Genomic DNA, 57,671 nt, shown 5'->3' on the forward strand with positions numbered 1-57,671 from the left:
TCTATTTCGGCATCTATATAATCATATAGAATATTGGCTTTATCGCCATCTAATGCCTCGCCTTCACTCCTAAAGACATGGGTTCCCCAAGAAATCCAAGTTTCCGACTCAGAATAAGGTGTGTTTAAAAGTAAGGTTAGTGCCCGTGACTGTAGTTTTAACGCAAACTCGGTTACCACTTCAACTGAATCTTGTTGGAGCACGTCATCAACTAAACTTTTAATTTGTTCCGCTAACCCCTCTTGATATTCCGGTTGCAAAGGCCTTTTAAACCAAGGTTCTACCAAAGCTCTGTAAATACCATGAACCGGTGGATCTACCTCAAAAGGTATTTGGCGGGTTTCACGAATATTGACTTCCGAAGGCACAACGATCCGCCCAGGAACGGCACCGGATTGAAATGTTTTATAGTTATGTGCAGTTTTACGAACATCCTTATGACGTAAAAGCATGGTTACCGGGTCATTTTGATCGTCCATCTCACCATAACCCTTTGATTCTCTTTCGCTTTCAAATGGGTCGGGAAATTCACTTTTCTTCATATCAACGACATTAATTTAAGTATCGACATTTTGTGGAGCTACAAATTTGATTATTTCTTTAAGACTAATAATTGCCTTTTTTAGCAAATAAGTACCTTATTCTGTATCAATCCATTAAATTTTACGTAATTTGAAACAAAATAAACAACATCACCAAATCCCAGAACCCTATTTATCCTTAGCGATATGGAACCTATTTTAGAGCCCATACATTTAGATGATAAGCGTACCATTACCAGTTTTTATCATTCTAAAAAAGATTTTGATACGCCTTGGCATTTTCACCCTCAACACGAGCTTACCTATATAGAAGAAAGCGTAGGTACAAAGTTTGTGGGCGATTACGTTGGACCCTATGAGCCCGGTGAATTGGTTTTATTGCGGTCCAATCTTCCCCATTGCTGGAAGAACAACACAGAACAAAAAGGGTTGTCCAAATCTATAGTCATCCAATGGAATTTAGGTGTATTTCCTAAAGTTCCGGAATTGGCCTCGCTATTCCAAATGTTAAGGACTTCCTCCAAAGGCCTATTGTTCAATACTAAGGATACAGCCCCACTCCTATCCCGTTTAAAAAAATGCCCGGAACTAGAAGCGCATGACCTATATATAGAACTGCTCACAATTCTAGTAAAGCTATCCAGTTGTGGTTACAAGACGTTATCCAGTGCCAGTTTTACAGAAGACCTCCCTTCTGAATATGGTAATCGTATGGCACAAGTTCACGATTTTGTTAGTGCAAACTACAGCCGCAAAATTTACTTGAAAGAACTGGCCGATCTAGTGAACATGTCCGAACAGTCTTTTTCCAGATTCTTTACTAAAATGATGGGACGCCCGTTCTTTACTTTCTTAAACGAATACCGCATTAATATTTCTGCTAGAATGCTCTTGGACACTCATGATTCCGTCTCCCAAATAGCCTTTGCATGTGGTTATGAGAGCCTGCCTTTTTTCCACCGGCAATTCAAAAAATTCATGTGTTCTTCACCACTGTCTTACCAAAGAAAATACGCAAAGCCCTAAATTACTGCACTTTAACAACTCATCAAAAACACTACAAATCAAATATTTAACCATTTGTTATAGTTATTTGAACAATTCGTTCTTTCGTTTGCGCTATTAAATTGCAATTTAGCAACTCATTAAAAGCGCCTGTGTCGCCCATCACTAACCAACCTTATAAATTATTTTTAATGAATAAAATATTCACACTTATATTGACCGGAGTTGTTCTTGCTTCATGTGGTTCAAAAACGGAGAAGAAGAAAGAAGAACCAGCAACCCAAGAAACTGCGGCTGTATACGAAGCCAACTGGGAATCCATTAAGAAAAACTATAAAGACCCGGAATGGTTCAATGATAGTAAATTTGGAATATTCATTCACTGGGGGGCTTATGCCGTACCCGCTTACGGATCGGAATGGTACCCACGCCAAATGTATATGGACACGGCCACATTCAGTGCCCAGCTAAACCTTGGTAAAAAAGGACCTAACGCAACATACCTTCACCATAAAAAAACATATGGTGACCAAAAGGAATTTGGTTATAAGGACTTTATACCCATGTTCAAAGCCGAAAAATTCGATGCTAAGGAATGGATAGATATTTTTAAGAAATCCGGTGCTAAATATGTGATCCCTGTAGCGGACCATCATGATGGTTTTGCCATGTACAAATCCAACACAACCCGATGGAATTCAGTAGACATGGGCCCAAAACGTGATGTGTTAGGTGAACTTTTTAAAGAAGGTCGCGAGCAAGGTATGATTATGGGAGCGTCTTCGCACTATGCCTTTAACTGGTCTTTCTACAATAAAAAGGACAAGTTTGACACGACAGACCCACAATACGCAGACTTATACTCTCCAAAAGGAAAAGACCTTACCGAGCCTGTATCTGAGGAATTCAAAAAAATGTGGTGGGACAGAACCGTGGATCTAATCGATAATTATCAACCGGACATTCTTTGGTTCGATTTCTATTTGGATATCCCAGATTACAAAGAATACCGTCCTAAAATTGCCGCTTATTACTACAATAAAGGTATTGAATGGGGTAAAGAAGTAGTTATCAATGACAAGAACTTTGACCATGAAGCCTTTCCTGAAGGTACCGTAATCTATGATTTGGAACGTGGTAAGCTTCCTGGTATTAGAAAATTACCTTGGCAGACAGATACGTCCATTGGAAAGAATTCTTGGTGCTACGTAACCAATTGGGAGTCGCGCACAGCAAATAGTCTTGTTGACGATTTAGTTGATATTGTTTCTAAAAACGGAAACCTATTACTTAATGTAGGACCAAAAGCGGATGGTACCATCCCAGAGGACCAAAAAGAAATATTGTTTCAAATAGGCGATTGGTTAAAAGTTAATGGCGAAGCTATTTATGATACGGAGTACTGGAGCACATTTGGCGAAGGTCCTACCGAAGTTAAAAAAGGTCACCATAGCGAAGGTCAGAACAAAGACTTTACAGGCCAAGATATTCGTTTCACCAAAAAAGGCGATAAGTTGTATGCCATCATGATGGAATGGCCAGAAGGAAATAAAGTAGATATTAAGTCTTTAGGTAAAGCCAGTGAATATGGTAAAGACCTAAATATCAAAAGTGTAAAATTACTGGGTAGTGATGCTAAAATTTCCTTTGATGTGAAAGACGATGCGCTTTCAATTTCCAATCTTGGAAGTAAATCCGGAGATTTTGCACACGTGCTTGAAATATCGTTATAGCACCTTAATAAAGAAGTTAGTTGAGTTAGTTTTTTTTAATTTAGGAGCGCACCATAACGGTGCGCTCTTTTTCAGTAGTACACCAATTGCAATAGGTGTAGATTTCAAAAACTGGATAGTATTAAGAGAAATAACTTGTTTTCATATAAATGTGACCAAAAACAAATTAAACACATGAAATATATTGTATGCGAGAAGCCGGGAGAGTTCATTCTTAAAGAGAAAGATGAACCAACAAGAAAAGCCGGTGAAGCTATATTAAAAGTTAAAAAAGTGGGTATCTGCGGAACGGACTTACATGCCTATGCTGGTAATCAAGCCTTTTTTACCTATCCAAGAATCCTTGGTCATGAACTAGCCACGCAAGTAGTGGAAATAGATGAGAATCCTCAAGGTATTAAAGCGGGAGACAATGTTGTGGTTATGCCTTATGTAAGCTGTGGTACATGTATTGCCTGTAGAAACGGCAAAACCAATTGTTGTACCAACATTAAGGTACTAGGGGTTCATACAGATGGTGGCATGCAAGAAAAAATTACGGTTCCTACCAACTTGCTTATTCCCGCGCAACAATTAACAGATGACCAAATGGCCGTAGTTGAACCGTTGGCTATTGGAGCGCACGCTATACGTCGTGCCAATGTTCAACCTGGTGAAACCATTGTGGTAGTAGGTTGTGGCCCTATTGGTATAGGTATCATGAAATTGGCACAAATTGCCGGGGCAAAAGTAATTGCCATAGACATGAACCAACAACGTTTGGACTATGCTAAAAACGATATTGGTGTTGACTATGTTGTTCTAGGAGGAAAAGATGCTGTAGACCGAGTTTCTGAAATTACTAATGGTGATTTAGCTACTGCGGTTTTTGATGCAACAGGTCATAAAGGAGCTCTTGAAGCAGGCCCGGATTATATGTCACATGGTGGAAGATACGTTTTAGTTGGCCTTTCTAAAGGAGAACTGGTATTTACGCACCCTAAGATCCATGCCAAGGAAACAACTATTATGTGTAGTAGAAATGCTACTTTGGAAGATTTTGAACATGTTATTTCCGTTTTGGAAAAAGGCGGGTTTCCAATAGACTCCTTCATTACCCATAATGTTCCTTATACAGAAATGATTACCAACTTTGATGGCTGGTTAGACCCAGCTAACGGAGTTATCAAGGCTACTGTTGATTTTGAATAGACGTTCATCAACCAAACCATTAAGCACAGACAAAAGTAAAGAACACTATGTCCAAGCAATTTTTGCAAATTCATCCAGATGATAACGTTCTGGCAGCCCTTACCGATATTCCTAAAGGTTCTGATATTGTTCATAACAATGACAGCTTTCAGGTAATCCTGAACGTAAAGGCAAAACATAAATTCACTACTACCCAGCTAAATGTTGGGGACCCTATTATTATGTACGGTTCATTAGTGGGCAAGGCCACTAAACTAATTGCCAAGGGAGAGACCATTACTACCGAAAATGTAGTACATGCATCTTCCGAGTATGCCGTTGGTCAAGAGAAGTTGAGCTGGACAGCACCTGACGTAACTAAATGGAAAGACGTAACTTTTAATGGATACCATAGAACGGATGGTAAAGTTGGCACGGCCAATCATTGGTTGGTAATTCCTTTGGTTTTCTGTGAGAACAGAAACGTAGACGTAATGAAATCCGCTCTTTTAAAATCCTTGGGCTACCATACCACAACGGATTTTGTAGTAGATACAGAAGTACTTGTCAATCACTATAAAAATGGTGCTTCCGATGATGAACTTTTATCTTCGGATATTATTAAAACCCCCGAAGAAATCAAACAAAACCGCACTTTCCCGAATGTGGACGGTATTAAGTTCCTAAACCATGACGGCGGTTGCGGTGGTATTCGCCAAGATTCGGAAACCCTTTGTAATCTTTTGGCAGGGTACATTACCCACCCAAATACAGCAGGTGCTACCATTCTTAGTTTGGGTTGCCAAAATGCTCAGTTCAAATTATTGGAAGCGGCCATAGCCAAGCTTGACCCTAATTTTAACAAGCCACTTTACATACTTGAACAACAAAAGAGTTCCGGAGAGCGTCAATTTATTGAAGAAGCGGTTAAAAAGACCTTTGTGGGGCTCATCGAAGCCAATAAAATAGAAAGAAAACCAGCACCACTTACCAAACTTGTCCTAGGTTTGGAATGTGGTGGTTCAGACGGTTTCTCGGGAATATCCGCAAATCCATCATTGGGCTATGCATCGGATTTATTAGTAGCATTGGGTGCCACTACGGTGCTTTCCGAATTTCCTGAGCTTAACGGTGTTGAGCAAGAACTCATCAACCGTTGCGAAACGGAAGAAAATGCAACCAAATTCGCGAAACTTATGCGCGCCTATTCGGATAAGGCCGTATCCGTTGGGTCTGGATTTGAAAATAATCCATCACCTGGAAATATAAAAGACGGACTTATTACCGATGCGATGAAATCTGCCGGCGCTGCCAAAAAAGGGGGCACAAGCCCCGTAACCGATGTGCTGGATTATACGGAGCCGGTTAGAAAAAAAGGATTGAACCTTTTATGTACGCCCGGAAATGATGTAGAGAGCACTACCGGTCTTGCCGGATCGGGATGTAACGTAATCTGTTTTACAACAGGTTTAGGAACTCCTACCGGAAACCCTATTGCACCGGTCATTAAACTATCTAGCAACAATACGCTAAGTAGCCGCATGAAAGATATCATAGACTTTAATACCGGAACGGTAATTACGGGAGAAGATACTATTGAGACCAAAGGTGAAGAGTTATTGGAATACATTATTAAGGTAGCCAGCGGAGAAGTTGTTCCTGCGGCCGTACGTTTGGGCCAGGAAGACTTTATCCCTTGGAAAAGAGGTATATCACTTTAAATATCTCAACTAAATTTTAACTTGACAAACAGCTATTTAATGCAGATTTTAAATCATACAACCGTACCAAACAGAGTGCAACGCCCATTAAAGGTAATGCAGTTTGGCGGCGGAAACTTTTTACGTGCCTTTGTAGATTGGATGGTACACGTACTTAACCAAGAAACTGATTTTAACGGTGACATTGCTATAATAAAACCAACAGCTGGTGGAGATTATGCCGAACTCAAAGAACAAGACGGTCTGTTTACCGTTGTTCTTGACGGAATAAAAAACGGTGAACTCGTTGCCGAAAAAACACTGGTTACAGAGGTTCAGCAAGTAATTCATTCTTATAATGAATGGGCTACCTATCTAAAATTGGCCGAAACCGAAGACTTACGTTTTATCGTCTCCAACACTACGGAAGCAGGTATTAAATTTAATGCCGAGGATAAGTTTAATGGGGAGCCGCCAAAAGAGTTTCCCGCTAAACTAACGATATGGCTTTACCACCGTTACAAACACTTTAAAGCAGATACTTCCAAAGGATGCATTCTGCTTCCTTGTGAGCTTATAGAGGATAATGGCACCGCTCTTCAACAGACCGTTTTGCAATACGCAGACCATTGGGAGCTAGAAGAAGATTTTAAAAACTGGATCCTGGCGGCCAATCATTTTTGCAGCACATTGGTAGACCGTATTGTTTCGGGATATCCATCTGACCGGGCAAATGAAATTGAACAAGAACTAGGTTATAAAGATGAACTTTTAGTTGCAGGCGAGTATTACCATAGCTGGGTAATTCAAGCTAACGAAACAGTTCAAAAAGAACTTCCGTTCGCTCAAACCGATCTTAATGTGGAGTTTGTAAACGACCTTGCCCCCTACCGTGAGATGAAAGTGCGCATTTTAAACGGGGCACACACATCCATGGTTCCTGTAGGCTATTTGGCGGGCATCCGTTTTGTAAAAGAAGCCATGGAAAATAAAGAGGTAAGCCATTTTGTAGAAAGTCTTCTTTTAGAGGAAGCTGCAAAAACACTGGATTTTCCGGATGACGTAAAAAACAAATTTGTAGCGGACGTACTTGATCGTTTTAGAAATCCACTTTTAAAGCATCAACTCATTAGTATATCCTTAAACAGTACTTCTAAGTTTGTAGCGCGTCTATTACCTACCCTAAAGGACTACAACAATGCGCAAGGCAAATTACCCAAACGTATTGTATTTGGTCTTTCGGCTATGCTTCGGTTTTATAAAGGGGAATTCAATGGAGAGTCTATTGCTCTTAACGATGACAAACAAGTACTTCATTTTTTTGCTTCCGAATGGCAAAAAGTAGATGAAGGCACCTCTAGCTTGAGCACATTTACGAACAATGTACTTAAGAACGCCTCCATTTGGGGAGAAGACCTAACGCAGATTAACGGACTAGAAAATAGCGTTTCCACAAATATTGAGTGTATTGAAACAGAAGGAGTTGCTGCTTGTCTGAATAAACTATAATTGAAGTTCTAAAAAAAGAAAAATGACAATAGATAGTCACCAACATTTTTGGCACTATGAACCGGTTAAACATTCTTGGATAGATGATAACATGGCAGCTATCCGGAAAGATTTTCTTCCCAATAAGCTTAAAAAGGTATATGAGGAGAATTCAATTGATGGTTGCGTAGCCGTGCAAGCGGACCAAACTCTGGTAGAAACCGATTTTTTATTGGATCTGGCCAAGCAGAATAATTTCATTAAAGGTGTTGTTGGTTGGTCAGATCTAAAATCCGAAACTATTGATTCCGTATTGGAAAAATATAGTACCGATAAAAATCTTAAAGGGTGGAGACACGTAGTACAAGGTGAAGCCGATCATAACTTCTTGTTACGACCAGATTTTTTAAGAGGGATTTCCAAACTTGAAAAATATGACCATACGTATGATATTTTGGTTTTTCCGCATCAGCTAGGCTCTGTTCTAGAGTTTGTAAAAAAATTTCCTAATCAAAGATTTGTTATTGACCATATAGCCAAACCCTACATTAAAGATGGTTTTTACGACGGATGGGCCGCTTTGATGAAAGAAATAGGAAAACAGGAAAACGTGTACTGTAAACTCTCCGGAATGATTACCGAAGCAGATTATAAATTATGGACTTCAGAACAACTACAACCGTATATGCACCTTGTTCTAGAGTCTTTTGGAAGTGAACGCATCATGTTCGGGTCTGATTGGCCCGTTTGCCTCGTAGCTGGAAATTACGGTCAAGTAAAAAGCATTGTAACCCATTTTATTGCAACGCTTAGCAGCCAAGACCAAGAGATGATCATGGGGGGAAATGCTCAGGCATTCTATAATATATAAACAAATTATGCAGGGCAAAATGAGATAGTTTTCAACTACTGAAACATCTCAAATTATACTCTGAGCAATTTATAAAACAACAAAACAATGGATTTAAATTTAAAGGATAAGGTAGTTGTAATTAGCGGAGCTGCCGGAAAAGAAGGCAGTATTGGCGAAACCATATTGCAGCGTTTAGCCGAAGAAGGAGCCATACCGGCCGTAATTGACCGTAATGCCCGAGGTTTTGGATATGTTGAGAAAATTCAAGAGAAAGGAATAGATGCCATTTTCTGTCAAACTGATGTAACCGATCCCGTCCAGATTGAAAACGCCGTTTCTACCATTGTAAAAAAGTATGGTCGTATAGATGTTGTCATTAATAACGTAGGTGTAAATGACGGAGTTGGGCTTGATGCCACTTACGAAGAGTTTATGGATTCGTTAAAACTGAATATGGTAAGCTATTTTCTTATCGTTAAGCACGCGTTGCCTTCATTAATAGCGTCTAAAGGAAACATACTGAACATTGGCTCTAAAGTAGCCCTTACCGGTCAAGGTAGGACTTCTGGTTATGCCGCTTCCAAAGGTGGAGTTCTCGGTCTAACCCGTGAATGGGCGGTTGATTTAATAAAACATGATATTCGTTCCAACGCCATTATAATAGCCGAAAGTTGGACTCCGTCGTATGATACTTGGATTCGCACGCTGCCTAATGGAGAAGAAAAACTTCAGTCTATTGTAAAGAAAATTCCTTTAGAAAATAGAATGACGAGTACCAACGAAATAGCGGATACTTGCTTGTTCACTATCTCAAACAGGTCATCTCACACTACCGGTCAGTTTATTTTTGTAGACGGAGGCTATGTGCATTTAGACCGTTCACTACTTACCGAAGATTAAACGCAACCAACTTAAAAATATACCAATGACAAAGAACACCAAAACACCCGTAGTTCCTAAGAATTTGCTCGTTCCCTTTATTGCTGCAACATCAATTTTTGCACTTTGGGGCTTTGCCAATGATTTAACAAACCCCATGGTGGCGGCCTTTAAAAAGGTTATGATTCTTTCAAACGAAGAAGCTTACAACGTACAGTTCGCATTTTACTTCGGGTATGGTGTTATGGCAATTCCAGCCGCATTGTTTATCCGTAAGTTTAGTTATAAATCTGGATTATTACTTGGTCTGGCCCTTTATGCGCTTGGAGCTATCCTTTTCTATCCTGCCGCAGAAAATGGTTCGTACACGTATTTTCTAATTTCATTGTTTGTCATCACTTGCGGATTGGGCTTTTTGGAAACCACTTCAAACCCACTTATTCTTTCCATGGGAGACAAAGAAACTGCTACCCAACGATTAAACCTGGCGCAGTCTTTTAACCCAATCGGTTCACTTACGGGTATGCTGATCGCTAAATTTGTTGTTTTGGATAGAATCCTTTCCGCAGATTATGCAGACAGTTCTGAAATTGTGGCTTTAGGTACCGAAAAGGCCGCTGAAATAAAGGCCTTTGATCTCAATGTAATTAGTGGCCCGTACATAGCGGTTGGTATCTTTGTAGCCTTGGTTTTTCTTGTCATTTGGAAAACTAAAATTCCGGCCATGGTCATGGGAGACCATTTATCCATTAAAGAATCTTTAGACAGAATTTTTAAAAGTAAGACCTTTCTATTGGGGGTCATTGCACAGATGTTTTACGTAGGAGCACAGATTATGTGTTGGACGGCCATTTTTCAGTTGGTAGAATATCTTAACGAATCGCAGAGTTTAGGAGTTGATGCCACTTGGTGGAACATAACCGCAATGGTATCTTTTGTAACCACCCGTTTTATAGGAACTGCTTTGATGAAAAAAATAAACCCGGCAAAAATGTTGGCTTATTTTGGTATTGCGGCTGCCCTTATGTGTGGCGGTATTATCATGTCTACCGGTATCATTAGTTTGATATTCTTGGTTTTCGTTTCTGTATTCATGTCTATTATGTTCCCAACAATATATGGACTTGCCCTTAAAGATATGGGCGAGGAAGCCAAATTGGCCTCATCCGGACTTATTATGGCTATTGTAGGAGGTGCCTTTTTACCAAAGCTACAAGCCAGTATAATGGACTTTGGTGATACTGTAAACGGACAGGAAGTTTTTGGTGATAAAATAGCCGGAAACATTACCGAAATTCATTTTTCTTTCCTGTTACCAATGATATGTCTTCTATTTGTAGCTTTCTACGGTATGTACGCCTATAAAGTAACCAAAACTAAAATTGCAGCATAATGAAAACTACCAGATATTGTTATTCATGTGACCTTAAAGATGACCCAAAGCTTATTGCGGAGTACAAAGAGTACCATGCAGAAGGTAATGCCAGGCCCGCTATAACCAAAAGTATAAAAGATGCCGGTATCGTGGATATGCAAATTTTCTTGACAGGAAACCGCATGTTCATGATTATGGAAGTTGATGAAACTTTTGACCCTGAAAAGAAAGCTGAGATGGACGCTAACAACCCTGCCGTACAGGAATGGGAACAACTTATGTGGAAATACCAGCAAGGGCTTCCTTGGGCCAAAAACGGTGAGAAATGGATTGAACTAGAGCGTATCTTTAAGCTCTAAACCAAGCATCCATAAAATAAAATTGAGCGTAGTCTATTCCGAATTTTCGGTTGGACTACGCTCAGTTTTTTATACGAACCGGAAGTAATTAATCGTTCCAGTGGGCATCAATAACTTTTTGAATATGAGGATATTTCTCATCCGTTTCGTTCAAGTCCTCACGAAGTCTAAGTAATTCTTTCTTTAAACCTGCAATGGTCTCCGCATATGCTGGATCTGCATAGGCGTTGTTCATTTCTTTGGGATCTTTCTTTAAGTCATAAAATTCCCAACCCGCAGGGGTATCGGTATCAAAATCATTGCCCCAGTTTTCCCTATCCCATTCCGCATTAGGGTCTGTGGTATCTACATAATATTTTCCATAGAAAAATATTAATTTATAATCTTTGGTGCGTACTCCAAAATGTGCCGGGTTTTGATGACGGTGAGCCATGTGCATCCAATACCTGTAGTAGGTAGATTTTTGCCAATCTTCCGGTTCTTCTCCTGTTTCTAAGATGGTTTTAAAACTTTTCCCTTGCATATAATCAGGAGTGCTTCCTCCGGCCAATTCAATTAGCGTTGGAGCAAAATCCGTATTATTGATGATTGCATCGGTACGGGTTCCCGCTTTAATTTTTTCTGGGTAACGCACAAAGAACGGCATACGCATAGACTCTTCGTACATCCATCTTTTATCAATAAAATCATGTTCTCCCAACATAAATCCTTGGTCACCGGTGTAAACAATAATAGTATTATCCATTAGACCTTCGGCCTCTAAATAGTCCATTAAGCGTTTTACATTATCATCTACTCCTTTTACACAACGTAAATATTTCTTTACATAGTCTTGGTACACTTTACTCGTGTATTTTCTTTCTTCATCATCCATTTCCCACTTTACATACTCTTCAGGCCTAATTTTATCCGCATCGCGGTATGAACGGTGAATTGAGCTATCCACATAAATATTCATAGCCTGATTACGAATCAAGTTTCTATGTGACACGGACGAACCAATAATTCTGGTTAAAGAATCATTCTTTCCTCTTGTGGCAACAGAACCGTTGTTTCCTCTTTCGTAAAGGCTCTCCGGCTCAGGAATAAACGTATCGGCCAAATACTCTTCATAACGCGGTGCATTTTCAAAATCGTCATGCGGAGCCTTAAATTGATGCACTAGGAAGAAAGGTTTGTTAGGGTCTCTTTCGTTCTTTAACCAATCTAAAGAAATATCGGTAACCATATCTGATGAATGACCTTTGGTCTGAACCGTATTCTTAGGCCATGGCTGATCACCACGAACCCTAAATTCAGGATCAAAATATTTTCCTTGCCCCGGTAAAACTTTATAATAATCAAAAGCGGCAGGTTCTTCTTTTAAGTGCCATTTACCCACTACAGCGGTCTGGTACCCCAACTTTTTCATTTCTATTGGTAAAAACTGGCGTGCCGGCTCTATACGACCATCTAAATCCAGAACCCCGTTCAATTGAGAATTTTGTCCGGTGATAATAGCGGCGCGACTGGGCGTACAGATAGAATTACTAACAAAGCAATTGTCAAAAATCATTCCTTCATTGGCAATTTTATCCAGAGTTGGCGTAGGGTTTAACTTAGCCAAGCGGCTCCCATAGATACCAAAACCTTGAGTGGTATGGTCATCCGCCATAATGTAGATGATGTTCGGTTTTTTTTCGGTAATTACTGCCTTTTCCTCTTTACAGGACGAAAACACAATTAGTAGCAACAGTGCATACAGTACATTGTTTTTTTTGCTGCGCATTTAACTTTTGAATTTAGTTTATAAGTGTTTGATCGAAGTCTGAAGACTTCAACTCGAAAATTACACATATTTCATAGAGGGTGCTAAAAGATATGATCATTTGATTACCACAAATGGCTTTAACCCTACGCGTAGAAAAAAAAATATAGAATTTACACCCGCTCTAATTTGATTGGAGGCGTTCTGTTGGCATTCCATTGACAGACATAAAGGTTCTTATCTTCATCAACGAAAACGTCATGTCCGTGATTAAATATGGCCTTTTCCGATTGATACATTTGTTGAAGCTTGCCATTCTTATATTCAGGCGCATCTCCCCCAGGATTGGAAACTACTTTATTACTACCATCCATAATGGTCACAAACCCCGAATTACTAAAGCGGTGGCCCGCCTTATTTTCTGACCAACAAACCCCAGCATAGATATTATCATCGTCTAGCACGGGTCTACATACATAGGCCCCGGGCAACTCTACGGTTTTGATAAACTTACCATTAAGCGTAAAAAATTTAAAGCTCTTGTCCGAACGTGATGTAACCACAAGTACCGGGTTTTGTTTATCACGATAGTCTACTGCCACTCCGTGGGCATTATGCAAATCATAGTTTTTATCGCTGTTATCGTGACCTCCCCATTTACGGACAAATTCGCCTTTAGGGCTAAACTGAAGAATAAAATCAGACCCGTAACCATCTGCTACATAGATATCGCCATTAGGGCCAATGGCAGTTTCCGTGGGTAAATACTCTTGCTCTTTGGTATATACACCAATAGTATGTGGATCGGGCAAATTAAATAAAAGCCTCCCGTCTACAGTAGTCTTACTAACAGAACCTGCTTGTTTACTCCATTTTCCGGTACGGTCTACAAACCAGCCACAGTCTACGATATACAACATATCCTCTCCCCCTTCATCATGAAGGGTTAACCCATGCCCACCAGGATAGCGCGTACCCCAATAATCCAACAATTTTCCGGATTTATCAAAAACCAAAATATTATTATCCGTATGGTCTCCCAACATAATGAGCCTGCCTTTACTGTCCATCTGCATTTCATGACAGTTTAAAATTGGATTATGTGCAACAGACATCTGGGCCCAGTCTTTCACCACTTTGTATTTGAAATCTCCATGACCAATAATTTGGTCCTCAAGAACAGTTTTTTTTAGAATATTAAACCCGAAAGATGATGTTGTGGATAAAGCTGTGGCGCCCAAGGCGGATTTTTTTAAAAAACTCCTTCTGTTGTTCATAGGATACTGATGATTTTTATTTTGATGGTAAAATACAATGAATACTGGTCAAAAACAGGTAAATCTAGGTCAATAAATCTTTAACTACATGACCGTGAACATCTGTTAGACGATAGCGCCTTCCTTGATGCTTAAACGTTAACCTCTCATGATCTATACCGAACAAATGCATAAGTGTAGCGTGAAAATCATGCACGTGAACAGGGTCTTTGGTTACATTGTAACTAAAGTCATCAGTTGCTCCATAGGTAAACCCAGGCTTCACTCCTGCTCCGGCCATCCACATGGTAAATGCTTTTGGATGGTGATCTCTACCATAGTTTTCGCTTGTTAACTGACCTTGGGAATACACTGTACGGCCAAACTCTCCTCCCCAAACTACAAGGGTATCCTCAAACATACCTCTTTGCTTTAAATCCTTGATCAGGGCAGCAGTGGCCTGATCTGTTTTTTTAGATTGACTTTTTACTCCTCCTGGACAATAGTTGTGCTGATCCCAACCTTGGTGGTACAGTTGTACAAACTTAACCCCTTTTTCAAGCAGTTTTCTTGCCATTAGACAGTTTGCCGCATACGTACCGGGATCCCTACTATCTTTGCCGTACATATCAAAAATATATTCGGGCTCGTTTGTTAGATCGGTTACCTCAGGTATGGAAGTTTGCATTTTAAAGGCCATTTCGTATTGGGCCATACGGGACTGAATTTCTGGATCACCAAAGGCATCCGTCTGTAGGTCGTTCAAATTCTTTAAATAATCCAGCATATCCCTACGGTCATTGCCATCATAATTTTCTGGATCGCTTAAATAGAGAACAGGGTCTTTACCCGACCTAAATTGTACTCCTTGGTGCTCTGTTGGCAAAAAGCCGTTCCCCCATAAACTTGCTTTTAGAGGCTGTCCTTTTCCGTTTTTAGAAACCAATGCAATAAAAGTTGGCAAGTTTTCATTGTCCGAACCTAAACCATAACTTAACCAAGAACCAATAGCAGGCCTACCTGGTAATTGATTACCCGTTTGCATAAATGTAATGGCCGGGGTATGGTTAATTTGGTCGGTTTGCATACTTTTAATAAAACACAGATCATCTACCACTTCGGATAGGTACGGCATAGCATCGCTCACCCAAGCTCTAGACTCCCCATATTGCTGAAACTTAAAAGTAGAAGGCGCTATAGGCAATGTACTTTGGCTACCGCTCATACCCGTAAGTCTTTGACCACTTATCACGGACGGTGGTAATTCCTGACCGAACATGTTGGTAAGCTTTGGCTTATAATCGAACAAATCCATCTGAGATGGGCCTCCACTCTGAAATAAATAAATAATTCTTTTGGCCTTAGGCGCATGATGCGGTAGACCTAATCGGTTTTTATTGTAAACCTTTAAAATCTCTTCTTCCGTACTGTTCTTACCTATACCGGCAAATGCTTTTTCTGCGCCCAGTAAACTTCCTAACGCCATGGCACCAATACCAAGTGATGTCTTTTTAAGAAAATGTCTTCTATCCAGTTGCCTTTCGATTTTTTGTAAATCCTGGTTATTGGAAGTCAGTTTATTGTGATGATGATTACACATAGTTTCTTTTGTTTGCTGTTAACAATTATCGTTTGGTGATGCTGGCATCGGCATTCATAATGGTACTTGCCACTACGGCGTTTGCAGCTATAGCCGCCTTATCATCGGTTTCGGAAATTTTAAACGCCCCGGTCTGCAACCAACCTTTGGCCTTATCTAAATTTTGATTGAACTTTTCAAATTCCTGTTCTCGTAATTGAGCAAGAACCTCAAGTTCTTGATCCGTAATACTTCTTCCTGCCAATTTCATGAAGGTTTGGGCAATACCGGTCTCTACGTCTTTAGCTTCCGCCATTTGTTTTCCTAAAACCCTTGAAGCTTCAATGTAAGTAGGGTCGTTCAAAATTACCAAGGCCTGTAACGGCGTATTGGTTTTTTGCCTTCTGCTGGTACATAAATCCCTTGTAGGGGCATCAAAAGTTGAAATTGTAGGATTAGGCACCGTACGCTTCCAAATGGTATACATGCTTCTTCTGTAAAGACCTTCTTCCCCATCTTGAACGTAAGTATCTCCGTTTACTTTCCATAGTCCTTCTGGTTGGTACGGCTTAACACTTTCTCCTCCTATGGTCTCGTTCAACAGACCGGACGCATATAGTACATTATCTCTTAACATTTCTCCGGACAATCGTGTGGAAGGTCCTCTTGCTAACCATTTGTTCTCACCATCCCATTTTAAATGCTCCTCACTAACCACGGAACTTTGTTGATAGGTGCTGGACAACATTATAGTTTTATGCAATGCCTTAACATCCCAGCCGGACTCTACAAATTCAAGAGCCAACCAATCCAACAGTTTAGGGTGACTTGGCAATTCACCTTGATTACCAAAATCCTCAGAAGTCTTTACCAATCCTCTTCCAAAGAGATTTTGCCAATAACGGTTTACCGCTACCCTAGCCGTTAACGGATTGTCCTTATCTGTAATCCATTTGGCAAGGCCCAACCTATTTTTAGGTAAACTATCTGCCATTGGAAATATCTCCGTTGGAACATTTGGAAAAACTGAATCTGTTGGTGAATCGTAATTACCCCTATCCAAAATATAGGTCTGTCTAGGTGTTTTACGTTCTTTCATCACCATTATTTGCTTAATAGGCTCTATACTATCTACTAAGGCTTTACGATTCTCCTCCAAAACAGCAAGAGCTTCATTGTATTTTGGAGATTTATTGAACAAATAGTATTGAGCCAGCTGCTCTTTTTCTTGTTCGGTAAGTGTTTCTTTTGTTTTGGCGATTAAGTTTTTAAGCCGATCTGTAGTGCTTATTTGCATTACTTCAACAGCACTCAATTCATTATCAAAAACCATTATATCATCTACAACAGCATTACCAATGCCCTTTCCTCTCCATATAGCTCCAATTCTTAAACCAGGTTCTACGGTTTCTTTATAGATATAATTGTTCATATTGTTAAAAACAATATCCTTGTACAGGTTATCAAAAGAAGTAGTGGTTTCAAGTTTTTCGCCATCCATATAAATCCCTATTCCCTTTGCCTTACTGGAACCGTCATAGGTAAGCGTAACCTGCACCCATTTTTCCTTTGGAATCTCCTTAACGGACTCTACTACCATTGAATTATCTGGCCACACATGGGCAAACAACGCTTCTAACCTGTTCTCTTTTACTTTTAAGTGGTACCCTCTAAAACTATGCAATTCAGGCCCTTGCATCTTATGAAATATAACTCCATCTTCAAGGTCCTTGGGAATAAAGACTTTTATAGAAACGCTAAAAGGCTGGTTACGTTTGTAGACTCCAATTTTATCTAGGTCCAACCACGTATCCCCATCCATAAATAGCCCTTTACCTGTAGCTCCCTCTTTAAAAACAGGTTTCTCGTTATCTACAAACTGCTGACGCATACGAATATGGTTTTTGCCATTTCCGCCAGCGGTGTTCACCAATTTTTGGTTATCAAAATTAAAAGAAGCAATCAACCCACGCGGCTTACCTTTAACCGGAATGTTCTTAAAAGAATTACCCGCCAACCACTGTTCAAACTTTTCATTTTCAGTTTTAGCGGTGCGCTCAACTTTGTCTTCGGATTCCTCAACAATTTTATCTAGATAAGCAAGCACCCCTTCCTGTTCTTCCGTGGGAAGTAACATGGCCGGAACTGGAGTAGCTAAATCCCAAGGAATCAATCCCGTCTCATCTACGTTGTTGAAAAAGCCGTACATCTCAAAATAGTTCTTTTGAGAAATAGGATCGTATTTGTGGTCGTGACACTTAGCGCAAGCATATGACAACCCCAATACTCCTTGGCTTACCGTAGCGGTTCTATCCGCAACATATTCCGATCTAAATTCTTCATCTATAATACCACCTTCCAAATTTTGAGGGTGCAACCTGTTGAAAGTAGTGGCCAGTTTTTGCTCCCGTGTGGGGTTTTCAAATAAATCTCCCGCTAATTGCCATGTGAGGAATTCATCATAAGCCATGTTTTTATTAAACGCTTCTATAACCCAATCTCTCCATGGCGAGGTATCTCTATATCTATCGTTACTGTACCCATGCGTATCTGCATAACGGGCAACATCCATCCAGTCCAGAGTCATCTGTTCCCCATAATGCGGAGAAGCCAATAAACGGTCTATCTGTTTTTCAAAAGCATCCGGTGCGTCATCGTTTACAAAAGCTTCCATTTCCTCCAAAGTTGGAGGCAAGCCTGTTAGATCAATAGAAGCCCTTCTTAGCAACAGCTCCTTGCTCGCTTTTTTAGATGGAGAAACTCCTTTTTCCTCTAAATTGGCCAATACAAAATTATCTATAGGACTCTGAACAAAGTCGGTCTGTTTTACTTTTGGAACCTGATGCTTTTCCGGTTTTAAAAATGCCCAGTGATCTTTGTACTCCGCACCTTGATCTATCCACTTTACCAGCATAGCCTTTTCATAGGCCGATAAGTTTAAATGCGATGAAGGCGCAGGCATTATCGTTTCCGGATTATCTGTCAAGATTCTTTTAACCACCTCACTGTTTCCAGGGTTTCCAGGATCAATAGAGAACAACCCAGGTGTATTAATGGATTCGGCATATGCAAATTCAGGGTCGTGCAACTGTAAGCCACCCTTTATTTTTGCTTTATCCGGACCATGGCAAATAAAACATTTATCGGATAAAATAGGTTTTACATGCTGATTAAAATCTACCTTTTCCGGAAGCGTCTCATAGGCCTGTTCTACATCCTCTGGAAGGTCCGGGCCACCGCAGGAGAATAGCATCAAAGCCAAAGAAAAAATGAAATAATTTGATAATTTGAACATTCTTTATGAGAAATTTTATGTTTTCCACAAACTTAAAGTATTTGTTTTGTCAATTTCTTGCATAAATCAGGCTATGAGTTGTACAATTCCGACATTTTTAAATCACGAACGCATTATGCACAAAAATACTTTACAACTCAAAAAGCCCTGAAAATCAATTATTGAAAGCATAATTACTATCTTTACATAACGATTATAAGTGCATAAAATCCGATAAGAAGTAAATAGTGTATGAATAAAATTCTGCAATCCTTAAAATTGACCTTTCTACATGGTGGATACGGAAAATTAGATTCCACATGGGATTACGACAACGTAATCAGCCCTTTTTCCCGACTTTATTTGGTAACAAAAGGAACCGCCAAAATATACCACAGTTACGAAGAGTTTGACCTAGAACCAGGCTATCTATATCTTGTACCCAGCTTTACCTACAGCCGGTATAGGTGTGATGACCATTTAGAACTTTATTACATTCATTTTTTAGAAGAGGTTGGCGATGGGCTTTCCATTTATGATATGAAAGATTTTAGGTATGGTATTGAAGCAAATAACGACCATTATGGATATTTTAAAAAGGTTATAGAACTTCACCCAAAGCGTTATTTGGTAGACGATGACCCTACTATTTATGACAAGCAAAAATTTCTACTTGACACCGTAAAAAAGAACGATTTGCTCTCTACCAAGTCGTTTATTGAGACTCAGGGACTTCTTCAACTCTTGTTTGCCACATTTATACAAAACAGTAAAAGTTCCAAGTTGAATATTAGAAGTGATTTTCACGAGGTACTTAACTATATTAAAGAACACTTACATGAGCCCCTTACCGTAGCGGACCTTGCCAAACACAGTAACCTGAGTGCCGATCATTTTTCTAGGGTATTTCAGCAGAAATTTGGAATCAGGCCCAGCAAATACATACAGACCATACGTATTGAACGATCGGAAACCTTATTGCTCACCACAAACAATACCTTAGCGGAAATTGCAGAAAAGACTGGTCTAGGCACCATTTCCTATCTTTCTAGAATGTTCAAATTAAAAAATGGAATCACCCCCGGAACGTTCAGAAAAGAAAGACCCGGAGGTTGATTTTTAATATTTTCTATTTTTTCTACTCTTCATTTTGTTGGCCTCACTATCACCTATAAATTTTTCTTTCTTTGGGTCCCACTCCAAGGTGCGGCCCAATTGATACCCTATATTACAAATGTTACCCACACTCGCGGAACGATGGCCTATTTCAACATCGGAAATAAGGGGGGTACCTTTTTTTATGGCATCTATCCAATTCTGATAATGATTGCCTCTAGATTTCAGCCCCTCTTTATCCGTTACCTGAGATTTTAAAATCTTAGGCGGGTCTGTTTCCAAATAACTTCTACTGATATCCAAGTTACCTTTGGTCCCTATAAACCGAACACCCCATCCCCTACCAAAATCTTCATGAACCATTTCAACTCCATTTTCATAGAACATCTGCATACCTCTTACCGCTTTTCTATCCGCAGGAGGAATAAATTTTACCGGACCAGTTCTATCCATTCCCAATCCCCATTGGGCAATATCAAACATATGAGCACCCCAATCCGTTAATATGCCACCTCCGGTCTCACTAAACAGTCTCCAATCTGGAAAGAACGCTTTGCTTTCCTGAGGCGCAAGTCTTTCATTATAGGGCAATAACGGTGCCGGACCACACCATTGGTTCCAATCTATTTGAGAAGGTACCGGCTGAGAATCCATATTGAATGGAATAGCAGGGTCACCCACATTAACAAGTACTTTTTTGATATCACCTAAATGACCGTTCCTTACCATTTCCGTAGCTTTTTGGAACGTGGCCCACGAACGCTGCATACTCCCTGTTTGTAAAACCTTACCCGTTTTTTTAACGGTGCTTACCATGTCTATGCCTTCCTGAATCTTTAACGTTAAAGGTTTCTCGCAATACACGTGCTTGCCAGCCTCCATAGCCCCAATGGCCTGTATGGCATGCCAATGATCAGGTGTTGCAACCACTACGGCATCTATGTCATCTCTTTCTAAAATTTCAAGATAATTTCCTGTTGTTGTAAGGCCTTTATAGTTGTTCTGTTTGCGTTTATCTGCATACAATTTACTTACATGTGCCTTAAACCAATCGTTTTTAGTTGTCCACACATCGGAACCAGCTACGATTTGCGCTTCGTCTGTATTTTCTAAAAAAGCATTGGACAGCGTTATACTTTGCTTACCAAGGCCAATGTATCCTAAATTTACCTTATCGCTTGGCGCGACAAAACCCCTACCTAAAACATGTCTGGGAACAATACTTATAGCACCCGCAGCTAGAGCCGTTTTAGAAAGAAATGACCTTCGGGATAATGAATCCGTCTTTTTTGAATTTGTTTCAATATTTTTCTTGGCCTTTTTCATGGGTTATCCTTTTTTTTCGATTACAATATAATATGCGGAAAACGCGTTTCCTTCATCCGTAATAAAATGACTATTAAGCTCGTAGCTTCCTTTTTTCAATTCCCCCTGTAGCTGTGCATAGGGTTTGTCCAGGTCAACATTTCCTTCTAGAGAAACATTACCTAGTTTCACTTGAGCACCCTTAAAATTGATGCGCCTTCCTACAGGCAATTCATTTACCGTTGATGATCCCATAATAACATCTGAAGCAGCATTAAGAGACAAGCCCGATTCTGGTGGATATCTATACAATTTAAACTCATACTCACCATCTTCAACAATATTCACGCTATAATAGCCTTCCGGAGAAAACTCCCCCTCACGAATTTGAACTTGGTTCCAAGGTATGTTCTCTTTTGTATGCATATCATGAACTGTAATCGTAACGGGATTTGCTTCTTCATGACCAATAGGAATTTCGGCATATCTCATTTCGGGTTCTATACCGGACCACCACTGATCATAAAAAGCCTGCATTTTTTTAACCATGTCCGGATGTTGGTCCGCAACGTTATTTTTTTGTCCCGGATCATCAACAATATTATATAGCTCGGTACCACCGATCAATCGCCATTCCGTATTCATAACACAGCTGTTCTTACCTTTTTCAGGCCATTGAGTACGCTGCGTATCTATAACCAACATACGCTCCTTACTTTCTGCACCCTCCTTTAATACGGCTGACATATCTGCCCCATCCAAAGGTTTTTTAGGCTGAAAAGATACTCCTGCCATTTTGGAAAGTGTAGGTAACAAATCTACATTGGCTACCAATTCATTACTCGTAGTTCCCTTTTTTATATTGCCTTTAGGCCAGCTTATAAAAAATGGCACCTTATGTCCTCCGTCATAGTGACTACCTTTAGTACCCCGCAAACCAGCGTTGTAACCTAAAACACTTCCATCCTTGCTTTTTGCTATTCCTGCAGCAGTACCATTATCCGTTGTGAATATGATTATAGTATTGTCAAATAATTTTTCGTCTTTTAAAAAATTGACCAACTTTCCAAAGTTCTCATCAATATTGGTAATCATTCCATAAAAACGCTTCTGAACATCGGTTAACGGAGCATCTTCGTATTGTTTGGCATAACTTTCCGGAACGTTAAAGGGTGAATGTGCCGCGTTAAGTGGTAAATACAGGAAGAAAGGTTCTTCTTTCGTACGCTGTACATATTTAATGGCCTCGTTAAACCAGACATCCGTTGCGTATCCTTCCACTTTTTCTGGAACACCATTTCTAAAATAGGTGTCGTTAAAATAGGTATTGTTCCAATAATCCGGAGTTTGCTGCACACCTCCTCCGCCATTATAAAGCGTTTCTTGGAACCCTCTATCAAAAGGTCTGTACGGGTAATTATCCCCCAAGTGCCATTTTCCGAACATAGCTGTTTTATACCCCCCGTCTTCAAACACTTCCGCTATGGTGGTTTCATCTTCCAACAAGATAGAACATCCACCAATAGTATGCCAAGCATTGTTCCTATTGCCGTTACGCCCTGTCATAAGTCCTGCCCGACTAGGCGCACAAGTCGTGCCCACGTGAAAATTTGTAAGCTCCAAAGCGTCTTTACCAAAAGCAGACAAATTAGGAGTTTTTAGTATTGGGTTGCCATGTGATGCTAAATCTCCATAACCTTGATCATCTGTAAATACAATAATCACATTTGGTTTTTGGTCGTCCGTTTCAATAACGGATACGGTTTCGGTTTTGTTTTTCTGCCCACAAGATAGTAGGGCTAGAAAACAGACTAAAAGGCCAAACTTGGTACCTAATTTATTTTTCATTTTTAAAGTTATGAGGTTGTTTTTTTATCTTTTAAGTTGGCAACATATTCACTAGGAATTACGCCAAATTGCTTTTTGAAACACTTAGAAAAATAAGAAGCCGTATTAAAACCTGTTTTGTACATAATTTCTTTGACGGACAAATCGCTCTGCTCAAAAAGCTGAACGGCTCTTTTTAGACGAATGTTCCTAATGAACTCGCTGGAAGATAGACCGGTAATCTCTTTAAATTTCATATAAAGGTTACTTCGGCTATAGCCCATTTCCTTTACAAGCATTTCTACGTTAAAGTCCGTATTCATCATGTGTTTTTCTACAATTTCAATAGCAGTCTGCAGAAAAGACTCATCTACCGAAGTAACGGCGATTTCCGTAGGTTGCAGCGTAATATTCCTAGTAAACTGCTTTCTAAGTTGATCCCTTTGCTTAAGAATATTAGATAGCGTTAGTTGTAGCAACTCCATTTCAAAAGGTTTACGTATATATCCTTCCACACCCAATTTTAGATTTTCTATTTCACTTTCTTCGGATGCTTTTGCCGTAAGCATTACCACTGGAATATGACTCGTTTCTTTATTGGTCTTGAGTTTTTCGCAGAACTCGGTACCGTTCATTACGGGCATTAAAATATCCGTTAAGATAATATTGGGCATGAGACTCTTAGCTAATTTTAAAGCTTGTTTGCCGTTTTCCGCCTCGTATATTACATACTCCGCTTCCAAAGCCTGTTTTACCAAAGTACGAATATCCTCATTGTCATCAACAATAAGTAGAATAGGGAGTTTAGGACGTGATTTTGACACATCTTCATCAAGGATTTCATCATTTATGCCAATAGCAAACGACTCAGTTTCCGAAGAGCGCACCAAGAAATCGCTTTCCGAAACCTCCTTGATACTCACTTCTGGAATGTTCATAAAGGTTTCCTTTTCCATTGGAAGTCGTACTATAAAATCAGTCCCTTTATTCGGTTTACTCTTAACTACAATAGAACCTTGATGTAACTCGATCAAATTTTTAGTAAACGATAATCCTATACCCGCCCCTTGAAGATTTCTTCTGTCTTTTTTATCCTGGGTATTAAAACGTTCAAAAATAGTGTTCACTCTATTTTTTGCTATTCCAAACCCAGAGTCTCTTACTTTAATAACTACGTTTCCGTTTTTTTCCTCAGCTTCACCACTCTTTTCTCTTTCTATTGATATCTCTACGTTTATATGTCCTCCATCAGGAGTATATTTAAAAGCATTGGATAACAGGTTGTTCATAATCTTTTCTAGAGCATCATGATCAAACCATGATACAATAGCGTCATCACTAGCGGAAATATTAAAATCTACATTTTGCTTGTGAGCTAGAAACTGGAAGGGCTGACAAACTTCTTGAATAAATTCAACAACATTACTATTACGCACTACCAAGTGCATTTTTCCCTGATCTATCTTTCTAAAGTCTAAAAGCTGATTTACCAATTTCAATAAATAATTGGTGTTTTTGTACATGATATTGTACTGCTCCTGAACTTTAGTTTGGCTTACCTTCAACCCATCCTTCCTTAAATATTCTAGTGGACCTTTTATGAGCGTAAGCGGTGTTCTAAACTCATGCGAGATATTGGTAAAGAACTCAAGTTTTACACGTTGCATTTCTTCGGATTTCTCTTTTTCAAGATGATCCAGTTCCAATTGATGCTTTTTACTAGTCCTGATAAACGTGTATCTCCAGAATAACCATAAAACACCCAACATTAAAAAGCTATAAAACAAATAAGCGGCAGAAGTTTGCCAAATTGGCGGTGTAATCTTAATTTTTATTTCCGAAGGAGACTGATCCCATAGACCATCATTATTGGACGCTTTTACCCTAAAAGTATAATCTCCCGGTCCTAAATTTGTATACGTAGCAAAGCGTTTATCCGAAGTAGTTTGTATCCAATCCTTATCAAAACCCTCTAACATATAAGCGAACTTATTTTTCAAAGGTGCTGCATAATGTAAGGCCGCAAATTCAAAGGAAAAATTATTCTGTTTATAGCTAAGTTCAATATCACTAATTTGATTTATGTTTTTTTTCAGAATGACCTTGTCGTTCATTTTCTCACCAACCCTTACGGATTTATTGGATACGAGTAAATCCGTAATTACTGTTTCTGCGGGCTGTTCATTATCATTTATTTCTTCTGGGTAAAACGCATTAAATCCGTTTATCCCACCAAAAAGCATTTCTCCATCTGCCCGCTTAACACACGCCAATTCCTGAAACTCATTATCTTGCAGACCATCACTTTCATTATAGTTTTTAAACGTCTCGTTTACAGGGTCAAATTTAGAAAGCCCCATATTGGTGGAAAGCCATAAGTTACCTTCACGATCCTCTAGAATACCTTTAATTACATTATTGGGCAGTCCGTCTTTTAACGAATAAGAAATGAAACTATCATCATTTCCGTTTTCACCTGGTATGAATTTGTTTAATCCACCACCAAAAGTACCTACCCATAAATCTCCCGCGGTACTTTGGTACAAGGAAAGAATATAATTGTGGCTTATTGCCCCTTTTTGATTCGGGTGCGTTTTATAGGTTTTAAATTTTGGTTGTTTTTTGTAACGTTCTATCTTATTAAGACTACTCAAACCATCTCCAGTTGCAAACCAGATAGTACCATTACTGTCTTCAAGAATATCCCTAATGATGTTGCTAGGTAAAGCGTGGGGTTGCTTGGGGTAACTTTTAAAAGTTGATTTAAGGTAGTCTTTGCCATTATCCTCCTTAATCCACCTATGAATACCTGAAGTATAAGTCCCAATCCAGATATTTTCGTTAGAATCGTTCAAAAGACTGAACACACCGTGCATTAGTCCTTGGGATTTTAGATTTGATTCTTTAATAGCATTTGGATTACTAATATCCAAAAGATACAGACCTGGTGTGCCTTCTGATCCAATTAATAAAGTTCTCTTATTTGCAATTGTTGTTTCTGTAATTGCAAATGTTCTAGAAATAGAATTAAAATGTTCAAATTTATTATAATTACCGTCATCATCTTCCTCCAATAACATATTTAGGCCACCACCTTCTGTGCCTACCCATACGGTTCCATTGCTATCCTCGTACATAGCCCTAATCTTATCATAACTTAAACTCTTAGGGTCCGGTGTGTTTCTAACATTTAGGAATTGTTTTTTACCTGGATCAAAAGTATTGACCCCGCCACCGTTGGTCCCGACCCAAATGATACCCGTCTTATCTAAATACAGTGATTTTATGATATTCTTACTAATGCTACCTATATCTCTAGAATCATACGTAAAGCGTTTGATAAATTTGGGTTTTTTCTCAATAGACGTGTTCTCAAAATAAAAGAGTCCCTCATTGGACCCTGCCCAAATGCGGTTGTTATTGTCAACTAGAAGGTTGTTAAAATTGGTGTCGTGAATTTTTACAAGTTCTCTACCCTTGCCTTTTACTTGGCAAAATATACCAATGTTAGTAGCAATGATTAATCGGCCCCAATTATCTTCTAAAATACTCCTAACAATACAATCAGGGAGTCCTAATGAATTATTTACGTTCCCGAAATAATCCTTCCCGTTTGAATCTTTTTTTAATTTAAAAATACCAGTTGCCCCACCAACCAGTATTTGTCCGTTCTTATCTTCATAAATGCTGTAGATAGAGCTACCGTCCCAACCAATAATAAAAGGGTCTTGTTCGGAATTAAAATGCTGAAATTTTATATTCTCTGGCGAAACGTTAAGGTCTACCATATCCAAACCGTCACGAACACCTACCCACAAGCGGTTTTTACTATCCTTAAACAAGGCAGTTACATGGTCACCTATGAGACTATTTGAATTTTCATCCTCATTCCTATAAGATGTGAACGTACCTGTAGCAGCATTATAAAAATTAAGACCACTCCCTGTGGTTCCTACCCATAAGTTACCCTGATCATCCCCAGTTATGGCTCCAATAAGGTTACTGCTAATCTGATTTGGTGAATTGGCACTAGGGTTATAGACCGTAAACTTATACCCGTCATATTTGTTTAGACCATCATGCGTACCAAACCACATGAAACCTTGTTTATCTTGATAAATGGCGTTAATATCACTTTGCGAAAGACCATCACTTGTTGTAATGTGTTTAAAGCTAATGTGGCTTTGGGCATTACCAACAATGGTAAACAAAACTGAAACAATTATAATTATATAATCAAAAAGCTTTACTCTCATCTTCATATATGTGCCCCCTTCTTTTCTATTTCCTTTAATCTAGAACAACCTCTCTACTTATACCTTCAGCATCATAAATTAAAATCTTATCCATTGATTCGTGAACCTGAATACTATTTGACGATTGCGATAAATAACCAGCACCATAATAGAACTCTTGCTTGGCTACATCTCCATTTTTAAAATATATCTCGGCATTAGTTTCCCCCGGTTCAAACTGCACAATGGGTAACTTGAGATTTTGTCTAAAACGTTTTACCTTATTGGAATTTACCGATGCTAACCACAAAAGGGTAGAATCATTTAGAACCACATTCACCAAAGCACGTGCATCATTCTCAACTTTAAACCCAGTTTTAGTATGTAAAACCGATGTGAAGTTCCCTTGATTATCCCCGCTAAGCACAACACCTTTTCCAGCATCATACCAGCCCGAGATTACCTCGGTAGGATAAAAGTTTCCAACTCCCAAAATATCATCCGAACCATCTGAGTTAAAATCACCTGTATCCAAACCAAAAAGTGGAGACAGCTGTGCTTTTTGAGGTAATGGGACTACAGTAAATTTTCCGCTGCCTAAATTTTCAATATAACTAGAGCTTATATAATTAACTTTCAACACTCTCATTCCAGTAGTATCTAATGCCTTTAGTACTTTGGGCATATCAGCCTCTGCATATTGATCATAATTAGGAAATATTCTTTTAATGGAAACTAATTGTTTTGCCAATTCACCTCTAGGAGCCAAGGGTACTTCCTTCCCTTTAATATACCTTGTAATTATAGGATCTATACTAGAATTTTTGTCAAAATCCTTGGCGTATACCCTCATTGGTTCTTTTTTGGTTACTTTGTATGCGGTGTTTTCCCCTAAATTACCTGCTATATAATCTATATCTCCATCATGGTCAAAATCCTTACCGATTAAGCTATTCCAAAATCCACTATAATTCTCCAGCCCAGTTTGAGTATTATGCTCCAATCTACCATTTTTATTTTCAAATATGGTTATTGGCATCCATTCTCCAGCCACCATAAGGTCCAAGTCGCCATCATTATCATAATCTGTCCATAGAGCAGAACTGACCAACCCTATTGTACGCAGTTTTTCCGCTTTCTTTTCAGTAACATCTATAAATTTTCCATTAACATTCTCGAGCAAATAACTATTTGGTGTGTCCGGAAAATTTCCTGGAACAATCATACCCCCAACAAATAAATCCAAATCACCATCCGAATCAAAATCGGCAGCTACTACACAAGATCCGCTAGCCTTTATTTCTGGCAATGCATCTGTTTTATGTTCAAAAACTTCATTTCCCTTATTAATGTACAGCCTATCTTGATAGTGACCTTTATCAAAATATTTTACAGAACTACCTCCGCTAACGACATATAAATCAAGTTCATCATCTCCGTCAGCATCAAAGAAAAGAGCCCCAAGGTCTTCATATTTTTCGGAGCCCGGAAGACTTATAGAATCAAAAATACCGTTTGACCTGTTAAGAAAAATTTTACCGGGGTAATTTCTTGCCCCACCAACATAGACATCCCTTTTACCATTACCGTTAATATCTCCTGTTGCTATTCCAGGACCATTAAAATCATTTAAATGCAATAGTAAAGGTTCTCCTCTAAAATCACTGTTATCATTTTCAAAGTGATTATACCCTATAACATTCGCATCTTCAATTTCCGTAAACATTCTGGCAGCAGGAACTTGATTTTTCTTATTGATTGTTGATGCTTCGTTCTTGTTAAGGTTATATAATGTATCTACACGAATATTTTCAAGAAGCTGTTGAGTACCATCTTGCCAAATAACTTTTAAAGAATCTACATGGTTTTGTTTACCTAGCCCCATGTGAATGGCAGAACTTACCGATGACATATAACCCTTTACGGGGTTGTATTCATAATAAAGTTTTTCTTTACTGGATAAAAAAGCAATGACCTTTGCTCCTATACCTTCTACATTATTCTTATTTCCATTTAACCGCACTCTTAAATAGTGGTTTTCCTGAGTCTTATCAGAATTATTTTTATAGAGAAAGGCCGGAGCATTAATATTATTCACGACCAAATCCAAATCTCCATCGTTATCAAAATCTGCATATACAGCACCGTTGGATAAAGATGCCTGTTCAAGTCCCCATAGTTGGGTCTTATCCGTAAACTTTAAACTCCCATCATTGGAAAAAGCGTAATTAGGCAAGAATATACTATCCAACTTTTTTAAGCGCTCTACTATTTTCTTTTCGGAGGCCCTACCCGTTCCATTTTTAAATATCCCGGCCTGACTTGAATATTCCATAAAGTCGTGATTGGTTATATCCCGCCTAAAGCCATTGGTTATATAGACGTCTTTAAACCCATCATTATCAAAATCTGCAATTAACGGAGACCAACTCCAATCTGTTTGATGCAAACCAGAATAGCGACCTATTTCACTAAAAACAGGCGTACCTTGTACGTCGTTACCTTGATTTAATTGCAGTGTGTTTCTAATGAACTGTGGCGAAAACCCCTCCCTAAGGGTTTGTTTAAAATGTTCGTGGTTCATATTGGCGGTCATGGTTTTCTGACGCTTATTAATCTCCGGTAGCATATCCATGACCAGTACATCAGGCAGGGCATCATTATTTATGTCCGAAACATCTATACCCATACCATTTCTTGATGTATGCTGAAAATATTGAGATAATTTGTTCGAGAATGTACCGTCCTGATTATTAATATACAAAAGGTCATTAGCAACAAAATCATTGGCTACATAAATATCCGGCCAACCATCTTTATTAATGTCCGTTATTGCAAGTCCCAAACCATAACCCTCTATTAAAATACCAGCTTTTTCCGAGACATTTTCAAACTGAGGATAGCCATTTGCTCCCACGCCCTTATTCTCATATAGACGGTCCGTACTTGGTCCTGAACCATCATTTTTTGTATATAGCTTTTCTATTTCTTTTGGCGGTTCATTTGCATGAGTCATTACATACAAATCTAAATCCCCATCTCTGTCATAATCAAAAAATCCGGCTTGAGTAGAATATCCGGAATCATCTATACCATAATTTGCTGCTTGCTCCGTAAACTTAAAGTTCCCTTGATTTATATAAAGTTTGTTTTTTCGCTCAGCCTCAGTAGCAAAGCCTCCAACAGAGACATACACATCCATCAAACCATCTTGATTAATGTCAATTACGGATATCCCATTAGCCCAATAGCTGCCTTCAATACCCGAACTTTGGGTAACATCTTCAAACTTAAAATCTCCAGTATTCTTGTAAATCTTGGATGAAACCACGTTTCCCGCAAAAAAAATATCATTAAGGCCATCATTATCAAAATCTGCCACACCAACACCTCCTCCTATATAGATGTAGGGAAAACTAAAATAATGGAGTTCATCGGTTTCGTTTATCGTGTTTGCAAAATCAATACCTGAATCACGCTCAGAAACCAGCTGAAATTGTTTTTGTTGATTATCGCAGGATATAAAGGAAATCAAACTTGCTATAAATAGTAATTTCTTCAAGGGCATAATTCTAAAATTCAATTTAAAAAAAAAGGAACCATCTCGCAATGGTTCCTTTAAAAATAAACAACAATAAATTAGTATCCTGGATTTTGTTTAAATACAGGGTTAGCATCTATCTCATTCTGAGGAATAGCAATATATTCACGACCAGGTCTATATGAGCTTGTACCTGCACTCTCAGATTTTAACTCTGGTTTGTTTACAATATACTCCTCTACTTTACCCCATCTTAGAATATCAAAGTATCTGGTTCTTTCCAAAGACAACTCTTTAACTCTTTCATCTTCTATGTCTTGCATTGTAATGCTTGTTAATGCCGGCATATCAACTCTTGCCCGTACTTCATTAATAGCATTTAGAGCATCTGCAGTAGAGCCATTTAACATAAACTCGGCCTCTGCATACATCAATAGGATATCTGCATAGCGTAACAACCTTAAGTTGTTACCTGACTGATGCCATCCGTTATCTTGAGAACCTGTCTTATCGTCAAATTTTATATCCAACCACTTGTTACCCCAAACTAAATCGGTATCTGGAAACACCTCTTTATAACTTTTATCTCCGTACGTCTGAGAAACCAATGTATCTCCTTGATAAACGGTAAACTCGTCCGTATTAAAAAATAAAGTTGTAAAAGCTCTTGGGTCTATTTCATCATTTACGGTTCTTTCATCTAAGAATAAATCTAGAACCCAATCATTGATACGCATACCATCCTGGCCTGTAAATCCTCTAGGAGCTATATCCGGATGAAAAGCAGCACCTTTACCAGCTCCAGGAGCATCTCCTCCCCAACCAGTATTTCCATCGTTTACCAATTGAATTTCAAACAATGACTCCTTATTGTTTTCCGAAGCTTCGGTAAAGTTATCCGCGTAGTTTTCCATCAATTCGTATCTGCCGTCCATTATTTTGGCAAATTCCGCTTTGGCCTCAGCATATTTCTTTTGATATAAATAAACTTTACCCAAGAAACCTGTTGCGGTACCAGAAGTAATCCTTCCTTTCATAGCAGACGGCCATGATTCTGGCGCCATAGCCTGAGCTTCCTTTAAATCGCTTTCTATTTGTGCCCATACTTCTGCAGGATCTGCTTGCGGAACCGCCTTAGGGTTTTCCAAATCTGAAATCGGTTCCGTAATAAGCGGCACATTTAACCAACCGTTTACAAGGTTAAAATAGTTATAAGCACGAATAAAATAGGCTTCGCCCAATATATTTTCTTTGGCCGTAGCATCCATTTCTATATCAGGAACATTGGCCAATACTTCGTTGGCACGGGTTACTCCTTGAAACATAGCACTCCAAACCCAAAATGCACCGTTACTTTGCGGAATTCCATTAAAAGATCCCGCTGCAGTACGTTCTGATGTTGCGAAAGCATTCACAACGTCATCTCTATAATCCGAAAGGAATATTTCAAAACGTGTATAGTACCAAATATGTGTAAACGGACTGTAAGCCCCAATGATACCTTTATTGGCGTCATCCTCTGTTTTCCAAAATGATTGCGGTGTTACCGCGTTTGGATTTTCCTGTTCTAATATGTCTTTCCGACAACTATATGATATCACTAGCAGCAATACCAGTGCAGCCAATAGACTTCTTGATATTATTTTATTTTTCATGTCTTTTTTTGTTAGAATTAAAATGAAACCTGTACTCCCAGTTGAATAGTTCTTGCTGTTGGATAAGCACTTTCATCTACACCCGAGCTAAAAATTCTTCTAGACGATCTTGTGTTTCTACCTACCTCAGGGTAATAACCTGTATAATCTGTAATTGTAAACAGATTTGTAGCAGAACCGTATATACGCAACTTCGTCATCTTCATTTTTTCAGAGATATCAGATGGAATAGTATAACCCAACTGCATATTCTTTAATCTGAAGTAAGCACCATTCTCTAAATAAAAATCAGATGGTCTTCTGTTGAAACCTGGATCTGACTGTGTATTTCTTGGAATGTTTGTATTCGTATTTGTTGGTGTCCAAGCTCTTAGAGCATCCGTAAGATAGTTCCCCTCTGTATCAAAATATCCTCGATAGATATTACCGTTCAAAATTTTGTTACCTGAAACGCCGTTAAAGAAAAGACTTAAATCAAAATCTTTGTATGTCGCAGAAATATTGAAACCGTATTCAAAATTAGGAGCGGGATTCCCTAAAAAGGTTTGGTCATTTTCATCAACAATTCCATCTGGCCCTGAACCATCGGGACCAGCGATATCTCTAAATTTTAAATCTCCCGCTTGTGGGTTATTATTATCATTTGCCGCTAGAGCTTCTGCATCTGTTTGATAGATTCCATCTACAATATATCCATAAAAAGAAGAAACGGGTTGACCAACATCTGTTTTAGTTCCTCTTAATCCATTTGATGTAAACTGTCCTTCTATAATTGGAGTAGCATCACCCAAAGCCGTAACTTCGTTGTTTAATGTTGTGAAGTTTCCACTAATATTAAATGAAAAATCTTCACTTAAACTATCCGAATAATTTGCCAAAAATTCAAAACCAGTATTTTCAATACTTGCCGTATTAAATGGTACTCTGTTTCCAAACCCAGTATATAATGGTAATCCCAACTCAACCAATACATCTTCGGATTTCTTCTGAAAATAGTCCATTGTTATACTCAACTTCTGATTTAATGCCCTAAATTCCAAACCTATATCGGTTGTCTTACTGGTTTCCCAAGTAATTTGGTCATTAATACCTTTAGTAATTGAGTATCCCGTAGCTCTTTCCTGACCGTCGCCTATTGGATATTCACTATTAAGGTTCAATTCTGGACTTAATGAATAGATTGGAACGTTATCCGACCCAACTTCACCATAACTTGCTCTAATTTTTATATCAGTAATGGCTGTAAAGTTTTCCATAAAACTTTCATTACCTAAATTCCAACCTATAGCAAATGAAGGAAAAGTACCCCATCTAAGATCTTCTTTGAACAATGAAGAACCATCTCTACGTATGGTAGCCGTTAACAAGTATCTGCTATCATAAGCATAACTCAACCTACCAAAGTAACTCTGAATAGTTTTAGTTAAATCTTGCGATGGGAAATTAACTTTATCTTCAGCAGCAGAAGCTACACGCACATCGTTAGAAGGAAATTTTCTGGCCAAAGCACCAAGAGACCTTGTATTTGAAACCTGATCTGTATAACCAGCTACAAAGTTTATATTATGTTTATTGAACTCCTTACTGTAAGTTAAAGTGTGTTCAATTAAGGTTGAAAGAAAGTTTGTATTCGTTTCGGCCAACTCAGCAAATTGGTTGTTACCAAATGTGGCAGAATTGAATACATAAGTTGGAGTAAACCTATAATTATTGTTCGCATAATAATCCAAACCTAAATTTAGTTTATAGGTCAGCCCATCGATAATTTCAAACGAACCGGCAATATTACCTAATATACTGTTTCGAGTAACCGTTCTATCTTCAACAGTTGCCAGACCTAAGGAGTTACCTACGTTTCCAACACCATAAAATGCTCCTACCGCTACATCAGCTGGCTGATCAGTAGCACTAAAGTTACCTTCATCATCGTATATACGGATAGTTGGTACCAAATCTCTTTCCTTATTGAAATACGGGTTAGGGTTATCAATAGAACGTGTTAAACCTACCGTATTTTCCAATTTAAACCTTCCTTTCGTCAATGTAGCGTTGATTCTCGCAGTAGTTCTTTTGTAATCGGACTGCTTTACAATACCCTCTTGATCGTAATGGTTCATAGAAAGGCTATAGGTACTATTTTCAGTACCACCATAAATTCTTGCATTGGCATTCATTACGCCAGCAGTACGTAGTGATTCCTTTTGAATATCACTATCTATACTAGGATTGAACTGAGCATCATTTGCTGGAAACCTTGCGTTTCCATCATTATCCCTAGCCCTGTTAACAATGGAAGCATAATCTCTTGAGTTGGCCCAGTCAATAGTCTTTACAGATGATTGAAGACCATAGCTATAATCCAAATCTACTTTGATGCCTCCACGGGTACCTTTTTTTGTAGTAACGATAATAACACCATTAGCCGCCCTAGAACCGTAAATAGCACTGGCAGAAGCATCCTTTAATACGGAAATACTTTCTATATCACCTGGGTTTAACGACGTCATGTCTCCGGTAAGCATACCATCAATCACATATAATGGACCTGCATCTGACAAGGTACTGGAGCCACGAATGGTGACCAGGGCATTTGCACCCGGAGAACCTCCATTGGCCTCTACTCTCACACCCGCTGTACGACCTTGAATAGCCTGAGCAGCATCATTATAAGTAAATTTATTTATTTCCTCGCTGTCTACAGTACTTACCGCCCCAGTCAAATCTGACTTTTTCTGAGAACCATAACCAATTACAACAACCTCTTCTAATTGACTGGCATCTTCCGCCAAGGTTGCATTAACCACTGTCTGACCATTAACAGCAACCTCTTGCTTGGTAAAGCCAATATAACTGAATACCAAAGTTGCATCTCCTTCTGCGGTAATAGTGTAGTTACCATCAAAATCTGTTTGGGTACCGCTGGTTGTTCCCTTTACAAGTACATTGGCACCCGCTAAAGGAATTCCTGTGTCATCCGAAACCGTTCCGCTTACGGTTATCTCTTGAGCATGGCCATACGCTATGGCCAAAAGCCATAACAATCCCGACAGGTATCTGTGGGGTAGCCAGTTTTTAATTTTAAAGTTAGTTCCATTCATAAGTTAAAAAGTTTAATTGAGCAGTTAACATTTGTTTAAGTTTCCCCAAATGTGAACTTTATTTAACTATTCCTTAACAACAAATGATCAGATGACTATAACAAATGGTTCAGAAGTGTTTTTAAGTGTACTAGATACACAATATATGCGCTAAAAGCCCATGTAATAAAGAAATAACCTACACTCAAATAGCCTTTAAAAAGTATTATCCCACACTTATTTTGAACAAATTTTTAGTTGTTTTTATTTAAATGTTGCAGTATTCATGAATATTTTGCCTTATTAAATTCCGTTAAAAACTAGATTTCAAACCTCCACTTCTATCATTTAAATTAGATTGTTTTATCTTGGCCTTTTAATATAAAACATGAATACATTATGTTCAACATAGAAAATAAAGTTGCTGTCATAACAGGTGCGAGTGGTGCTTTAGCCGGTAGCGTTGCCAAAAGCTTGGCAAAGTCTGGAGTTAAATTGGCCTTGTTAACGAGAAAGAAGACATCGGTACAATCCTTATTAGATGGAATTAAAACCGTGGGCGTACACGCTAATGCCTACGAGGCTGATATTTTGAGTGAAGAATCTCTTGAAAGTGCAAAAAACCAAATTATAGCTGATTTTGGAAAAATAGATATCCTTCTTAATATCGCCGGAGGCAACCTTCCTGGAGCTACAGTGGCTCCCGACAAAACCATCTTTGACATAAAAGTTGATGACTTTAAAAAGGTTACGGAACTTAATCTAAACGGAACCCTTATCCCCTCTCTAATATTCGGCAAAGTGATGTCCGAACAAAAAGAGGGTGTCATTATAAATTATTCTTCTATGGCCGCTGACCGTGTCATAACCAGAGTGGCCGGTTATTCCGCCTCAAAAGCAGCAATGGAAAACTTCACAAAGTGGATGGCCGTTGAAATGGCTACGAAATTTGGTAGTGGTATACGGGTTAACGCTATAGCCCCAGGTTTCTTCATCGGAAAACAAAATAAGGCCCTACTAACAAATGAGGATGGCTCATTTACCCAGCGTGGTGAAACCATTATTAGAAACACACCAATGGGGCGTTTCGGAGAAGTTGAAGAATTAAATGGTGCCATACAGTTTTTATGCAGTGATGCTTCTAAGTTTATTACCGGCATTGTTCTTCCTGTAGATGGTGGATTTAGTGCTTTCAGCGGAGTATAGTTACCTATCAAAATTTTAAAATCATATATCAAACAATCATAAGTACCTAATATGGAACAAACATGGAGATGGTATGGGCCCAATGACCCAGTAAGCTTACAGGATATTAAACAGGCAGGTGCCACAGGAATCGTTACCGCTTTGCACCACATACCTAATGGCGAAGTTTGGACTGTAGCCGAAATAGAGGAAAGAAAAAATCTATTAGAAAATAATGGGTTGGTATGGTCCGTAGTAGAATCTTTACCTATTCATGAAAGTATAAAGACGCAGCAAGATGGCTTTGAACAACTTATAGAAAATTACAAACAGAGTTTGATTAACCTTGGCAAATGCGACATCAACGTAGTTTGCTACAATTTTATGCCTGTATTGGACTGGACGCGCACCAGCCTAGACCATGAAGTGGAAGATGGGTCCAAGGCTCTTTTTTTTAATGCCACCGCTCTAGCCGCTTTTGACCTATTTATATTAAAAAGGCCCGATGCCGAAAAAAGTTTCTCCCCATCACAAACTAAAGCGGCAAAATCTTATTATGATGCTATGTCCGAAGAGGACATACATAAACTAGTAAAAACAATTATAGCCGGTCTCCCTGGCTCTTCCGAAACATATAACATACCTAAGACAGGTTTTGATTTAAGTCCGTTTCAGAAGACTTTAGACACCTATAAGGGCATGAATGAGGATAATATGCGCAGTAACCTTGTTTATTTTTTAAATTCCATAATGTCTACTGCTGAGGAAAACGGAATACTCATGTGTATTCACCCAGATGATCCGCCATTTTCTATATTAGGATTGCCACGTATTATGCGTACCGAAGAGGATTACACCTATATTTTTGATAAAGTACCATCTATAAACAACGGTATTACTTTCTGTACGGGTTCTTTAGGGGCCAGGGCTGATAATGACTTACCGAAAATGTTTGAACGTTTTTCTGATCGTGTACATTTCCTGCACCTTAGAAGTACCAAGCGTGATGAGAACGGAAACTTCTACGAGGCTAACCACCTGGAAGGTGATGTACCTATGTATGATCTGATTAAATTGATTCTTGCTGAAGAAAAAAGAAGACAAACAGAAGGAAGAAAGGATGCCATAATTCCTATGAGACCAGATCATGGTCACCAAATGCTAGATGACCTCCATAAAAAAACCAATCCCGGTTATTCAGCTATTGGACGCTTGCGCGGTTTAGCCGAATTACGAGGATTGGAATTAGGAATTCGAAAAGCCTTTTTCGAATAGTATTAAGATCTTAGCTTTTTAATCAAAGCCAAAGTTTCTCTTACACGATTTTCTAGGCCAGCATAATCCTTGTTGGCCAGAATATCTTTACTGATTAGCTGAGAACCCATACCTACACAGGTAACGCCAGCATCAAACCAACCTTTTAGATTAGCTTCATCTGTACTTACACCTCCTGTTGGCATAACGCTAGTCCATGGTTGTGGGCCTTTTATAGCCTTAACATACCCTGGTCCGTAAGTAGAGCCTGGAAAAAGTTTAATGATTTCACATCCCATTTCTTCCGCTCTATTTATCTCTGCCAAAGAACCGCATCCCGGTGACCAAAGTACCTTTCTACGATTACAGGCAATTGCTATATCCTCACGAAGTGATGGCGTAACAATAAAGTTAGCCCCCATTTGCATGAACAAACTAGCAGCAGCGGCATCAGTAATAGAACCAACTCCCATAACCATTCCAGGAAGTTCTTTTATCGCATACTTGTTCAATTCCAGAAACACCTCATAAGCGAAATCTCCGCGAGCGGTAAACTCCATTAAACGTGATCCACCATCATAACATGCCTTTAAAACTTTTTTACCCAACTCTACATCTGGGTGATAAAACAAAGGCACCATTCCGTTTTCTTTCATTACGGATGCAACCTCTATTCTTGAATACTGAGCCATATTTTATTGTTTGTAGTTAATGTTCTTATCTTGCAACACGACCGGAAGCATCGCCACCCATCAATTTTTCAACTTCGCTTACGGTTACCAAGTTGGCATCTCCTTTAATTGTATGTTTCAAACAGGAAGCAGCAACGGCAAAGTCCAATGCATTTTGATCATCTTCTGGGTATTTCAACAATCCGTAGATCAATCCGCCCATAAATGAATCACCTCCTCCTACTCTATCAACAATATCCGTAATTTGGTATTGACGTGTTTCGTACATTTTGGAACCGTCCCATAATACACCTGCCCACGTATTGTGAGAAGCAGAAATAGAGCCTCTTAAAGTTGTAATTACCTTTTTGGCTTTAGGGAATTTTTTCATCATTTGCTTACAAACGGACAAGAACGCTTCTGCCTTAACATCGGCGCCATCCTTATGAACGTCCAAACCTTCAGGGTGAATACCAAAGTGCTTCTCTGCATCTTCTTCGTTCCCCAAAATAATATCACAATATGATGTAAGTTCGGTCATGATAGCTTCTCTATCTCCACCGTAGTTCCAAAGCTTGGCCCTGTAATTTAAATCGGTTGAAATAGTAATTCCTTTTTCACTTGCCGCTTTTACAGCTTCCAAACAAACATCCGCAGCACCTTGAGAAATAGCTGGTGTAATACCTGTCCAATGGAACCATTCTACGCCTTCAAACACGGCATCCCAATCAATCATTCCTTTTTCTATTTCAGCAATAGCGGAATGAGCGCGGTCATAAACTACCTTACTCCCTCGGCTAACAGCTCCGGTCTCTAGGAAATAAATTCCCAAACGGTCACCTCCAAAAACAATTTTATCGGTACCAACGCCACGCTTTCGCATTTCCATTAGTGCACATTCACCAATATCATTCTTTGGCAAGCGTGTTACAAAATCAACTGGTACACCATAGTTAGCTAGAGAAACGGCTACATTGCTCTCCCCTCCACCGTAAATTACATCAAAACTGGTGGCTTGAGAAAACCTTAAAAATCCTGCAGGGGCCAAACGCAACATAATTTCCCCGAAAGTGACTACTTTTTTCATTTTAACAATTAGGTTATTTAGTTCTTAGTTTACGAAAATAGTTGTTATTTTTTTGACAGCTACAAAACTAAGATTTCCCACAAACTAATTAACCGTAAAAACTGGTCAATTATTTAACTTTCTATACGTTTAACAATATTCATAGCTTTTGAGATATAAGCCACCCCTACCAATACCTACTAATAATAAGGAGTTTACACAAAAAACGAATATAACTACCGTTCAACCAAAAACCATCTTTACTTCTAATAATATTTTTTTATTTGTGTCCTGAGCCAAAACTATAGACATGAAAAACCACCAAACCACTAACGGCGCTTTGGTAAATACCCTTACCGAGGTAGAAAAAGCCGCTTTTTACAGAAAAACCTATGCCCATTTAGCTGGCGCCGTGTTACTGTTCATTCTTATTGAAACCCTATTTTTTCAGATTCCCCCACTATTGAATTTTGCACTTTCGCTAACGCAAGGGTATAGCTGGTTGATTATGTTGGGAGGTTTTTTATTCATTACCAATTACGCAGAACGTTTGGCTTTGAAGAGCGATAAGAACAGTACGCATTACTGGGGTCTTCTCCTCTATGTTGTTGCCGAAGCATTCATATTTATTCCATTAATATTTATTGCCATAACAATGACGGAAAGTGGCTCTCTTGATATTTTAAACCAAGCTGCCATCATGACTTTATCTTTGTTCACAGGGCTTTCTGCTATTGTACTGCTGACCCAAAAGGATTTTTCCTTCCTGAAATCAATATTGGCCGTGGGTTTTGCCATTGCTCTAGGACTCATTGTAGCAGGTATATTATTTGGTTTTAACCTAGGGCTTCTATTTAGTGCCGCCATGGTAATTTTGGCGTCGGGGTCTATTTTGTACCAGACCTCAAACCTGGTCCATAAATATAAATCCAACCAGTATGTTGCAGCTTCCTTAGGACTATTTGCCAGTCTTATGTTGCTTTTTTGGTATATACTGAACTTACATACAAATGATTAATTTTTAGTGTTTATTTATTTTGAGAGAGGCCCCGGAAATTTTGCGGGGCTTTTTTTATACCTTACCCCTGTATATCATAAAACCACTAAAAAATGAAAAGTACCACTTTATTCTTTTTTGCATTGTTGACTACAATAGGAACACTTTACGCCCAAAATAGTGATATTGAAACCATAAAAAATGTTCTTCACAATCAAGAAAAGGCATGGTCTAATCAAGACCTAGAAGGATTCATGGAAGGTTACTGGAAATCCGAAGACCTTACCTACTATAGTGGTGGTAGAATCACAAAAGGATGGCAAACCACTTTGGGTAATTACAAGAAAGGATACCCCACCCAAGCCGAAATAGGAACATTAAATTTTAAAATTGACCAAATTTCCAAAATAACCGAAGATTCTTACTACGTTATGGGGCAATATTTTTTAGTACGAGACGTAGGTGATGCCAATGGCACATTTATGATAATCTTTAAACGGATAAATGGTGAGTGGAAAATTATAGCAGATTCTTCCTGCTAATATTTCAATTCTTCTGTTCTTCCAAAACGGTCTGATCTGCAACCGGCGGGTAATATTTTATACGTCTTGTAGTATACGTGTTGCTAGGTGTAATTATTTCTTTCACCCAATTATTGGCAGAAGTACCATCAAATTGATAAATGTATTCTTGAGTAAGCTCACCAAAGCGCTTTTTGGTCGTGACAACAGAAAGAAATCCGTTTTCATCGTATTGATAACTTTCGTCGTTCAATGATATCCATTTTTCTGTAGAACCATCAAACATGAACTCTTTATGCTGTATTACCTTGCTCTTTGGGTTTAAAACCTCAACGGTTTTAGAAGCAAGATTGCCTTCCATATAGTTTTTTGAAATAACCTTTTTAAATTTCCGGTCATTCTCTACAAAAGAAGTGGTAGTAACCACTTTTGATAATACACCGTTTACCTTTTTAGAAACCGTATCTACGGTATCATTCTTAATATACTCAAAGTCTATTTCGTCTATACCGCTGGTATTGGTGCGTACAAGTTTTACTAATTTTTCATCCGTATCATAACTATAAACGTTCTTTTCCAATTGTTTCTTTTCATAAGAAACGATTTTCTCCGTTATCTTTCTTGCTACGGTATCTATCTCATAAAGACTGGCAATGGAAGTGGCATAATCAAAAAGACCATCCATATAATTCTCTATCCTGCGCTCTTTTAAAAAACCGTCCTTAAATTTATAATACGTGGTTTCATAATCCGTATCATTATAACGGGTAACCGATTTGGTTAAAAAGCCCTCTGGATTAAAGTAATATTCTTCCTTACCATAGTCCGTAATTACCAAACAGGATTTAACATTTCCCTTTAGATTAAAATCGGAAATTTTAAAAATCTCGATGTCTTGGGAAAATACCATTGAGGATATGCCCCATACCATACACACAAACAAGAATTTCTTAATCATACTACAAAACTACTTGATATTCTGTCAACTGAAAACAAAACATGTACCAAATTGACAAAACGAAAAGACCCGCCCAGAGAAAACTGGACGGGTCTTATATGTAGAGCGCTAAACGCTTATACTTATTTTACTTCTTCAAAGTCTACATCTTCTACGTTATCACCTTCTTTAGGCTCTTCCTCCGAAGCAGTATCGCCCTCAGGAGCTGCACCGTTTTGCTGTGCTTCTGCTTGAGCTTTGTACATTTCTTCAGAAGCAACTTTCCAAGCCTCATTGATCTTATCCAAAGCTGGCGTAATAACTGCTAGGTCTTTAGATTCGTATGCTGCTTTTAACTCGGTTAAAGCTTCTTCAATTGGTTTTTTCTTATCATCTGATAATTTTTCACCAAATTCTTTCAGTTGCTTTTCCGTTTGGAAAATCATTCCGTCTGCTTCGTTCAACTTGTCAGCAGTTTCTTTTGCTTTTTTATCAGATTCAGCATTAGCTTCCGCTTCAGCTTTCATTTTCTTGATTTCTTCCTCTGTTAATCCTGAAGAAGCTTCAATTCTGATATCCTGCGTTTTGTTCGTTGCCTTATCCGTTGCAGAAACTTTGATGATACCATTGGCATCAATATCAAAAGTTACTTCAATTTGAGGTGTTCCTCTTGGTGCTGGTGGAATACCGTCTAAGTGGAAACGACCAATTGTCTTGTTGTCAGATGCCATTGGGCGCTCACCCTGCAATACATGAATCTCTACTGATGGTTGATTGTCCGCTGCCGTAGAGAATACTTGAGATTTCTTTGTTGGAATCGTAGTATTCGCCTCAATCAACTTGGTCATTACGCTACCCATAGTTTCAATACCTAAGGATAATGGAGTAACATCCAATAACAATACATCTTTAACATCTCCTGTAAGAACACCACCTTGAATAGCTGCTCCAATTGCAACAACCTCATCCGGGTTTACTCCTTTAGAAGGTTTCTTACCAAAGAATTTCTCAACCGCTTCTTGTACTGCTGGAATTCTTGTAGAACCACCTACCAAGATAATTTCATCAATATCGCTCTTAGAAAGTCCAGCAGATTTAAGTGCTGTCTCACATGGCTCAATAGTTCTTTTTACCAAATCTTCGATCAATTGCTCAAACTTGGCTCTTGTAAGCGTACGTACCAAATGCTTAGGTCCTGTAGCGGTAGCCGTTACATAAGGTAAGTTGATTTCAGTTTGTGCAGAAGAAGATAATTCAATTTTAGCTTTCTCAGCAGCTTCACGTAAACGTTGTAATGCCATAGCATCTTTACGCAAATCTATGCTTTCGTCTTTATTGAACTCATCCGCCAACCAATCAATAATTTTTTGGTCAACATCATCACCACCAAGGTGTGTATCACCATCTGTTGACAATACTTCAAAAACACCATCACCCAACTCTAGGATAGATACATCATGCGTACCACCACCAAAGTCAAAAACAACTATTTTCTGATCCGTATCTTTCTTGTCCATACCGTAAGCCAAAGAAGCTGCGGTAGGCTCGTTGATAATTCTTTCTACAGTAAGACCTGCTATCTCACCAGCTTCTTTAGTTGCCTGACGTTGTGCATCGTTAAAATATGCCGGAACGGTAATTACCGCACGGCTAACATCCTGCCCTAAATAATCTTCTGCAGTTTTCTTCATTTTCTGAAGAATCATAGCAGAAAGTTCTTGTGGCGTATACAAACGGCCATCAATATCTACACGTGGTGTGTCATTATCTCCTTTTACTACTTTATAAGGAACTCTTTCGGCCTCTTTACTAGACTCCGAAAATTTGTTTCCCATAAAACGCTTAATAGAATATATAGTGTTGTGAGGGTTGGTTACCGCCTGTCTTTTTGCAGGATCACCAACTTTAATTTCTCCACCTTCTACAAACGCAATTACAGAGGGTGTTGTTCTCTTTCCTTCTGCATTAGGGATCACTACCGGTTCGTTACCTTCCATAACGGAAACACAGGAGTTGGTAGTACCCAAGTCAATACCTATAATTTTACTCATGCTATATGTTTTAAATATTAGTGCTAATTTTTATAATCGGTTTCTAAATGACAAACAATATGCCAACCGTCCACAACCTGACATGATGTCATTTTTACTTTTTTTATAGCGAAGAACACGCCAGAACAACCCTTTTTTACTGCTAAAACCGACAACTTAGGACAAAAAAGTAACAATTGACTTAAACGGGTATTGCTATTTCTTAAGTTTTTGGCTTCCCGTTTTTGACTTTGCCAGAAGCATGCTTTATCTATCTTTACACTATAAATTAAGTTTATGGAGTCCATCAGTATTTTTGATATGCTTAAGATCGGTGTAGGCCCTTCCAGTTCCCATACCTTAGGTCCGTGGCGAGCTGCCGAACGTTGGATTAGCGAAATACGGTCTGCGCAAATCTTTGATGAGGTTATTGCCGTAAAAGTACATATGTACGGGTCTCTCTCCCTAACAGGCAAGGGGCACGCTACGGACTTTGCCGTAATGCTTGGTCTATCCGGCACCGATCCGGTTAAAATTCCTGTTGATACCATTCACTCCATTATATCGCACATACAGGAAAACAATGTATTGAACTTTGGGGCATGTAAAGAAATTCCCTTCCACCCTAAAACCGATATTATATTTCATAAAAAATTTCTAGAATTTCATGCCAACGGACTTCAGTTTGAGGCTACCTTAAAATCGGGTAAAACTAAAAAGAACACGTATTATTCTATAGGAGGCGGATTTGTAGTTGTTAAAGAACGAAAAAATGCCAAACGCAACATAGCTACTTTTGACAGTTTTCCATTTCCAATTCAAAAAGGCTCCGAACTTTTGGCATACTGTGCTAGCGAAAACAAAAGTATTTCAGAAATAGTTCAGGAAAATGAACGCTCCTTACATGATGATGCCCAAATAGATCAAAAGTTAAATGATGTTTGGCAAACCATGTTGGAATGTATGTACATTGGCTGTCATACCGAAGGTAAATTACCCGGAGGACTCAACGTTACCCGTCGTGCTTTTGAGCTCAACAAAAATTTATTGGGAGATTCTACCACTTATAATTCTCCCCAATCTTGGTTAACCACCATTCGCAATACAGAAGTTAAATTCCGCCAAATCCTAAAATGGGTAAGTTGTTTTGCTTTAGCGGTCAATGAAGTAAATGCTTCTTTGGGGCGCGTGGTAACAGCTCCCACCAATGGTAGTGCAGGAGTCATTCCCGCGGTTCTTATGTATTATATGGTGATAGAAAACCATGAGGCCCATTTTGAGCACGTCAAAAAATTTCTGTTCGTAGCCGGTGAAATTGGCAGCATTTTTAAAAAAGGCGCTACCATTTCTGCAGCAATGGGTGGATGTCAAGCAGAAATTGGTGTTTCTAGTGCCATGGCGGCAGGTGCTCTTACTGAATTACTTGGTGGCTCTCCAGAGCAAGTCCTTATGGCGGCCGAAATTGCCATGGAACATCATCTTGGCCTAACTTGCGACCCCATAGGCGGACTCGTACAAATACCCTGTATAGAGCGCAATAGTATGGGCGCCATAAAAGCCATTAACGCCGCAGAGTTAGCATTAGGCTCAGACCCAAAAGATGCTAAGGTTCCGCTGGACAAGGTAGTTGAAACCATGTGGGCTACGGCAAAAGACATGAGCTCCAAATACAAAGAAACTTCGGAAGGTGGACTCGCAGTGGGTATCAACATGAGTGATTGCTAATACCTGTACCAATGTTTAATATGTCAAACATTTATTTAAAAAGTAGTGTAATTCTTTCTAAAATATAAGATTATTCCTATTTTAATCATATCTATTATACTCATGATATTTAGCCCCAGAGCTAATAAAACAAACAGAACCTATGTATCAAATTGAATTTATTGAGAATGAAATCAACGATTTACGAAATCAACTTCAAAATCACCCCCTTTACAATAACCTCAACAGTATAGAAGATATTAGAACCTTTACTGAAAACCATGTGTATGCGGTTTGGGACTTCATGTCGTTACTAAAATCTCTTCAGATATCATTGACCAATGTTAGTATTCCATGGACCCCCAGTGCCAATCCTGTTTTAGCACGGTTTATTAATGAAATAGTACATGGTGAAGAAAGTGATATAAACGAATTAGGAGAGCCTAAAAGTCATTTTGAGATGTATTTGGAAGCTATGCAGCAATTGGGAGCTGACATTTCAAAATCCAATGCTTTTATTCGCCATCTAGAACAAGGGGTTACGGTAAACAACGCATTGCAAAAAATAGACATTCCCAAAAAGGTAGCAGATTTTGTTCGTTTTTCATTTGAGACCATCGCTACCGGAAAACCGCATTTAGTAGCATCTGCATTTACGTTTGGCAGGGAAGATGTTATACCGGATATGTTTATGGAAGTTCTAAAAAGTGCCGATGCAGAAAATAAAGAGTACAACAAGTTTGTATACTACTTAGAAAGACATATTGAGTTAGATGGTGATGAACATGGCCCACTCTCCTTGCAAATGGTCTCCGAACTTTGCGGACATGACGAACAAAAATGGCAAGAAACATTGGCCGTTGCCAAAGAAGCCCTGAATAATCGCATAAAACTATGGGATGCTATTGACGAAGCTATAACAAGAAATAAAACCGCATTAAAAAACACTTTGTAAGGACGTAAGCTTACGTAAAAACAAACATAATTTAAAACGTAGAATAACCACTCAACTACTAAAGTTTGCATTTTTGATGTCTTAACTTTAGTAACACACCTATTTATGGCTTTTGATAATAATTTTTTGAACACCCCTATATATCCTCCAAAGTTAAATGACATAGATGCTGCTTATCAATTGGAAGGCTCTGAAATAGTAGATTACACCCATTTTTCTTTGGCGTTAAGTAGCCGCACCAAATTTGCAATTTGGGTGGCATGGAATATAGATGGCAGAAACCTTAAAAAAGTCCCCCGAAAGGGTGCAAGCTTTTTTGAGGATTCAAGAATACCATCAGAGAACCAAGCAGGAAACCAATTGTACAAAAGCAATCCTTTAGATCGTGGCCACCTTGCCCGTAGAGTGGATTTAAACTGGGGCAGTTATGCCGAGGCGAAAAAAGCCAACTCTGATTCTTTTGTTTTCACCAATATAGCGCCACAAATGGACAGTTTTAACCAAAGTGGAAAAGGCGGTGTTTGGGGAGAACTTGAAAATTCCCTGTACGATCAAACAGAAATGGATCGGTCTCGTGTTAGCATTATTGGTGGGTGCATTTTTAATGAGGATGACCGTGAATACCGAGGTTATAAAATCCCTTCAGAATTCTACAAAACCATTATGTACGAAGAGAACGGAAAGCTAAAGACCAAATCATTTATATTGACGCAAGATTTAAGCAGGCTGTCCTTTCTTGATTTGGAAGCGTTTAAAACGTACGAAGTGGCTCCGTCTGAAATTGAAGCCAAATGCGACTTTACTTTTGACGAGGCTATTCACCAAGCCAATGAATTTAATTTAAATTCTATTATAACAACGGAACGTAAGCCTCTGACACTTTCTTCCGAAATTAACTGGTAACAATAAAAAAACGCCTACTGCTCAAAAGACGGTAGGCGTTTTCTAAGTATTCTTATAGGAGCACTACTCTACTCTTGGAGTTACCTCAAACTTTCTGAACATTATAGGACCGTGATCTCCTTGAATTAAAAACGGACCCGGCTCTCCTTCCTTACTATCTAGTGCCCCACCGGTTATTCCTGGAATATTTTGATCGTTTATAATCGTTTTTCCGTTTGCCACAATGGTCACACGACGACCAATTAACGTAATATCATACGTTTGCCACTCACTGGCATCATTAGCCGCCATTTCATTTGGGGTCAGAAAGCCGTAGATACCTCCAAACAATACACTTGAAGGGTCGGAACCCTTATCATCCGTAATCTGCACTTCGTAACGTCCTCTTAGATAAATACCGCTATTACTTCCAGATGGTACTTTAAATTCTGCATGTAATTTAAAGTCCTTGAACTTTTCTTCGGACACCAAGTTGGCACCAGACTTTGGACTGGATAGAATACCGTCTTCAACTACCCACTGGTTTTCCCCCATAGCTTTCCATCCGCTTAAATCCTTACCGTTAAAAAGCTCTTTGGTCTTACCCCATTTGGCTTTTGCTACGTAATCTAATTTTGGTGCCCTAACGGCGGTCCAACTATAAGGTTGCCCATCCGTATAAATCATAGTTCCCTTAAGACCTTCGCCATCCAAAGCTCCGGTAAAGGTCATATCCGTTCCTTCCGGCTCCCATTGCTTAGGTATAACAAAACTAAAAACATCATTATTTACCACCACTTCCGAAATTGGTCTTGCACTACCAAATGCATACACAAAACGACCTACCAAAGTATTTGTTCCGGAATGGGTAATCTCTAGCCACGAGGGAAGCTGGGTTCCATCCTTTTCTATTACCAAATCCCATTTTCCTTCTAATGGGTTTTCATCTTGCGCTTGTAACACATTTCCTGTCCACAGTAATAAAACTGTAGCTGCCATCATTAATCTTGACTTCATTTTCATTAATTGAGTTGTTTTTAGATTGGTGCGGTTAGCTGAGGTCCCCGTTACCAATGCTGAGTTAGTATAAGGTGCTAAATTTATAGATTATTTTTAATTCGGTAGCAGTTCCTCAGATGAAGTTGGGTGATTTTCAACTTCATCTTATTCATGTGGCTCAATATGAATTAACACATGGCCCAAATTTGGTATTTCCGATTTTAAATGGTCCTTTAGGTTATGGGCAATTTCATGTCCGTCCTTTACGGAAATAGTAGCATTTACCCTAGCGTGCAAATCTACGTGGTATTTCATTCCCGCTTTTCTAATGTAACATTTTTCAGTATCCAGCACTCCGCTCACTTCCATAGATTTTTCTCGGACCCTAATTAATATATCATCATATAATTGCTCGTCCATAATCTCACCAAGTGCAGGTCTAAAAATCAAATAGCTATTGTAAAGAATAAATACCGAAGCCAGTAAAGCTGCCCAATCATCCGCAGTTTCATACCCCTTACCAAAAATAATAGCTATTGAGATTCCAATAAAGGCCATTATAGAAGTTATGGCATCGCTTCTATGGTGCCAAGCATCGGCTTTTAATGAAGAGCTATGGGTCTCTTTACTTTTTTTGATGACCAAACGATAGAGAATTTCTTTCCATAAAATTATACCCGCTAAAACTATAAGCGTCCACGCTTTTGGAACCTTATGGGGTGTTTGTATGTTCTGTATACTCTCATAGGCAATAATGGTTGCCGAAGTCACTAAAAAGGCTACCACCCCAAAAGTAATTAAGGGCTCAATTTTACCATGACCGTACGGATGGTTGGAATCTGCCGGGCGTTTTGCGTACTTAAAACCCAATAAAACTAGAGCCGAAGAAAAAATATCCGTAGTAGACTCTATGGCATCGGCAATTAAAGCATAAGAGTTTCCAAAAATACCGGCAAGCCCTTTTATAAGTGCTAAAACCACATTCCCAAAAATACTAAGATAGGTGGTGCGTATGCCAATTTGCTCGTTGGTCATCATTGCTTTTTAGGTTACTCGTCATGTGAATTTTAAAGGTAGCAAATACATATGATTCACCTTGTATTTGCTTAACCGACACCTCTACTATTATGAAGTTTTAACTTTTCTTCAAAGTGCAGGAAATTTAAGTAACTTTAGAAGCCTTTCACAACTAAAACCAAAAATTAATGGCACACAAAAAAAACAACTCCTCAACCAGTTCAAGAAGATCCTTTATTAAAAAAGGAGCAATCGCATCCTCAATTTTCATTGTCCCCAGGCACGTTTTGGGCGGTATGGGCTACTTGGCCCCAAGCGACCGTTTAAACCTAGCTGCCATTGGCGCAGGGGGCAAAGGTTCTAGCGATATTTTTAATGCCTCCGTAAACGGCCGCGAAAAAGTAGCTGCTTTATGTGATGTAGATTTTGGCGGTTCTGCCAAAAAATCCGTAGAAAATTTTCCAAAGGCGAAGCTCTATGCCGATTACCGCAAAATGTTGGATAAAGAAAAGGGTATTGATGCTGTTACCATTTCCACACCTGATCACATTCACGGCCCAGCTGCAGCGTATGCTATGGAAAGAGGCATACATGTCTACGTACAGAAACCCATGACGCATAACATACGCGAGGCGCGAATCCTGACCCAAATGGCACGGGACAACAAAATTGTAAGTCAGATGGGAAACCAAGGAGGTTCCAATCCGCTTTTAGGTATGGTTCAAAAATGGATAGATGATGACGCTATTGGTGCCGTATCCAAAGTCCAGGTATGGACCAATCGTCCTGTATGGCCGCAAGGTGGTGCCATGCAAGCTCCAGACCCAAGTTTAAAACCAGATAGCCTAGACTGGAATCTTTGGCTAGGCCCGGCACCCGAAAAACCTTACACGCCCAACTTGCACCCTTTTAGCTGGAGAGGTTGGTGGGATTATGGTACTGGAGCCTTAGGTGATGTTGGTTGTCATTTGATAGATATTCCGTTTAGAACATTAGGATTAAAGTATCCTACGGATGCCGAGGCCAGTGTTAGTTCTGTATATTCACAAATGTGGAATGCGGACTACCATCCAGAAGGTTGCCCAGCTTCCTCGTTCATTACACTTCATTTTGATGCGACGGAAAAAACTAAAACTCCAATTGAAATGACCTGGAACGATGGTGGAATTAGACCTTCGCACCCAGATATTATACCGGCCAATAATGACATAGGTGGACCAGGAAGCTATAATGGAGTTCTTATCATTGGAGAAAAAGGAATTATCTCTACCAACATAAACGATAGTAGTCCGCTTACTCCAAAATTATACTTGAACGATGGTACAACTGATTTTGGTCCTGAAACTGAGCCTAACGAAGAACCTGAATACGGACATCAGCGCAAGTGGGTAGATGCCTGTAAAGCCGGTTTTGGCAGTGAAGAACATAAAGGTTTAACTTCCTCTTTCGATTATGCCGGTCCTATGACTGAAACCGTTCTTATGGGGAACTTGGCCATTAGAAGCTATTTGTTGAGAAAAGAAGACAGTGCAGGCAAAATGGATTTCTATGCCCGGAAAAAACTTTTATGGGACGGCGAAAACATGCGCATTACCAATCTAGAAGAAGCCAACCAATTTGTAGGTAGAACCTACCGTGATGGCTGGAAAGTTTAAATTGACACCTTGTAAAGATTGAAAAAAGGCGGGTTTAACAACCCGCCTTTTTATTTACAATTTTCCTTTCTCCTAGTATCTATAATGTAGATTATTTTCCAATCTTTCTCGTCCTCTTTTACCAATTGAAAAGAGTTGACCCCACAATGATGAAACGCACCATCGATTTTAAAGATATAAGGCGTCCAAGCATTGGCCATTGGACCATCTATTTGAATGGAATAATCAGTTATAACCTCTTCAAATTTTGTGCTTTCGGGAATACTGACTATCGATTTTAAAAAATCTGAAAACTCTTGGGTCTTTACTAGTGGGTTTCCTTTTTCATCCGTTGCAATGGTTTGCATGATTACGGTATTGGAAACTGTATTTTTAATTTGAACCGAATCTTGTTGATGAAATCCATCAAAAAAAGCTTCAATGGTCTTCTTAATGGCTATTTCTTCTGTTTCCTGAGCAGAAACGGACAATGAAAAAAGGCAGAACAGTATTTTAAAAATGTTTTTCATCGCTATCTGTTTTATCAAACTTAATAAATATTCCATTTAGTACTAGCAAGTTACCCACCCTTATATCTCTATATACTAGAAGGCAACGGCGTTTAGCCTCTAAACCCAACATTTTCCTTACATTTATCCCACCAAAACAAAACTACTATGTCAACGGCAAAGAAAGAATATAAGAGAGTAACGGTAAAGTCTTTAGTGGACATGAAAAAGCACGGCGAAAAAATATCTATGCTTACTGCATATGATTATTCTATGGCCAAGATTGTAGATTCTGCCAATGTAGATGTTATTCTTGTAGGTGATTCCGCAAGTAACGTTATGGCGGGCCACGAAACTACCCTGCCTATTACCTTAGATCAAATGATCTATCATGCTACTTCCGTTATTCGTGCTATAGAAAGAGCTTTGGTGGTTGTGGATATTCCTTTTGGGAGTTACCAGAGCGATCCTAAAGAAGCACTCCGCTCCGCTATTAGAATTATGAAAGAAAGTGGTGCACATGCCGTAAAACTGGAAGGTGGTGTAGAAATTAAAGAATCTGTAAAGAGAATATTGAATGCGGGCATACCGGTTATGGGCCACTTAGGGCTTACACCGCAGTCCATTTATAAGTTTGGCACCTATACGGTTCGCGCCAAAGAGGAAGAGGAAGCTGAAAAATTAATAGAAGATGCCAAACTCCTTGAGAAACTAGGGTGTTTTGCCATTGTTCTGGAGAAAATTCCGGCAGCATTGACCAAAAAAGTTTCCGAAAGTATTTCTATACCTACCATTGGTATTGGCGGTGGTAAGCATGCAGATGGACAAGTACTTGTAATTCATGATTTGTTAGGTATGACCCATGAGTTTAACCCAAGGTTTTTACGCCGTTATATGAATCTCTATGAAGAAATGGGAAGTGCCATTTCGCAATATGTTACCGATGTAAAGAACAGGGATTTCCCTAACGATGACGAGCAATACTAAGTCCGTTTTACCAACTCTAATTATTTGCTCCAGTGGCCAAAAAAGTTATTTCCGACCCCAAAAATCTATTGGTCCTATCCGAAGACAATCACCTGATTGCCATAAACAAGCGGCCGGGAGATATTGTGCAGGGCGATAAGACCGGGGATATGCCGCTTAGCGAGGTGGTTAAACTGTATATAAAAGAAAAGTACAATAAGCCGGGGAATGTTTATTTAGGGGTGGCCCATAGGCTAGACCGCCCCACTTCAGGTATTGTGGTCTTTTCAAAAACGTCAAAGGCCCTACCCCGTCTAAACAAATTGTTTGCCGAAAAAGAAGCAAAAAAGACCTATTGGGCCATCGTAAAAAATGCCCCTAGCAAAAGTCAAGACACCCTTACACATTGGTTAAAGCGTAATCCCAAACAAAATAAATCCTACGCCCATTCCAAAGAGGTTCCGGATAGCAAAAAAGCGGTTTTGGAATATAAGGTGATAAAAAAACTAGACCGTTATTTCCTTCTTGAAATAGATTTACATACCGGTCGCCATCACCAAATTAGGGCACAATTGGCTGCTATAGGTTGTCCTATAAAAGGAGATTTAAAATACGGTTTTGACCGAAGCAATCCCAATGCCAGTATTCATTTGCACGCCCGTAAACTAAAGTTTGTGCATCCAGTAAAAAAAGAAGCTTTAGAAATAGTGGCCCCGCCCCCTAATGACCCAGTTTGGAACGCTTGTTGTTAAAAACAGTATATTTAACTGTATAAACACAAGACCATGATCAGAAGAACACTAATCCTTTGCAGTCTTGTACTGCTTGCCTCATGCGGTACTTATAATTCAATAGACACTTTCTACAACGCCCACAAAGAAGACGACCATGTAACGGCCGTACGGGTACCCCGTTTTATGCTCTCGCTCATTAGTGGCATCTCTCCCGAAATGAAATCCCTTGTTGGCAATACCAAAGATTTGCGTTACATGTCTTTTCCCAGCACAACTGCTGCGAAAACCGAATTTTTAAACAAACAAATGAACGGCATAACGGGCAGTTCTTTTATTGAAGTATACCGAAAAAACGATGAACTAAAGCGTAATGTGGTAAGCATACGTGAAAAAAGAGATGCCGTAAAAGAAATCCTGATTTATAATAACAATAATCAAAATGGTTCTTTTCTATATTTTAACGGGAACTTTGACCCGGTAAAAGTGCGTCAAATGGCGCAGAACGAAGAATTTCAAAAACTGGGAGATGGACTTATCAACCAATATCAGGGTGGAAATTTTACTCCTGGCACCAACCAAGAAAAAAGTAATTAAATAGCTTACCGTCGATTTTATCTATAAGCCATGAATAGAATAGTTAATTTCCAACAGGAATAAGGTTAGCTTTCTATTTATCATTTACAGACTTAGACTTGAATGCATTCTAAAAAATGCTCGTAAGGAAATCTATTCTTATGAGCGTTTTTTTTGGTTACTTTGCAGAATCATACTAATTAGTATCTTTTATGGGCAAAGCATCAAACACACGTAACACTATCCTTCAGAAGTCTTTTCAACTCATATATAAAAAAGGGTACCAAACCACCAGTATTGATGAAATAATTGCTACCACACAAGTTACTAAAGGTGCCTTCTACTATCATTTCAAAACAAAAGATGAAATGGGAATAGCAATTATAAACGAAATCGTTAAGCCAGAGATACAGTCGGCATTTCTAGCCCCATTGCAAAATTCCAAAGACCCAACAGAAGGTATTTACGCTTTAATAAAATCTCTTTTGCTGGAAACTCCTTTCTTACAATTTGAAAATGGCTGTCCCATAAGCAACTTAGCCCAAGAGATGACACCATGGAACCCTAAATTTTCCGAAGCACTTAATGAATTGGTAATGGAATGGCAAACAAGTCTAGAAAATAGCATACAAATAGGAATTGACAGCGGAGCTTTATCTGGAAATGCAAACCCAAAACAGGTAGCCCATTTTATACTATCTGGCTATTGGGGCGTTCGTAACTTGGGAAAAATATTTAACAGTGCAGACATTTATCATTCTTATTTAGAAGAACTTAAAACATATTTAGACCACCTGAAATAACTTAGACAAACAAAAACATACTATGTAGTATGTTTTTTATTAGATTTGCATTGATCTTAATGAAACACCAATGTATCAATCGCTCCTGTACTATCATTCTATCATACGATGGTTTGTTCTTGCTTCTCTAATCATCTCTATTTTTAAGGCCTATAGAGGTTATTTTCAAAACTTAAAATTCTCCAAACTTGATAATCTCATTAGACATTGGACGGCGACAATTGCTCACCTTCAACTTGTAATCGGCCTTATTCTTTACTCCCAAAGTCCTATGATAAAATATTTTTGGAAGAATTTAGATGAAGCCGTAAACAACCTTGAAGCCCTATTTTATAGCTTATTGCACATGATTCTAATGTTATCTGCAATAGTCTTGATTACTATTGGTTCTGCTGTAGCAAAACGAAAACCAACGGATAAAGAAAAATTCCGGACCATTCTCATCTGGTTCCTAATTGCCCTATGTATCATATGTATTGCCATCCCATGGCCATTTTCACCATTAGCAAACAGACCTTATATCAGATAATTATGAAGAATTTACTTAACTCAAAAGTGGGTCGTTTACGTATAATTGGCTTCATAGAAGGCATTTCACTTTTGGTGCTTATTTTCATTGCTGCACCTATGAAACATTATTTTAACGAACCAAGTCTAACAAAATCATTAGGCCCTATTCACGGTGCTATTTTCATGCTCTTTGTTATAAATACCTTGAGCGTTGGAATTGAGCAAAATTGGAGATTCCGAACCACAACTTGGAAAGTAATTTTAGCGTGTTTTATTCCATTCGGCACTTTTTATATTGACAATAAAATCCTTAGCAAACTGCAACCGTAAGTTCCTTTCTGATTCTTACTTATTTCTAAAACAATCACTATTTACACAAACCGGCCTATTAAATTTTAAAACATGGTACACGTTTTTAAAACGAGCGTTCAAAACAAAAACCAAGTCGCCAACTTAAAACCGTATTTAGACGTTTTATTTGGCGAATCTCACTGGAATTTTGATCTAGAGGATTGCGATAATATTCTTCGCATAGAGAGCAAAAACTGCTCAAACAAAACCGTTATAGATTTATTGAAAATTCAGAATTTCAACTGTAAGGAACTCGAATAAATATGATTTGCATCCTTCGTTTCTTTACTGGAAAACTTACCTGTACGACCGGACACTCTCCACGATAACCGAGGTAAGTATCAAACATCCACCTATAACGGTAGACCATGCCGGGATTTCCGATAGGACCAAAGCACCGATTAGGATTCCATAAACCGGTTGAATACTACTTAAAATACTAATAGTGGTAATAGAAAAGTATTTGAAACAATTTACGAACATGGTATGACCAAAGACCGTAGTCACTACCGCCAATCCTAACAGTCCCGCCCATTGGCTAGGTATAGCTTCTAGTTCGTAATAAAAAAAAGCTGGCGCAAGCATTAAACAAATTATTGCCATTTGATACACCATTAAAACCGATCCTGGATAAGTATCTACCTGTTTCTTAAGTATTAAATTACGGACGGCGTAGCACAGTGCAGAAAACACACCAAAACCAATGGCCACGGTATAACTATTCTCAAAACTAAAATCAGGCACCAAGAAATAGATGCCACAAAGCACCAAAACTCCCAACAACAAATGCATTTTCTGAAACCTTGTCTTAAGAAACAGGGGCTCTAAAAAAGCGGTAATCACAGGATACGTAAATAATGAAAGCATACCTATGGCCACATTGGATTTTTGTAAAGCCATAAAATAAGCCAACCAATGCACCCCCATAAGGACTCCGCTTACTAGTACCGGCATCCTATCTTTACTACTCAACCCAAATGAAATTCCCTTTACACGGCAATAGAGAAACAACAGCAGAAGTGCTATTAAAGATCTAATACCAATGGTTATAGGTACGGGCAGCTCTATAAACCTACCTAAAGGACCAGAAGTGCTTAATAGCACCATGGCCAAGTTAATTTCCAGAAAGTTCTTGATGTTAAAAGAAGTATTGGACCCCAAATGTTATCTTTTTACGGCCATAGCCTTTTCACGAATAATTTCTGCCACAGGTCTGTTTTCTAAATGACTTTCTAACCAAGAAATAATATCTAAGTACAGAAAAGCCCTCTTTTCATAAGGATGATCCTCATATTTTTTAAGCTCCGTGTGCAATTTTTGAAATTCGTTTTTTAGTTCGTTGGGGAAAATGTTTCCGAGGTTTCTTAGAAACTTTATCATCTCTTTTTGAACCGCGTGTAGATCGTTCATCTTTAAAAGAAACTTATAGGTACTCTTTAACTGAATTTCTAAATGATAGTCCATTCCCGCCTCATAATGCGCCACCAAACTTAAAACCCGTGCGAAACACATGAGGTCTTCCCTCATTTTCAAGTTCTTGTTATTTATTATTTTCTTCAGGTATTGTATACAAGTTTTATTATCGCCAATTCCAAAATACAAACAGGCTATTTTATAGTATAACACCATGATATGATGAGCATCTATACGGTCTTTG

44 protein-coding genes (2 of these 44 running past the window's edge) are annotated in these 57,671 nt (G+C 38.8%); 24 read left to right on the forward strand and 20 right to left on the reverse strand.

Features of this window, described 5'->3' with window-relative positions; all coding sequences use genetic code 11:
* Window positions 1-542, reverse strand: partial view of a cytochrome P450 gene (locus KO513_RS17390; RefSeq protein ID WP_215914517.1) — the 5' end (the start) only. Its footprint begins 622 nt before the window's first position; 542 of the gene's 1,164 nt are visible here — the first part of the coding sequence; its start codon is at window positions 540-542; its stop codon lies off the left edge, out of view.
* 186 nt (window positions 543-728) lie between these two features.
* On the opposite strand from KO513_RS17390, the gene KO513_RS17395 reads away from it, so the two are divergent.
* The 9 genes from KO513_RS17395 (at window position 729) to KO513_RS17435 (ending at window position 11,104) form a co-directional block, all read left to right on the forward strand.
* The gene (locus tag KO513_RS17395) at window positions 729-1,568 is read left to right on the forward strand and encodes an AraC family transcriptional regulator (protein ID WP_215439223.1); all 840 of its coding nucleotides are present in this window, start codon (window positions 729-731) and stop codon (window positions 1,566-1,568) included.
* A gap of 170 nt (window positions 1,569-1,738) precedes the next feature.
* Window positions 1,739-3,280 carry an alpha-L-fucosidase gene (locus KO513_RS17400; protein ID WP_215914518.1) on the forward strand — a complete coding sequence of 514 codons (1,542 nt, stop codon included), beginning with the start codon at window positions 1,739-1,741 and terminating at the stop codon, window positions 3,278-3,280.
* Window positions 3,281-3,454: 174 nt separating this feature from the next.
* Window positions 3,455-4,471, forward strand: coding sequence for a zinc-binding alcohol dehydrogenase family protein (locus KO513_RS17405; RefSeq protein WP_215914519.1), 1,017 nt, complete (start codon window positions 3,455-3,457; stop codon window positions 4,469-4,471).
* Between the two features lie 47 nt (window positions 4,472-4,518).
* Entirely contained in the window at window positions 4,519-6,171 is a 1,653-nt protein-coding gene (locus tag KO513_RS17410; protein WP_215914520.1) for a UxaA family hydrolase, read from the forward strand.
* Between the two features lie 39 nt (window positions 6,172-6,210).
* Window positions 6,211-7,659, forward strand: a complete 1,449-nt coding sequence (locus KO513_RS17415) for a tagaturonate reductase (protein WP_215914521.1) — start codon at window positions 6,211-6,213, stop codon at window positions 7,657-7,659.
* A 22-nt stretch (window positions 7,660-7,681) separates the two neighbouring features.
* Entirely contained in the window at window positions 7,682-8,509 is an 828-nt protein-coding gene (locus KO513_RS17420; RefSeq protein WP_215914522.1) for an amidohydrolase family protein, read from the forward strand.
* An 87-nt stretch (window positions 8,510-8,596) separates the two neighbouring features.
* On the forward strand, window positions 8,597-9,391 hold the full coding sequence (locus KO513_RS17425) for an SDR family oxidoreductase (RefSeq protein ID WP_215439211.1): 795 nt from the start codon (window positions 8,597-8,599) through the stop codon (window positions 9,389-9,391).
* 25 nt (window positions 9,392-9,416) lie between these two features.
* Window positions 9,417-10,763: an L-fucose:H+ symporter permease gene (fucP, locus tag KO513_RS17430; protein WP_215914523.1), complete on the forward strand. Its 1,347-nt coding sequence runs from the start codon at window positions 9,417-9,419 to the stop codon at window positions 10,761-10,763.
* Entirely contained in the window at window positions 10,763-11,104 is a 342-nt protein-coding gene (locus tag KO513_RS17435) for an L-rhamnose mutarotase (protein WP_215914524.1), read from the forward strand. Before fucP ends, KO513_RS17435 begins: the two co-directional genes overlap by 1 nt.
* Before the next feature lie 88 nt (window positions 11,105-11,192).
* Here the strand turns inward: KO513_RS17435 and KO513_RS17440 are convergent, their stop codons facing one another.
* From KO513_RS17440 to KO513_RS17455, 4 genes are all read right to left on the reverse strand, one after another.
* The gene (locus KO513_RS17440; protein ID WP_215914525.1) at window positions 11,193-12,872 is read right to left on the reverse strand and encodes a sulfatase family protein; all 1,680 of its coding nucleotides are present in this window, start codon (window positions 12,870-12,872) and stop codon (window positions 11,193-11,195) included.
* Between the two features lie 152 nt (window positions 12,873-13,024).
* Entirely contained in the window at window positions 13,025-14,128 is a 1,104-nt protein-coding gene (locus KO513_RS17445) for a 6-bladed beta-propeller (RefSeq protein ID WP_215914526.1), read from the reverse strand.
* Between the two features lie 64 nt (window positions 14,129-14,192).
* Window positions 14,193-15,707: a DUF1501 domain-containing protein gene (locus KO513_RS17450; RefSeq protein WP_215439196.1), complete on the reverse strand. Its 1,515-nt coding sequence runs from the start codon at window positions 15,705-15,707 to the stop codon at window positions 14,193-14,195.
* Between the two features lie 25 nt (window positions 15,708-15,732).
* Entirely contained in the window at window positions 15,733-18,981 is a 3,249-nt protein-coding gene (locus tag KO513_RS17455) for a DUF1553 domain-containing protein (RefSeq protein WP_215914527.1), read from the reverse strand.
* A gap of 231 nt (window positions 18,982-19,212) precedes the next feature.
* Here KO513_RS17455 and KO513_RS17460 point away from each other — a divergent pair, with 231 nt between their 5' ends.
* Window positions 19,213-20,076, forward strand: coding sequence for an AraC family transcriptional regulator (locus tag KO513_RS17460; protein ID WP_215914528.1), 864 nt, complete (start codon window positions 19,213-19,215; stop codon window positions 20,074-20,076).
* A 3-nt stretch (window positions 20,077-20,079) separates the two neighbouring features.
* Here KO513_RS17460 and KO513_RS17465 read toward each other — a convergent pair whose 3' ends face one another.
* The 6 genes from KO513_RS17465 to KO513_RS17490 form a co-directional block, all read right to left on the reverse strand.
* Window positions 20,080-21,402 (reverse strand): Gfo/Idh/MocA family protein, encoded by a 1,323-nt coding sequence (locus KO513_RS17465; RefSeq protein ID WP_215914529.1) that lies wholly within the window; start codon window positions 21,400-21,402, stop codon window positions 20,080-20,082.
* A gap of 3 nt (window positions 21,403-21,405) precedes the next feature.
* Window positions 21,406-23,229 (reverse strand): arylsulfatase, encoded by a 1,824-nt coding sequence (locus tag KO513_RS17470; protein ID WP_215914530.1) that lies wholly within the window; start codon window positions 23,227-23,229, stop codon window positions 21,406-21,408.
* 8 nt (window positions 23,230-23,237) lie between these two features.
* Window positions 23,238-27,470, reverse strand: a complete 4,233-nt coding sequence (locus KO513_RS17475) for a two-component regulator propeller domain-containing protein (protein WP_215914531.1) — start codon at window positions 27,468-27,470, stop codon at window positions 23,238-23,240.
* Between the two features lie 28 nt (window positions 27,471-27,498).
* Window positions 27,499-31,011: a VCBS repeat-containing protein gene (locus tag KO513_RS17480; protein ID WP_371735908.1), complete on the reverse strand. Its 3,513-nt coding sequence runs from the start codon at window positions 31,009-31,011 to the stop codon at window positions 27,499-27,501.
* A gap of 71 nt (window positions 31,012-31,082) precedes the next feature.
* Window positions 31,083-32,639, reverse strand: coding sequence for a RagB/SusD family nutrient uptake outer membrane protein (locus tag KO513_RS17485; protein ID WP_215914533.1), 1,557 nt, complete (start codon window positions 32,637-32,639; stop codon window positions 31,083-31,085).
* Between the two features lie 17 nt (window positions 32,640-32,656).
* Window positions 32,657-35,737 (reverse strand): SusC/RagA family TonB-linked outer membrane protein, encoded by a 3,081-nt coding sequence (locus KO513_RS17490; RefSeq protein ID WP_215914534.1) that lies wholly within the window; start codon window positions 35,735-35,737, stop codon window positions 32,657-32,659.
* Window positions 35,738-36,115: 378 nt separating this feature from the next.
* On the opposite strand from KO513_RS17490, the gene KO513_RS17495 reads away from it, so the two are divergent.
* On the forward strand, window positions 36,116-36,922 hold the full coding sequence (locus tag KO513_RS17495) for an SDR family oxidoreductase (protein WP_215914535.1): 807 nt from the start codon (window positions 36,116-36,118) through the stop codon (window positions 36,920-36,922).
* Window positions 36,923-36,973: 51 nt separating this feature from the next.
* Complete coding sequence (gene uxuA / locus KO513_RS17500; RefSeq protein WP_215914536.1) at window positions 36,974-38,176, forward strand: mannonate dehydratase; 1,203 nt, start codon at window positions 36,974-36,976, stop codon at window positions 38,174-38,176.
* Between the two features lie 2 nt (window positions 38,177-38,178).
* Here the strand turns inward: uxuA and KO513_RS17505 are convergent, their stop codons facing one another.
* Complete coding sequence (locus tag KO513_RS17505) at window positions 38,179-38,847, reverse strand: bifunctional 4-hydroxy-2-oxoglutarate aldolase/2-dehydro-3-deoxy-phosphogluconate aldolase (protein WP_215439154.1); 669 nt, start codon at window positions 38,845-38,847, stop codon at window positions 38,179-38,181.
* 25 nt (window positions 38,848-38,872) lie between these two features.
* A complete protein-coding gene (locus KO513_RS17510; RefSeq protein ID WP_215439152.1) occupies window positions 38,873-39,913 on the reverse strand; it encodes a sugar kinase in 1,041 nt (346 codons plus the stop codon).
* A 289-nt stretch (window positions 39,914-40,202) separates the two neighbouring features.
* Here KO513_RS17510 and KO513_RS17515 point away from each other — a divergent pair, with 289 nt between their 5' ends.
* Both KO513_RS17515 and KO513_RS17520 read left to right on the forward strand, forming a co-directional pair.
* Window positions 40,203-40,910, forward strand: a complete 708-nt coding sequence (locus KO513_RS17515; protein WP_215914537.1) for a Bax inhibitor-1/YccA family protein — start codon at window positions 40,203-40,205, stop codon at window positions 40,908-40,910.
* A 92-nt stretch (window positions 40,911-41,002) separates the two neighbouring features.
* The gene (locus KO513_RS17520; RefSeq protein WP_215914538.1) at window positions 41,003-41,431 is read left to right on the forward strand and encodes a YybH family protein; all 429 of its coding nucleotides are present in this window, start codon (window positions 41,003-41,005) and stop codon (window positions 41,429-41,431) included.
* Window positions 41,432-41,435: 4 nt separating this feature from the next.
* Here the strand turns inward: KO513_RS17520 and KO513_RS17525 are convergent, their stop codons facing one another.
* Window positions 41,436-42,368: a hypothetical protein gene (locus KO513_RS17525; protein WP_215914539.1), complete on the reverse strand. Its 933-nt coding sequence runs from the start codon at window positions 42,366-42,368 to the stop codon at window positions 41,436-41,438.
* A 122-nt stretch (window positions 42,369-42,490) separates the two neighbouring features.
* A complete protein-coding gene (dnaK, locus tag KO513_RS17530; protein WP_215914540.1) occupies window positions 42,491-44,398 on the reverse strand; it encodes a molecular chaperone DnaK in 1,908 nt (635 codons plus the stop codon).
* A 276-nt stretch (window positions 44,399-44,674) separates the two neighbouring features.
* Between dnaK and KO513_RS17535 the strand changes: the two genes are divergently transcribed.
* From KO513_RS17535 to KO513_RS17545, 3 genes are all read left to right on the forward strand, one after another.
* Window positions 44,675-46,102, forward strand: a complete 1,428-nt coding sequence (locus KO513_RS17535; protein ID WP_215914541.1) for an L-serine ammonia-lyase — start codon at window positions 44,675-44,677, stop codon at window positions 46,100-46,102.
* A gap of 142 nt (window positions 46,103-46,244) precedes the next feature.
* Window positions 46,245-47,036: a DUF3050 domain-containing protein gene (locus KO513_RS17540; RefSeq protein ID WP_215914542.1), complete on the forward strand. Its 792-nt coding sequence runs from the start codon at window positions 46,245-46,247 to the stop codon at window positions 47,034-47,036.
* A gap of 105 nt (window positions 47,037-47,141) precedes the next feature.
* A complete protein-coding gene (locus tag KO513_RS17545; protein WP_215914543.1) occupies window positions 47,142-47,939 on the forward strand; it encodes a DNA/RNA non-specific endonuclease in 798 nt (265 codons plus the stop codon).
* Between the two features lie 63 nt (window positions 47,940-48,002).
* On the opposite strand, the gene KO513_RS17550 is transcribed toward KO513_RS17545, so the two are convergent.
* Both KO513_RS17550 and KO513_RS17555 read right to left on the reverse strand, forming a co-directional pair.
* On the reverse strand, window positions 48,003-48,935 hold the full coding sequence (locus KO513_RS17550) for a 3-keto-disaccharide hydrolase (RefSeq protein ID WP_215914544.1): 933 nt from the start codon (window positions 48,933-48,935) through the stop codon (window positions 48,003-48,005).
* 147 nt (window positions 48,936-49,082) lie between these two features.
* The gene (locus tag KO513_RS17555; protein ID WP_215914842.1) at window positions 49,083-49,952 is read right to left on the reverse strand and encodes a cation diffusion facilitator family transporter; all 870 of its coding nucleotides are present in this window, start codon (window positions 49,950-49,952) and stop codon (window positions 49,083-49,085) included.
* Window positions 49,953-50,122: 170 nt separating this feature from the next.
* Here KO513_RS17555 and KO513_RS17560 point away from each other — a divergent pair, with 170 nt between their 5' ends.
* Window positions 50,123-51,589, forward strand: a complete 1,467-nt coding sequence (locus KO513_RS17560) for a Gfo/Idh/MocA family protein (RefSeq protein ID WP_215914545.1) — start codon at window positions 50,123-50,125, stop codon at window positions 51,587-51,589.
* A 50-nt stretch (window positions 51,590-51,639) separates the two neighbouring features.
* Here KO513_RS17560 and KO513_RS17565 read toward each other — a convergent pair whose 3' ends face one another.
* On the reverse strand, window positions 51,640-52,098 hold the full coding sequence (locus tag KO513_RS17565; RefSeq protein WP_215439132.1) for a nuclear transport factor 2 family protein: 459 nt from the start codon (window positions 52,096-52,098) through the stop codon (window positions 51,640-51,642).
* A 147-nt stretch (window positions 52,099-52,245) separates the two neighbouring features.
* On the opposite strand from KO513_RS17565, the gene panB reads away from it, so the two are divergent.
* From panB to KO513_RS17595, 6 genes are all read left to right on the forward strand, one after another.
* Entirely contained in the window at window positions 52,246-53,064 is an 819-nt protein-coding gene (panB, locus tag KO513_RS17570; protein WP_215439130.1) for a 3-methyl-2-oxobutanoate hydroxymethyltransferase, read from the forward strand.
* Between the two features lie 32 nt (window positions 53,065-53,096).
* A complete protein-coding gene (locus KO513_RS17575; protein WP_215914546.1) occupies window positions 53,097-53,795 on the forward strand; it encodes an RluA family pseudouridine synthase in 699 nt (232 codons plus the stop codon).
* A gap of 33 nt (window positions 53,796-53,828) precedes the next feature.
* Window positions 53,829-54,371 (forward strand): DUF4252 domain-containing protein, encoded by a 543-nt coding sequence (locus KO513_RS17580; RefSeq protein ID WP_215439126.1) that lies wholly within the window; start codon window positions 53,829-53,831, stop codon window positions 54,369-54,371.
* A 191-nt stretch (window positions 54,372-54,562) separates the two neighbouring features.
* Entirely contained in the window at window positions 54,563-55,153 is a 591-nt protein-coding gene (locus tag KO513_RS17585; RefSeq protein WP_215439124.1) for a TetR/AcrR family transcriptional regulator, read from the forward strand.
* Window positions 55,154-55,223: 70 nt separating this feature from the next.
* A complete protein-coding gene (locus KO513_RS17590) occupies window positions 55,224-55,682 on the forward strand; it encodes a hypothetical protein (protein WP_215914547.1) in 459 nt (152 codons plus the stop codon).
* Between the two features lie 2 nt (window positions 55,683-55,684).
* Window positions 55,685-55,993 (forward strand): DUF3817 domain-containing protein, encoded by a 309-nt coding sequence (locus KO513_RS17595; RefSeq protein ID WP_215914548.1) that lies wholly within the window; start codon window positions 55,685-55,687, stop codon window positions 55,991-55,993.
* A 318-nt stretch (window positions 55,994-56,311) separates the two neighbouring features.
* On the opposite strand, the gene KO513_RS17600 is transcribed toward KO513_RS17595, so the two are convergent.
* Window positions 56,312-57,175, reverse strand: coding sequence for a DMT family transporter (locus tag KO513_RS17600; protein WP_252735944.1), 864 nt, complete (start codon window positions 57,173-57,175; stop codon window positions 56,312-56,314).
* A gap of 3 nt (window positions 57,176-57,178) precedes the next feature.
* Window positions 57,179-57,671: the 3' end of a hypothetical protein gene (locus tag KO513_RS17605; RefSeq protein WP_215914549.1), read on the reverse strand. The gene runs 1,052 nt beyond the window's last position; the window shows 493 of its 1,545 coding nt (coding positions 1,053-1,545); its start codon lies off the right edge, out of view; its stop codon occupies window positions 57,179-57,181.

This window comes from Zobellia sp. B3R18 (assembly GCF_018860715.1).
GTDB lineage: Bacteria > Bacteroidota > Bacteroidia > Flavobacteriales > Flavobacteriaceae > Zobellia > Zobellia russellii.

Bases quoted from the DNA above. Each gene is read 5' to 3' on its own strand.
- KO513_RS17550 (WP_215914544.1), bottom strand. From the start codon at position 48,935: ATGAAGTCAAGATTAATGATGGCAGCTACAGTTTTATTACTGTGGACA.
- KO513_RS17410 (WP_215914520.1), top strand. From the start codon at position 4,519: ATGTCCAAGCAATTTTTGCAAATTCATCCAGATGATAACGTTCTGGCA.
- KO513_RS17545 (WP_215914543.1), top strand. From the start codon at position 47,142: ATGGCTTTTGATAATAATTTTTTGAACACCCCTATATATCCTCCAAAG.
- KO513_RS17460 (WP_215914528.1), top strand. From the start codon at position 19,213: ATGAATAAAATTCTGCAATCCTTAAAATTGACCTTTCTACATGGTGGA.
- KO513_RS17520 (WP_215914538.1), top strand. From the start codon at position 41,003: ATGAAAAGTACCACTTTATTCTTTTTTGCATTGTTGACTACAATAGGA.
- KO513_RS17515 (WP_215914537.1), top strand. From the start codon at position 40,203: ATGAAAAACCACCAAACCACTAACGGCGCTTTGGTAAATACCCTTACC.
- KO513_RS17525 (WP_215914539.1), bottom strand. From the start codon at position 42,368: ATGATTAAGAAATTCTTGTTTGTGTGTATGGTATGGGGCATATCCTCA.
- KO513_RS17505 (WP_215439154.1), bottom strand. From the start codon at position 38,847: ATGGCTCAGTATTCAAGAATAGAGGTTGCATCCGTAATGAAAGAAAAC.
- KO513_RS17440 (WP_215914525.1), bottom strand. From the start codon at position 12,872: ATGCGCAGCAAAAAAAACAATGTACTGTATGCACTGTTGCTACTAATT.
- KO513_RS17425 (WP_215439211.1), top strand. From the start codon at position 8,597: ATGGATTTAAATTTAAAGGATAAGGTAGTTGTAATTAGCGGAGCTGCC.
- KO513_RS17400 (WP_215914518.1), top strand. From the start codon at position 1,739: ATGAATAAAATATTCACACTTATATTGACCGGAGTTGTTCTTGCTTCA.
- KO513_RS17555 (WP_215914842.1), bottom strand. From the start codon at position 49,952: ATGACCAACGAGCAAATTGGCATACGCACCACCTATCTTAGTATTTTT.
- KO513_RS17565 (WP_215439132.1), bottom strand. From the start codon at position 52,098: ATGAAAAACATTTTTAAAATACTGTTCTGCCTTTTTTCATTGTCCGTT.
- panB (WP_215439130.1), top strand. From the start codon at position 52,246: ATGTCAACGGCAAAGAAAGAATATAAGAGAGTAACGGTAAAGTCTTTA.
- KO513_RS17540 (WP_215914542.1), top strand. From the start codon at position 46,245: ATGTATCAAATTGAATTTATTGAGAATGAAATCAACGATTTACGAAAT.
- KO513_RS17480 (WP_371735908.1), bottom strand. From the start codon at position 31,011: ATGCCCTTGAAGAAATTACTATTTATAGCAAGTTTGATTTCCTTTATA.
- KO513_RS17435 (WP_215914524.1), top strand. From the start codon at position 10,763: ATGAAAACTACCAGATATTGTTATTCATGTGACCTTAAAGATGACCCA.
- KO513_RS17450 (WP_215439196.1), bottom strand. From the start codon at position 15,707: ATGTGTAATCATCATCACAATAAACTGACTTCCAATAACCAGGATTTA.
- KO513_RS17485 (WP_215914533.1), bottom strand. From the start codon at position 32,639: ATGAAAAATAAAATAATATCAAGAAGTCTATTGGCTGCACTGGTATTG.
- KO513_RS17415 (WP_215914521.1), top strand. From the start codon at position 6,211: ATGCAGATTTTAAATCATACAACCGTACCAAACAGAGTGCAACGCCCA.
- KO513_RS17590 (WP_215914547.1), top strand. From the start codon at position 55,224: ATGTATCAATCGCTCCTGTACTATCATTCTATCATACGATGGTTTGTT.
- KO513_RS17560 (WP_215914545.1), top strand. From the start codon at position 50,123: ATGGCACACAAAAAAAACAACTCCTCAACCAGTTCAAGAAGATCCTTT.
- KO513_RS17455 (WP_215914527.1), bottom strand. From the start codon at position 18,981: ATGTTCAAATTATCAAATTATTTCATTTTTTCTTTGGCTTTGATGCTA.
- KO513_RS17535 (WP_215914541.1), top strand. From the start codon at position 44,675: ATGGAGTCCATCAGTATTTTTGATATGCTTAAGATCGGTGTAGGCCCT.
- KO513_RS17420 (WP_215914522.1), top strand. From the start codon at position 7,682: ATGACAATAGATAGTCACCAACATTTTTGGCACTATGAACCGGTTAAA.
- KO513_RS17470 (WP_215914530.1), bottom strand. From the start codon at position 23,229: ATGAAAAATAAATTAGGTACCAAGTTTGGCCTTTTAGTCTGTTTTCTA.
- KO513_RS17595 (WP_215914548.1), top strand. From the start codon at position 55,685: ATGAAGAATTTACTTAACTCAAAAGTGGGTCGTTTACGTATAATTGGC.
- KO513_RS17465 (WP_215914529.1), bottom strand. From the start codon at position 21,402: ATGAAAAAGGCCAAGAAAAATATTGAAACAAATTCAAAAAAGACGGAT.
- KO513_RS17445 (WP_215914526.1), bottom strand. From the start codon at position 14,128: ATGAACAACAGAAGGAGTTTTTTAAAAAAATCCGCCTTGGGCGCCACA.
- uxuA (WP_215914536.1), top strand. From the start codon at position 36,974: ATGGAACAAACATGGAGATGGTATGGGCCCAATGACCCAGTAAGCTTA.
- KO513_RS17585 (WP_215439124.1), top strand. From the start codon at position 54,563: ATGGGCAAAGCATCAAACACACGTAACACTATCCTTCAGAAGTCTTTT.
- KO513_RS17405 (WP_215914519.1), top strand. From the start codon at position 3,455: ATGAAATATATTGTATGCGAGAAGCCGGGAGAGTTCATTCTTAAAGAG.
- KO513_RS17495 (WP_215914535.1), top strand. From the start codon at position 36,116: ATGTTCAACATAGAAAATAAAGTTGCTGTCATAACAGGTGCGAGTGGT.
- KO513_RS17580 (WP_215439126.1), top strand. From the start codon at position 53,829: ATGATCAGAAGAACACTAATCCTTTGCAGTCTTGTACTGCTTGCCTCA.
- dnaK (WP_215914540.1), bottom strand. From the start codon at position 44,398: ATGAGTAAAATTATAGGTATTGACTTGGGTACTACCAACTCCTGTGTT.
- KO513_RS17395 (WP_215439223.1), top strand. From the start codon at position 729: ATGGAACCTATTTTAGAGCCCATACATTTAGATGATAAGCGTACCATT.
- fucP (WP_215914523.1), top strand. From the start codon at position 9,417: ATGACAAAGAACACCAAAACACCCGTAGTTCCTAAGAATTTGCTCGTT.
- KO513_RS17475 (WP_215914531.1), bottom strand. From the start codon at position 27,470: ATGAAGATGAGAGTAAAGCTTTTTGATTATATAATTATAATTGTTTCA.
- KO513_RS17510 (WP_215439152.1), bottom strand. From the start codon at position 39,913: ATGAAAAAAGTAGTCACTTTCGGGGAAATTATGTTGCGTTTGGCCCCT.
- KO513_RS17490 (WP_215914534.1), bottom strand. From the start codon at position 35,737: ATGAATGGAACTAACTTTAAAATTAAAAACTGGCTACCCCACAGATAC.